Here is a 50,818-nt window from a genome sequence, read left to right on the forward strand (position 1 = left end):
CACGGGACCTGCATGATCTGGTCCTCAAGGCCGGCGGGCGGACCAGGATGGACCTTCACCCCGGAAGAGTCTCCGATGCATCCGTGGCCTACAACAATAACACCCTGGCCGCACGGGGAGACCTCTGTTGCCACGCCCCATGCAGCAAAGGGTCGGGGACCACCGATCCCATCGATTTTGCGCTGGACATCAGCGAATCGAGGAAGCAGGCGATTCAAATGACTCCCATCGGATCGCACGTGCACCGGCACGCCTTTGACAGCAATGCGGCCAACACCAGTGACAACGATTCCAACATGTGCGCGGCTTTGTCGTTCCCCGCGGCCCCCAACAACTGCCTGGCCTGGCAGCAGGACCACGAAGCCGAACAGTATTTCGGCCAACCGAATAACAACAACTTCACGTACTGGAACGGTGGTGGCTGGGCCGCCTCGGCGCCGATCGGAGGCGGTTGCTCAACGAATACGCTTAACGCCAATTACTGGGGTTACTCCCAGCCGGTGTTCAAAGGTCACGCCGATCTCGAACTGTGGTCCTACGGAAGCCCCTGCATCATCGGTCTCCCATACCAGAACATGGCCGTGTACGGCACGATTTTCTCCATGGGAAGCATCGCCACCAACCAGACCTTGGTGGGGCTGGGAAACATGGTGTCCATGGGCCCGCAAGTTTACCCGGAGCACATGAGCTCCATGCTGGTGAATGACAACAATGTGTGCGACGACGGTTACAGTTTTGCGAAAGACAAGGACCACAGCCTGATCGTGGTGGCCGGCGGCGACCTGTTTACCGCCCAAGGGTTGGGCATGGAGAGCTTCGTGTGCAGTGGAGTTGATTTCAACTCCATTTGCGCCTTCCTCCTGAACATCGGTTGCTTCAACACCGGCATGTTCGACGGCAAGGCCAACTACGGCGTGATCTATTCCAACGGGAAGGCCGGGTACGAAGAATCTTCGATCTTCAACGCCAATGCGATCCGGTCGAACGGAAACCTGATGGTTCGGCATATGGTCTCTCCCACCGACGTGTTCGACAGCCTTGAGGGATTCTGCAATTTCTTCGGGTTCAGTTGCACCGTCTACAACGAGCCGTGCATCAAGATCAACGAACAGCTCTGCGGCGGCGCGGACTGCCGGTACGACGAGAAGCTCCAGCAGTTGGGATTCCCGATCCAACAACTCGTTCAACTCGTTCAAGTCATCTCGAATTCGCCCCTATAGAAGTTTGAAACGCAGCCGTCTGATTCTGGGGGTGGTCGCGGCCGCGGTGGTGGTCGCCATCGGCATCTATCTCGCCCAGCGGGCCGTTCGCGAAAGGGGGGAAGCGCCGCCGGTGGCCCAAGCTCCCGCGAAGCCGGCAGGGGAGCCGTCGGCCGTCCCGCCGATGACCCCCATCCCGACGCCGCCTAGACTCCCCGCGGGCGGAGGAGAGGCAGTGAAAAAACTCATGGAGCGCCCCTTCCCGGAGAATCTGGATCAGGCGTCTCGGGACGTGGAGAGAGACATCCGGGAGGCGTACAAGCAGACGACCGGAATGCTGCCGCAGCAGGTGGCCGCCTCCATGGGCGAGAGGGACCCGGAATCACGCCGAAAGATGCTGGAGACATGCAAAGAACTGGAACGGCAAAATCGGGAAGTCCCACAGCGATACGCCGATTCCCTGGCAGAGTGGAAGCGGATGGAGAAGACTGCGCCGGAGGAAGCCCAGAAGGCCAAGGGCGGACTCTACATGAGTCTCTATCTGAATCGGCTGAACCATGAATACTGCAAGGGGATTCTCAGGCAATAGAGCCGTTGGAGGTTTCTGCGCGGCTGCCTACGGGGTGTACTTGGTCCTGCTGCACCCCGATGTGGATTGGGGCGATTCGGGTGAGTTGATATCCGCCGCGCATCTCCTGGCGCCGGCGCACTTCCTGGGCTATCCCCTCTATGTGATCCCCGCCAAGTTCTTTGCGCTCATGCCCCTGGGCTCCGCGGCCCTCCGTGTCAGCTGGTTTTCGGCACTCCTGGGAACCGCCACCTTGGGGGTGCTGATGATGGCGCTGATGCGATCGATCGGAAATCGAGAGTCCGGCTTGGCCGGGCGGATGAAACCGATGGTGCTCTGGGCGGTGGTCGGCCTGCTGGCGGCCGTGGGTCTCTCCCATGCCTTCATGGGCCAATCAATCCAGGCGGAGAACACACTGCCTGCCTTGCTCCTCTTGGCCTTGGGCCTCTGGTGCCTGCATGGGTCTGCCGGCGCCCACAGAGTGGGTTACGCCGTTTTCTCGTTCCTGGCCGCGTACCACCCGGCGCTCCTCCCCATTTCGCTCCTGGGCGGAGGCGTTCTGGCGTCCGGTTTCCCCAATGGCCGGCGACTCAGGGAGTTCGGCTTGTACATGGCCGTTCAAGCGGCCGCCATGAGCGTGAATCTGTTCCTCCTCGTCCGGTCCCAAGCCTCCGTGCCGCTCTCCTATGCCTTCGCGCGAACTCCCGCCGATTGGCTCTCTACTCTCCAGACCGGTTTTCGGAAATACTACGGCTCGGACCTTGTCCCCGTCCTGGCGGTCGATCGCGCCTCGGACTCCATCCAGGTCTTCCTCCCGCAGTTCGCCGCTGTGGTCACACCGCTGGCGCTCTACGGACTCTATCGATTGATTCGTCGCTATTTTCGACTCTCCGCCCTGATGATTCCCATGCTCATTCTTTTTTCCGCGTTGGCGCTTCTCAATCCTTCCCAAGAACGCGAGGGGTACTCGCTGCTGATCGTCGTGGCGCTCCTGTGGCTGACGGGAGCGGGGCTGGTGGGAATCGCCTCCCTCCGGTGGAGACGTCCGGCCCTCGCCGCCGTACTGCTCATCGGGGCGGGCGGCTGGCTCGCAGCCGCCTTCAACGTGTACGATCTTGCGAGAAAGGGAGTCTCCCAGAGTGAGATCGCCCGGCGGCTGGGGGAGGAGATTCTTGCGGAACTGGAAGGACGCGCCCTGTATGTCGCCGCAAATGAAAGGCTCGCCCTCGTGACGGAGTACATCCAGTTTGTCGAATTGCGCCGGCCGGACGTGGTGCTGGCCTATCTCCCGATGTTTTTCACCGAGGGCGGGGCCCGACGGGTGGAGGAGCGGCACCCGGATCTCCTGCCGCCTTTGGTCCGCCTTCCGGCGGGCCAGTTCTCCTGCGCCCTTCCCCTGTGGGACGTATACGTCTCGCAGCTCGTCGCCCGAAATATCGCTCGATTTCCCATTTACACGGAGACCCATGCCGCATGGAGCTTCCCATCGCAGGTGGACGCACGGACGATGTCTGCATTCGTGAGGACGGGGGTTCGTGATTTCCGGGAGTACATCTACCTGGCGGCGGACGGTCTGACGGAGCAAAACCTTCCTTATCGATTCCTCCCCTCCAACCCAGTCGGAGGAAAGGAGTTTTCCAGGCGCGGGTTCCTGTACGCTTTTGGCGGGCCGGTGGCGCCGATTACGAAACGGAAGCTGCTTCGGATTTGGGAGACCGACCGCACCACACCCATCGACGAAGAGGTCTTGACTCAGACGCTCTACCAGTGGGCCGCCTATGACTTTGCCAAGGGGCGTTTGAGGGAGGCGGTGGACGGCTATCGCCTGGCGGGCTCCTCCTATCGAAGGACCACTTGAAAGGCTACCGTACCCTCGTCCTGCTCATAGTGCTCACCACCGTGGTCCTCATCGCGGCGGTGGCCCTCGGCATCCGGTCCCGAAGGGCGCTGCAGTCACTTCTCCCGGCAGCCACCCCTTCAATTCCGGCGGAAGCCCCCCGTCTGCCCAGTGCGCGGGCGCCCTCGGCTTCAACCCCTCAGGCGGATTCGACCCGGCGGACCTGGCCCGTGAGTGAGCCGGAGCCCGAGGGGCGAACGCAGGCGCCCGTCCCCGCGGAAGGCCCGGCCCCGGGGTCGGCCCCTCGCTGGGTCGTTCCGGGCCCCCCGGCCCCCTTCAGTCTCCCCACGGTGGACTGGGAGGCGCTCATGAACTTTATCGAACGCAGGATCGGCGAAACGGACCTGCGCTCCATGCCGCCGCCCGAACCCACGGATGCGGCACTGACGCAGCTCGGGGGACGCCTTGAAGCCGTGGCCAAGAAGGTGGTGGATTCGGACACGGGTCGGGACTTGGTTGAGTATTACAAGAGCCTGGTCACCCTCGGCAGCATGCCGAGGGCATCCAATTTCACGGCCACCTTGAAAAAATCTCATGAAAAGTTCTTGGAGGAGGAGGCGGGTAACTACATCAATGTCTCCCAGTACTACAAGCAGATCGGCAAGAACATCGGGCCGGATTGGGAAAGACTCAAAGAGGCCAAGCTGAAGCTCTGGGTGAACGCCTACGTCCATCTGCTGGCCGCGGACCTCGCGGCTTCACAAGGACAGTAATCCTCTCCCGGGTACCTTGATCCTTCCGTTCTGGATCGTGCTGGGCGTGGTCTTGCGCCTCCTCGTCGTGCCTCCTGAACCCGGCTTCGATGAGGTGTGGAGGCTTCTTTCGGCCGAAGCACCATGGCCGGATCTCTGGAAACGATCGTTGCTCCTGCTCGGAGGCAACCCGGCCTACCCGGCCTTCTTGAAACTGTTTGGAATTGTCGACGAGGTCTCCCCCTGGAGTCGCTGGCCTGGAATCCTCGCCTTCATGATGGGCATGTGGATGGCTTGGAGGATTTTTCGCCGTTGGTTCGGAAGTCGCATCGCCCAATGGACACTGGTGGCCCTCGCGCTAAGTCCCTTCCAAGTGTTCCACGGTGTTTCGTTGAAGGAGTATTCGATCCTTCTGCCGGTCACTCTCTTGGGGACCTGGCTGGGATGGGAAGCCGCGCAGCCCGGCGGCAGGCGAGGGTGGACGTGGTGCGCGCTTGCCGCGACGGAGGTGCTTGGAGTCCTTCTCGCGTTGCCCACGGCGTGGTTCTGGCTGGCCCTCGGAATCGCTCAGGTGATCGTGCATGGCGTGCGCGGATTCCGATGGAGAAGCTGGATGGCGGCCCATGCCCCGGCCGCCCTGCTGGCGGGATGGACCATTGCTACGTGGAGCCAGGGCTACCTGCCAGGTTTCCTCCATTTCGGCGGAACCGTCCGAAACGACGTCCTCAAATGGGCGACAGACCTCGTGGTGTACGTGCAGGTGTGGGTGTGGGATCCGCCGGCCCGCGTTCAACTGGGGCTCAGGGGAACCCCGCTCCCCGGAGGAGTGTTCACGGCCTATCACCTCCTTTGGTTCCTCAAACACATCCTGCCATGGCTGCTCGGACTTCCCATCCTTCTCCTCGGCTTCTTCGGCTGGCGGCGCGGCGCGCCCGTGCAACGGAGCAGCGGAGTTCTTGGATGGTGCTTCATGCTTGCCGTGGGCCCCGTTCTCGCCTACGGGATCTTTTTCGCGATCCTCGGACATCCCCATCTCATGTACGCTCGGGTATTTTACGGCTCATCCCCTTGCTTGTATGTGCTTCTTTCAATCGGCGCTGCCCGGTTGAGTGGAGGCGCGAGGTGGGTGATGGCGCCCATCTTGGGCGCCGCCGGAATATCTCTGATTCTGATGAGCTTGGGGAGACATCCGGACCAGGAAAGGCCGCTCGGACCGACTCTTCGAAAGTGGGCGTCGGAGCTCGGGAATGGCGAGGTCGCCGCCGTTTTCCCCTCGGAGGCCTTTCCGTATGTGCGAAAACTCCTCCCGGAACCGGCTCGAGACAGGATCCGTCCGACGGAGATGAGGGCCGCGCGAGCGGACCTCTCCTGGGGGCCGACGTTGGTCGACCCCCGATACATCGAGGACTTGTCCTCCTGGAGGGATCCGGATGTTCGTTGGCTCCTGGTTGTCCCGTGGGCGCTCCATTGGAAGGATCCGGAATTGTCGAGCCTGCAAGACGGGCCGGTCGAATGGGATCTCACCGTCGAGAGACCCAACCTTCGCATCTACCGCCGTCGACAGCTGGGGATGCCATGAAGCGCGCGGCCCTGCTCGTGGTTCTCTTCATGTTGGGAGCCGGCGCGCGCGCGTTGTGGCTCCGGAGGGAGCCGACATTCGATGAGGTGTGGCGGCTTGAGGCGGCGAAAGCAAATGGGAGCGCCCTGTGGGGCGCCTCGGAGAAGCTGTTGGGTGGGAACGTCTTGTACCCGGCGGCCCTGAAGCTGTTTGGGATCAGGTCCAAGGAAGGAGTGCGCCCCACACTCGTCATGCTGGCCGCCTTGAGCGCATCGATGGTCATGAGCTACCTCGTCTTCCAATCCATGTTCGGACGGAGGGTGGCCACGGGGACGACGGCGCTGGTGGCCCTAAGCCCATTCCAGGTTGTCCATGGCGGTGAGCTGAAGGAGTATTCCCTCTTGCTCCCCTTCGCGCTCATGGCGGTCTGGGCGGGTTGGGGGTCATGCAGACCCAACGTGCGCCATCGGACATGGGTGCTCCTGTCCCTCTCAGAGACCGCGTGTGTGGGGTTGGCACTGCCCTCCGCCTATTTCTGCGCTGGATTGGGGCTGACTCAAGCGGTACTGGGCGGACGGGGTCTGTCGTGGACGAAATGGTTTCTGGCCCATCTCCCCCCCGCGCTTCTGTGCTTGAGCCAAGTCTGGGGCTGGCCCCCCGGCTATGAACGAGGTTTCCTGAACTTTGCCGTGAGCATGGACAATGGCCCGTTGAAGCTCGCTTCCGACGTGCTCTTCAACGTTGAGTTCTGGCTTTGGTCTCCCACCGTCGTCGAATGGCAACGGCTCTCGCATGAGCCGATGTTCGGAGGACTCGTGAATGCCGGTGCCTTCGTCCGGTTCCTCAGGGATGTCCTTCCGTGGTTCTTGGGACCTCCGGTGATCTTTGGAGCGATCGCTGGGGTCGTCCACTCTGGTCGCGGCCATGAACGGGAGGGGGGGAGGGCCGCGCTGTATTGCGGTCTCGTATCATTCATGCCGATCATCGCATACTTCGCCATCTTCGCGATTCGCGGCGCCCCACACCTGTTCCACCCTAGATCCTTCATGGCGGTAACTCCGGCGCTATACGCACTTCTTGTTCTTGGACTTCTCTCGCTCTCCGGATTAATGAGAGGGATCGCTCTTGGTGCCCTTGTGTGCGGACTGTTTCTGTCCTTGGCTCTCTTGCTGACGGGGAAGCATCCATCGCTTCTTCCCGATGCACGCCCCCTTCTCAACCGGGCGTACGAGGGGATGGGAGAGGGGAATGACGTGTGGGTGTACCCAAGCGAAGCCTATCCCTACGTGCTGCATCTTTCTCCCCCACCCGTACGCCCCCGGTTGCATCCCCTCAACCTCGATCCCAGACGGACGCGACCGGGTTGGGTCCCGACGCTCTTTAACGGCGCGTATCAGGAGGATTTTACCTTACTGGAGGGGGTGGCGGGGAACCCAGGGCTTATGGTAGTCACTTGGGCCCTGTACTGGCGAGATCGGGACTTGAAGCGGCTCGAGACGACACTCCACGGATGGGATCTCGTGGAGTCCCAACCCAACCTCAGATTCTACCGGCGCCTCAGCTCGCCCCGGGGGAGCTAGGTCGGGAGGGGAGTGCGGTGGGGCCTGAAGGATCCTCAGCGCGGCGGGATTGAGGTTTCCGCGGTCTTTCAGAAGCATGAGCTTCAAAGTGGTCCAAGCCAGTTCGGGGAGGTGGGATTTCCGTGGATGATGGCGGACGATTCCCAGGAGTCGGCGGGCGTCCAGGTAGAATTCCCGGTAGGCCTCGGCCTGAAGCCGGTACAACCGATCCGTCGAAATCGCGCTCAGATTGAATCGTGAATGAAAGTACTCGAAATCCCTGAACGAAGGCTTCTGTGCGCCGGGCTGGATTCGATACCAGTCCCCGAGCGCCGTTCCCGCAAAGGGGGTGACGATGAAAAACATGGCCTGGGTGAGCGGCGACCGGACGGCGAAGTCAATCGTCGATCGGATCTCATCCTCGGTCTCGGACGGGAAACCCAGCATGAAGAAACCGTTCGTGAAAATACCGAGTCTCACCGATTCCTCGATCGTCCACTTCACGCGGTCCAGCTTGAGGTTTTTCTTGATCATGAGTTGCAATCGGGGCGTGACCGTTTCCACGGCCACGCAGAGGTACTGACAGCCGGCCTCCTTCGACTTTTCGAGGAACTCACGGTCCATCCGATCGCAGCGGAGGCCGTTGGGAAAGTGAATCGCCGTCCCAGGACCGCGGGAAGCGATCCCGTCCAGAATGGTCTTGCCTCGACTCAGATCCCAGTTGAAAATATCGTCGACGATTTCAAAGTCCTTGATGCCGTAGCGTCCGATGATCTCATCCACTTCGGCGAGCACGTTGTCCGGAGATCGGGGGCGGAAGTCCTTCCCGAAGTTCTCGTGGCAATACGTGCATCGGTACGGACACCCGCGCGAGGTGAAGAGGGCCATGTAGGGGCGACGGCCCATGGTGCTCATGCTCTTGAGGCTCCCATAGGCATGCACGTCAACCAGATCCCACGCCGGGAAGGGAAGGGCATCTAGGTTCTCAATGGCATTCCGGCGCTTGGAGAAGAATACTCCTTTATCCCGTCGGAAGGCGATTCCATCCGTATCTTCCGGTCGCCCTCCTCCGAACCACTGCTCGACGAATTCGTGGAAGGTTTTCTCGCCCTCACCGATGCACAGGTAGTCGATCCGAGGGTCGGACAGGACTTCCCTGGGGTAGGACGAGGCGTGCGGACCCCCGACGATCACGGGAGTATCCGGGCAGCAGGCTTTGACTTGCGCCGCCGCCCAGTGCATCGCCGTAGCCTCGGCCGTCAGGGCACTCAACCCAACCAAGTCCGGTCTGAAGTCACGCAAAGTGTCGACCAATTCGCCGTACGGATGCTGATCGTAGCCAACATCGACAATTCGTACTTCGTGATGCGAATGCAGCCTCAAATAGGAAGCGAGATACATGAGCCCGAGAGGGGGCGTCATTCCGAAATTGTTGGGCGTGAGATAGCGCGCCTTGGCAAGTAGAATTTTCCCCACTTCAGGAATCAAAGTACCAGATCGACGCAATGTTGACAAGGCCGTGTTCCAATGCCTGCTTGACGATGATAGGCGTCTATGATGTGATCTAAGGGTGCGCGTTCTCTTCGTTTTTCGGAATTCGGAGTGGCTTGGAATCGAGTATCTTTCGGCGGTCTTGAAACGTGCGGGCCACGAAACGGCCCTGCTTTACCACCCAGGGTGCGGCGAGGTGGAACGTGAAATCCCCTGGCTGGACAAGCTCCAATCCAGGCTGGGGATCGAACGGCTCATGTTGCGGCGAGCCGACCGTTTTGAACCCGACTTGATCGCCTTCTCATCCACAACCACCTTGTTCCCATGGGTGAAAAAGATGTCCAAGTACCTTAGGGATCGGCTCCAGGTACCCGTCTTGGTGGGTGGAATCCATCCTACCGTGGCCCCGGAGCACGTCCTGAAACATGACGGTATTGACATGCTGTGTCTGGGTGAAGGTGAGAATGCCATCGGCGAACTAGTGGACAGCATGTCCAGAGGTGAGTCTCGGACCGACATTCCCAACCTGTGGTTCAAGCGCGGGGAAACCATCATACGCAATGAGATCGGTCCACTGATCCAAGACATGGACAGCCTGCCCTATCCGGACAAGGACATCTATCTGCCCTATGGAATCATCCAGAATCGACTCCATGTGATGACATCCAGGGGGTGCCCCTACTCGTGCTCGTACTGCTTCCACAGCTACTATCACGATCTCCACAAGGGGAAGGGGAAGTACTATCGCCGCCATAGCGTTGGCCGTGTCATCGAAGAGATTCTCCACTTCAGGCGGAAGCTCCGGTTCACTGAGATCTACTTCTATGACGACATCTTCACGATCCATGAACGCTGGGTGCAGGAGTTCGCGCGGGCCTACAAGAAAGAGGTGGGAGTCCCTTTCAAGATGTTGGTCTACCCCGAGTGGGTCCGAAGGGACACGATGCAGCTCCTCAAGGAGGCAGGCTGCTACTACGTTGATCTGGGCGTGGAATCCGGGAGCCGGAGGGTCCGGGAGGAGCTGATGAACCGACCGGTTCAGGATGAGAGCATGCACCGCGCGGCCGCCATCCTCCACGAACTGGGAATCAAGTTTGCGAGCCTCAACATTTTCGGGACTCCGGGAGAGACGGAAGCGGACATGCGCGCAACCTACGAACTGAACATGGAAATGAAACCGACGGGCGCGATCGGGAGCATCCTGTATCCCTTCCCCAGGACGACTTCGTACGATTACGCAAAGGCGAATGGGTTCCTGGATGCGGAGGGCGATGCGAAAGTGATCGAGGGACTCGGGTCGTACAAGGGATTTCCGGTTACGAAAATTCCTCACGCCGGCGCAGCCCTGAGATACATGCGTCTCCTTCCGTTGCTGGTCAAAGTGCCACGGGTGTTGCATCCGCTGTTGTTCCGCATGCCGTATTGGAGAGTGTTCGATTTCATCCTCCTGCCGTTCGTTTCGATTTGGAGGAACTTCTACATTAGGTCCAGGGAATTCGCCGGTGGTTTGTTGGGAAGTTGGCATCTCTACTTGGGTGAGATCTTCCGACGACCTCCACGGAGCCGGCCGAAGGTTGGGTGGGCAAGCTCTGGGAGGCGTGCGCATGTTGAATTCTCCCCATCCCTCACGGCCCCGCCGCCGATCAGGCTTCTCACGGACGTCGCGGCACCCGCGGTCACGGATCAATCGGTCGCCCCACCTGCGGCCTGAGCGTGGAGTGGGGGGATCCGCCCCGCAGGCTGTGTTTCAAGAACGTCCGTGTGATACAACGCGTGGGTGAGGCGGTCTCGCGCATCGTTCCGAAGGCCTCGGGTGGAAGAAGAGTTGCGAAGTTTCCCCCGCCCTGCTGAATTCTGAGAGAGTCTGATGTCCCTCCCACCTGCCGTCCGAGCGTTGCTGATCTGGATGCTGGGCATGAGTCTCCGCCTCCCCCTTCTAGGGCGGGAACTGAACCTCGATGAGATAAAAAGATGGCAATCGGCGACGGGTCCGCTGGGGGAGCTGTGGGATCGGTCGATCATCCTGCTGGGGGGGAATCCACTCTATTCGCTGTTTCTTAGACCGTTTTCGGGACTGGAACCGACCGTGTGGATCCGGCTACCCGGATTATTGGCTGGGGCCATGGTTGCGCCGTTGGCCTACGCGATTCTGAGGAAGAATTTCGGCGAACGGATTGCATTGGGTTCGGCTGCGATACTGGCCTGCTCGCCGTTCCAGGTCGAGCAGGGCGCCCTCCTGAAAGAGTATCCTCTGGCCCTTGTCCCCGAGACCCTGACGTTGTGGTTTGCGGCAAGACTGGTGGCCGTAGGAGGCGGCCCCGGGCTTTGGGCGGCCATCGCCGCGGCCGAAACGGTTTCCGTTTGGTTGTCGCTCCCCTCGATCTTCGTTTGGGGTGGGCTGGCGGCGGCCTTGCCCCTGGCGTGGCATCGAACCAAGAAGTTCCCCTGGGGCCATTGGCTTTGCAGTCAAACCCCTGTGCTTGCGTCTGGGATCGTGACCGCCTTGAGTTGGCCGCATGGAAACGAAGCAGGTTTTCAGCAGGTCGTCGGGCGGCTGCACCTCGATCCTCTTTCGCTCGCGGCGCAAGAATTGACCGGCCTGGCCGCGTGGTATCCGAATCTGGATGTACGCTTACAAGACTTTCTGACCGCAATGAATTGGGCGGATGCCTACGGGCATTTCGAGGGGATCATCAAGATTGTCTATTTTCTTGCCAAGATTGGCCTCGGGGGAGGAGTCGTCATTCTTGTTCTGAGGGCCTGGACTCGATATAGCGATAGCGCGCCGCTGAAGCTTTTCGCATGGACGGTGGGGTTGGCCCCCTTCCTCTATTACATCGCGTTCCTCGCGCGTGGCTACGGCCATCTTTACTTGCCTCAGGCGTTCCTCGCTTCATCCATGGGGCTGACCACGCTTCTCGCCGCCGGGTTCGAGGCGCTATCGTCCCCATGGAAGAGGATTATCGGATTGGGGTTGGGGGCGGCCTCCGTGCTGTCGCTGTTGACGCTCTTGGCTGGCGTGTGGCCCCACCCCTACCGCCCCGTCCGGCCCCTCCTGAGCCGACTGCCGCACGGTACGCCTGCATGGATTTACCCTGCCGACGCGGTGCACTACATCCGTTACAACGCGCCCCCGCCTAGGAGGAAATCCATCCGTTCTCTCGGGCCGACCGCGCTGGAGAGGCCGGACACGTGGAAACCGATTTTTGAAATCGCCTCACGGCAAGTCGCGAGGGAAGCGCTTCGAAAACTGCCGAGGGGGGAGGCCGCGCTTGTGGCCGTGAGGTCCTACCTGCAATGGAGCGATCCGGACCTCGCTGCGGTGGATCCATGCAGATGGGCGCTCGACGCGCAAGATGGGGACGTGTGGATCTTCAAATCCACGCCACCCAAGGAGAAGTGCCCATGACCCGTGAGGGCGGTCCGCACTCCCCCGGCGTACCCGCTTGGGTGTGGGGCGCTGCCGCTGCGAGCGGTCTCGTGGCAGTCTACCTGGCTACCACACAGGACCTTTCATTTGACGAGGCGAACCGCTGGTTTCTTTCGCAAAGACCTCCGGCGGAAATCGTCCGCCTCAACGTCAATATCACTCAGGGGAACGAGCTGTTCCTTCTCTTCCTCCACGGGGCGGGTGCGGTCGTGTCGTCTCCCCGCTTCTGGAGGCTTGTCAGCCTCCTGGCCCACGTCGCGGCGGTGACTCTGTCCTGGCGGATTTTCAGTGAACATTCCGTCCGGACCGCCGGCTTCGTTGCCCTCTGGATCGCCGCCTCGCCCCTACACCTCTCGGAAGCCTATGATCTGAAGGAATACAGCCTTGGCGTCCTCCTGGGATTGGGGATCGTGCATTTCTCGGCGCCGGGGCGCACAACCTCGCTGACGAAGGTTGCGCTGCTGGGTTTGGTGGAGGCGGCCGGGACCGGTGTTACACTTGCGATGTCTCCGTTCTGGGGTGCGGTCGCCCTTGGCCAAATATGGCTCCAGCCGGGAAAATGGGGTCGGAAAGGGTTGGTTCTCCTGCTCCAGCATCTACCCATGGCCCTCCTCACGGCCTTCACGCTTTGGAGATGGGACCCACGATACAAGCCGCTTTTCCGGGTGATGAATGGTGAAATCGTCCGGAACGACCCCTTGAGAATCATTGGTGATTTCTTTGCCCACGTCTACGTCTGGTCGGGCCTTCCGGGTACGCCGGATGTGAGTCCGTGCGGCTCTCCACCACCGGAATGGTTCTGGCCGGTTTTGGGGATGGGTGCCTGGGTGGTCGGTGGATCCCTCTTTGTCCTGATCGGGGCCGGCATGGCGGGGCGGGGTGGGAACGACGGTCGGCGACTTGTCCTCTGGTGGGGGTGGCTCGGTCTGGCTCCCCTCGGTATCTATTATCTTGGATCGCTCCTGCTTGGCTCCCCGCATGTGTACCCGAGTCGAATGTATCTGGCGGCTTCGCCGTTCGTCTTCGGGGCGGTGGGCGTGGGGATAAGCGCGCTGCCAAAGGCTCTCGGGGCGATCCTGTTCGCGCCGGCCGCCGTCAGTGCCGTTCTCATGATGGGCCTGCTGATTTTCGGGCATCATGCCGCTCAGCCCGACCGATTGAAGCGACTTCTCTCGCCATATTCCTCATCCCTCGAACCCCGCGATCCAGTCTACGTCTACCCTGGCGTGGCCTTTCATCAGGTATTGAGCAATGCGCCCGGGGTGTGGAGGGAACATCTGCGGGCGGTCGGGAACAACATTCTTGAAGAGCCGCTGGGTGACGGCTCCCTGGTGGCACCCGCCCATGAGAATGAGTTGTCGGTTTGGGCGGACCAACTCTCGTCTCCGGAACAGGGATGGTTGATCCTGTATCCCCAGTTCCTGATCGTGCGGGATCCCGCCCGGAGTGTCTTGCGCCGCTCGGGAAAAGAGTGGAGATTGGCGGGGTGCAACCGAACGGCCGCTCTCTACCGGACGCCGTGAAGCCCTCGGGCACTATCCCGAAGGTGGTGATGGCCGCGGCTGTCTTGTCCTGCCTGCTCGCGTGCAGATTGGCATTCCGCGAAGAACTCAGCCCGGACGAAATCCACCGCTGGCTGCTCGCCCAACTTCATCCGAGGGACATGTTTCAAATGGCGCGGAGCATCACCGGCGGCAACGAGCTCTTCCTCCTCATGACGAGGGTATTCGTGGCGATCCACTGGTCCCCCCTCGCGGTGCGGGTTGCCAATGTGCTGATCCATGGCCTGACGGTTCTCCTGGCGTACCGTTGGTTCAGTGCATGGTTGGGCCGGCGCGTGGCGGGATTCGTGGCCATCTGGATCGCAGGGTCGCCCCTTCATGTCTATGAAGCATACGACCTCAAGGAATACAGCGGTGCGGTGTTGATCGGTCTGTGGGCGGTCCGGCTGGGCCTGGAGTCCCCGGAGCCGGCTCTGAAGCGGTCCATCCAACTCGGCTTGATCCAGATGGCCGGCACGGCCTTTACGCTGACGTTGGGACCGTTTTGGGGGGCATACGCGGTGACGCAATGTCTCACGGCGCAAAAGCGTTCAAGAAGATGGATGGCCCTGATGGTCCTTCAGCACGCTCCTTGGATCCTCATCGGGCTTCTGACCCTCCATCGGTGGGATGCGGCATATCGGCCCATCTACTTCAGCCTCCATGCGCAGGCGCTGAGCAGCAATCCCCTCAAGATCGTGGCCGACTTCTTTTCCCACGTCTACTTGTGGGTGTGGCTGCCTTGGGCCCAGCAGCCTGTCGAATGCGTCCCTCCGATGGCTCACTGGCTGTCGAACGGTTTCGCGATTGGACAGTGGGTGATTGGAGGGCCGCTCCTTCTGGCCTTTTTTTGGCCCTCGAACACCCATCGGCAGGAGAAGGATTTGCCTGCGGCGAAGTGGTGCTACCACTTGCCTATCTGGCACCTGGCCCTGTATCTTGCCGCTACGGGCATCATGGGAAGTCCGCATTGGTACATTCCCCGTGTGTACCTCGCCAGTTCCCCATTCGTATTCGCCCGCATCGCGGCAACCCTCGGAGAGCGGAAAGTCGGGTGGAGAATCGTCATGCTTGTGCCGGCGGCGCTCGCTGCCTTGGTTTCCATGATTGGGCTTGTCCGAGGGACCCACCCGTCACAGCTTCCCTCGCTACGCAAGTCTCTCCAGTCCGCGCAGGGGGAACTTCAAGGCGTGGGGCCGATCTACATTTATCCCGGCACGGGATTCCACTATGTTCAGACCTACGCGCCTCCTGATGTTCGCAGCCGCCTTCGACCGGTGTGGAAGGACGTGATCGAGGACCCCTCAGGGTGGGGCACGATCCTGGCACCGATCTCCCCGGAGGAAAAAGCCCGATTCAAGGCTGAACTTACCGGCCAAGAGGACGCTTGGCTCATAGGGCTGCCGGACCTTCTCTCCTTCCGGGATCCGCACCTCAGCATCATGCAGTCGAGCGGGAGACAATGGAAAACGCTCTCATGTTCTTCGCACCTGCTGCTGTACCGCAGTCTGCCATAGCCCGCCCGGTGGTGGGTTCAGCGGATCGGCGTTTTCTCCTCGGGCTTGTGCTGCTCTCTTCAACCGTCGGCGGTGTGCTTGCGTTCAAGATGGATCTAAGTGTGGACGAATTGCATCGTTGGGAACTGGCGGGTGGCAATTGGGGGGACCTTTGGGACGGGAGCAGGAGAATCCTTGGCGGCAACGTTCTCTATGTGGCATGGCTGAAGATCCTCCGGGGTTTTTCCATTTCCCCCCAAGCGGCTCGTTTGATTGGATTACTGGCGCATGCGGCGGCCATCCCGCTGTGGTTCACCTGGGTTCTCGCGCGGCTTGGCCGGATGCCGGCGCTTCTATCTTCGGCATGGATGGCGGCATCTCCTCTACATGTCTTTGAATCCTACCCCTTGAAAGAAACATCTCTTGTATTCCCCTTCGTGCTTTGGACGCTCACGGTGGGGCTGGGTAAACGCTTGCGCTGGAGTCGCGTGGCGCTTCTCGCCCTGGCCGAGGCATTGATCGTAGGCTTCTCGTTGACGGCAGCGCCGGTTTTCGCGGCCGCGTTCATGGCCAGGTTCCTCTCGACAAGGCGTCTCGATGTTCGATCGATTCTCCAACCTCTGCCGATGCTCGTGGTGGGAGCGCTCACGGTGTTCACGTGGGATCCGACATTTCGAGAATCTTTCACCCTCTTCGCCTCCCGAATGTCACACGACCCGATCGCGCTGTTGATCGACCTGGTGGCCGATGTCGAGGCTTGGCGGTGGGTGGAGTTGGCCCGATCGAATCCATTTCCGTGCTCCGCGCCTCCAAGTGAAACGGCCTTGTGGGTCATGCGCGGGGTGGAGGTTTCGACCGGAGGGTGCCTCCTTGCCCTGCTCGCGCGAGGTCTGGGCGGCGGTACCGCCGGGTTTGGACGGGGGCCGGTTCTTCCTTTTGCCTGCCTCGCCTTCCTACCCTTGCTCTTCGAAGGCGCCGCTTCCGCCTTGAGAGGGCATTTCGTTCTCTACCAGGCGCGGGGGTTTCTCTATGCCACTCCCTTCCTCTATGCGATCCTTGCACAAGGGGTGACGAGAGGACCGGCGGATGGGTGGAGAAGATGGAGCGTCTTGGCGGCGCCGTTGCTGCTCCTATCGCTGGGAGCGTACGCCATGGCCCTGGCCGGGTTTCACCCGCACACCCTGCGCCCCTTGGGAGCATGGGATCGCAAAGTGAAGGAGTCCATCGGCGACCAAGGTCGAATCTTCGTTCACCCGTCCATCTACGCGCGCTACATTGCGATGAATGGGGGCGCTGCGCTACGCAGGAGAAGCCTGCCCTTGGGGCCGGAACCGCTCGCCAGCCCCCAGGGTTGGCTGACTTTGATGTCTCCGCTTGATGAAATGGAGTGGCGTTCGATCACAAGCCCTTTGACTCGAAATGACCACGTCCTGGTTCTCGCCGCGGGTCTGCCTTGGCGGGATCCCCATTTCCAACTGGGCAGGGATTCATGCCGCGAATGGAGCCTGGAATGGTGCGATTCGAGAATGGCCATCTACGGGATCGTGGCGGAGACGCCGAGTTGCACACGTCAGCCGGCCGACCGGTGAGCAGGACCATGCCGCGCACCCTCTCGATTATCATCCCTGCGTTCAATGAGGAATCCAGTATCGAAGAGGTAATCCGAAGGGTGGAACGGGTGGATATTGCATTCCTGGGCGTTGAAAAGCAGATCGTCGTGGTCGACGACGGCTCCACGGATGGCACCGTCTCGAAGGTGAGGTGTTCCGGAAGGGTCTCAGTCGTTCGGCATCCGCATCGCCGAGGAAAGGGAAGCGCCATCCGGACCGGGCTGGCGCATGCAACGGGTGATCTTGTCCTCATTCAAGACGCGGACCTGGAGTACGATCCTTCCGACTACCCATGCCTTCTGGATCCCATGCTGAAGGGTGCCGCCCGCGTGGTATATGGCTCCCGATTTCTGCTGAGGCGACGTCCGGAGGGAATGCGGCTCGCGTTCCTGGGGGCCAATCGTATCCTGACCCTTCTCGCGAATGTTCTCTATGGCGGCCGCCTTACGGACATGACCACGTGTTACAAGCTGTTTCGTACGGAGGATCTGCGCGCGATGGACATCGAGGCTGAAGGATTCGAGTTCTGTCCCGAGGCCACGGCGAAATTGAAAAGAGCGGGGGTAGACATCATGGAAGTACCAGTCTCGTACCAAGCCAGGCAGTCGAAGGGAGGGAAAAAGCTCAGGTGGTGGGATGGTCTCGCCGTTGTCAAGTCGCTTTTCGAGTGGCGCTTCCGAAGGGTCGCGTCAATTGCACGCGCCTGAATTCCAGTTCGTACGCGTCGGCCACGGCTTCCCAACAATAGAGGCGAAGGGCGCGGTCACGGGCGACCGCACGGCGGCGAACGGACGACTGCCCATCGCGGATGGCCTCCTGAATTACACCGAGGAGGCTCCTGGAGGTTTTCTGATAGTAGAGTCCATCCTCGCCCAGGACTTCTCGGTTAAATGGATTGTCGAGAGCGGCGACCTCGCATCCGGAGGCCATGGCTTGGATGAGGGCCGGATTTGTCCCCCCGACCTCGCATCCGTGAATATAGATCCTAGAGTTGCACCGCAATTCCTGAAGTACTCCCGGATCGTATATGGGGCCGAGGAAGTGGATTCTACCATTGGCATACCGATGTAGCTGCGTCACGTATCGGCTCCGATAGGATGCCCACCCTACCACCGCAAGTTGGAGAGGCGAGGGGGCAGAGGCCCACGCTTCACACGCCAGGAGCACATTGTTTTCCGGCTCGAGCCGCGTGACGATCAGGCCATAGCTTTGCGGAGTAAGGTGGAAATGGTTCGCCAGCAAGGCCGCATTGCGGGACGACTCCGGAACCGCTCCGTACGGGATGTAGGAGGAATCGGCAAAGTATGTGGATCGATAATAGTCGGCCAATACCTTGGAATCGCAGACAAGGACCTGGCTCCACTTGGCGCATGATCGGGCGCTCCACCGGTAGTAAGCCTTGGAAGTCGGCCCCCATTTGGCCCTAAGCCAATCCATCCCCCCCACGTTTGTAACAACGGGTATGCCAAAGGCATTCAAGAGAAGAATAAGCGGTGCATGCGCCACGTTGAAAAGAAGGACCGCGTCCGGCTTCTCGCGAACTACATGTGGGAGGGCGAGAACGGTTGCGGATAAGATGTGGAGGTGCTTGGTCGGTATGCTGGGCATGTGCCGAAGCCGAACTCCGAGGTGCTCCTGGGGACGATCCGGGTACAGGCTCCTGTCACAGAATACAGTTACTTCATGCCCCCGGGCCACCAGCCTGGCAGATACTTCCTGGGCACACATCTCCATCCCGCCGTACCGGCAAGGGATGCCTTTTGTGCCGAGAATGGCAATCTTCATGCCGGTCTCAGCGCTCGGAGGTCAGCGGTCGAGCCGGGAAGGTCCTGCTCAACGCGCGCAGGGATCCAACGGCCCTATATTCTCGAACAATGGTGAGCAGAAACCTGGCGCCTTGGGTCGGGATATGAAGCTTGGAACGACCGATCCGGGCGCGTGCCTGAATGTGCATTTCGCCTATTCTGATTCCTCGTGCGACGGCCCGGAGTGTCATCGCGAGGCCGTAGTCAAAACCGTCCGGCAACGTGCCCACCTCTTCCAAGAACCCCCGCCTGAAGGACCTCATCCCGGAAGTGGGATCAATCAGGCGATGGTCGTACAGCAACGTGATGGCGGCTCTAAACAAGCGGTTCCCCAATTTTCGAATAGGGTCCAGATGACCGGAAAAGTCTCCATAGCGGGCACCGATTACCAGTTCGGCATCTGAACTCAGGGTTTCTTGGACAAGAGCAGAGAGCGCCCCAGGTGGGTAGGAGTGGTCGCCGTCCAGCATGGCCAAGACGGTTCCTCGAGCGGCCGCAAATCCAGTCCGCAGAGCAGCGCCGTATCCCCGTCGGTGCGGGTGCCGAAGGACGCCGACCCCCGTGAGGCTGGAAAGGACATCGGCGGTCCCGTCGTCCGACCCGTCATCGATAAGCAGTACTTCCGTTGAACGGATCTTGGGTAAAGACCGAAGAATGATCTCGCATGCCGCAAGAGTTTCCTCAACGACAAAGTGTATGGCTCTTGCTTCATTGAAGACCGGGATGACGATGGATAGCTGATCCCTACCTTTCACCCTGCACCAATCCTCTCATCTGACTGTGGCTGGGCGAGAGTCTGAGCAGATAGGCGGCTTCTCCATCCCTACGATGAGCTTCGTGACGCACAGGGCGGGAGTTGGTGCGGGGCCATTGTCCAAGTATAGGTTTCGTGGGGCTGTGATTCAAGCTGCCCTGGCGGACCAGCGAAAAATCACCCCCCTCTGGGATCTCGGTTGCGGCGCCGTCCCCAAGACTCTTGGGGGACGAATCTGGTCTTGGCATGCCACTACCGCCCGTGTCCGGGCTGGGGGGGGAACGAAGGGCGGCGAGGACGTGCTCCAAACGGTGGACCAATGCGCGGTTGTGGAGTTGAGAATCTGCCCGTTCGGGTGAAGACGTATGTCAAAGAGGCCAAGGAACCGGAAATTCCGAAGCGGTATCCCTGATCTTGCGCGCTTCGTGGCAGGAACAAGGTGGATGGGACAACCTGCGGGCCGATGGCGTTTCCAAGAGAGGCCGCCGTTTGGTAGAATAGCATTGTTGGGTGATCTGATCCTGTCCGACGTTCACTTGAGGGGTAAAGGTGATCCCCGCCAGTCCCAGTTTGTCCGTTTCATGGAAGCCAAGGCCCCCGAAGTGGAAAACCTTTTCATCGCGGGCGACCTGCTCGACCTGTGGTTCGGAATGAAGCCCATCCTCGTGCGGGAGTACTATCCGGAACGATGGGGTCGCCATTGCAACTTGAATTACGCGGGGGTCACTGTTCCGTAGAGAAGCACCACGCCCGGATCCTGTCGACCGCGAAACGCGCGTGCTCCAACGCCTCCAATGCGTCGGCCTCGGTGTACTCTTGATCACGGTAGAAGGCCAAGGTCCGGCGGGCATCCAACCAGTCCGATCCCTTTTCAACTTTCCTCAGCTCCTCCGCCGTGGCTTGTGGAATTCGCTTCCGCGCGGCGCTTGCAAATGTGCTTCCCACATCGTGCCTCTTCGGGTAGTCGATGCCGAGAAAATGCAGCGCCGCCTTGAGCGTCAACTCCACGGTCTCCTGCCCGCGGCGAATGGTCTGGTTCCAATTGGCCTCTTGGAAAAGGGCTTCCGCTTCTTTCAGGGTCCGTTCCGCGTCCCGCATGATCGCGCGGGCCTTCTGGTGGTTGGTCACACTACAGCTCGAATTCTTCGCCGAACTTCAGGTCGGGTTTGATCTCCCAGTACCAGGAGCCGTCCGGCTGCCACACGCGGCGAGATCCGAGTTCCTTGAGGCGTTTCCTCATTTCTTCGAGCTTGCCTGCAAAAAAGCCATTGCGATCAAACAGGATGACGGCTTCCTCGGTCATGTCGAGATAGAGATGGCGGTTCTTCCGGGCCTGCTCCGTGGACAAGGTGAAATGACGGACCCGTGTCGTGCCCGGCAGGTCTTCGTCCAACCTTCCCTCCGGGCAGGTCTGGGCGAGCTTTTCAAGGAGCGCGCGCTGGGACCACCAGATTTCATTCGACTCCGGCCGTGTCAGCACGATGAGGATGTCAATGTCGCTCTCCGGACTTGCGGTCCCGCGGGCGACGGAGCCAAACAGCACGACCGAAACCAGATCATCCTGGTGTTGCTCCTGGAGCCCATGAGTGAAGGCCTCAAGGAACCTGCGGTAGTGATCGAATCCAAGTCCCATTCGAGGATTATATACCAAGCGCGGTCACAACTTGCGTTTTTCCTGACGATGGTAGCCGCACCCTTTACGGGTGCGTTTTCGGACGCGGGCATAAAAGCCCGCGGCTACCAGCCAATGCCATCTCGGGCACCGGGTGCAAGATTCCAGATTCCAGTATTTTGAACGGGTCCGGACGCTCGTTCGGGAGCGGTTCCGAGGCCGAGATCGGGTTTGCGGGAGTTGCCATCGGCCCGGGAGATCCTTGCGCCTGTGGAGGACTTGAACCGCCTGGTCCGGCAGGAGGCGGGGGTCACGGGTACGAAGGCGGAGGCGTTGCACGGGCGCGTGGGGCCGGAACTGGCGCGGTCGATTGCTTTGGTCCTTGCGGTTCGGCATAGCCAGAAAACATATGACGAGTTGGGGCGGTTTTTTGGATGGGTTCACCCGACGACGATTGCGAACAGAGCCAAACGATTGGAGCGGCGCCTCCGACCCGACGAACGGCTGCGGATGATCCTTGACCGTTGCGAAAAAGCTTGCCTGTCATGAATCGAGGTCTGACCCCAAAGCCACTCGGCGCGGACGAGGGGACCTCTCTCGGCGTTTCCAAGAGAGGCCGCCGTTTGGTAGAATATGATTGTTGGGTGATCTGATCCTGTCCGACGTTCACTTGAGGGGTGAAGGTGATCCCCGGCAGTCCCAGTTTGTCCGTTTCATGGAAGCCAAGGCCCCCGAAGTGGAAAACCTTTTCATCGCGGGCGACCTGCTCGACCTATGGTTCGGCATGAAGCCCATCCTAGTCCGGGAGTATTATCCTGTGCTGCGTCTCCTGCGGAGGCTTTCGCAGTCGGGGATGAAAATTCACTACCTGGAAGGCAACCATGATTTCAACCTGCATCCCTACGTGGAGGATGCTTTGGGATCGGAGGTGAGCCAGGAACTCGAATGGTCGTTCGGGGGTCGCCGGGCGCTGCTGACCCACGGCGACGGACTGGACCCCGGCGATGTGAAGTATCGCATCCTGAAGCGGATCGTGCGGTCGCCCTTCTTCAGGTTCCTGACGGCCTGCCTGCCCGGTTCCGCCATGTGGCGATTGGGGCTGCAATTCTCCACGGTGAGCCGGAGTTACCTCGGCCGGGACCGCCCCCAATTAGAGGCCCAAACGGCTTTTGCGCAGGACCGCGTTCGCGCGGGTTACGACGTCGTGATTCTGGGCCACGCGCATGTGCCCGGAATCGTGCCCGTGGAATCCAACGGGCGAAAAGGACTGTATGTCAATGTGGGCGACTGGCTCACGAATTTCACCTACGTGGACGTCCAGGATGGGCGTTTCACGATCAAAACGATGGACGGGCGTCCCCTGGATGCCCGGGTGTCTGCGAACGAGGAGGTCGTATGATATCCAAAAGGCTGATCCCGCATCCCAAGCTGAAACAAATCTTCGGCTGGTTCGTAAAGAAGACCTTCCACGATTTGGAAATCCGGAATGGCGGCGAGTCGTCCTACCTGACAGACCTGCTCTCGGAATTCGCCCGGTCGGAGCGTGTGTTCAAGGTGCTGGACGCCCAGGGTCGGCCGCTCCGGACCATCGTGGAGCTGCTCGAAGCTCGTCAGAAGACCGAAGACCGGCAGGGGATCGAGCTGGATCAGCACATCGGGGACTATTCCCTGTTCATGACGGGCTTCTTTGTCGAGTTTCTTCGCCGCGGCGGTTTTGTTAATCTGTATCGAGAGGAAGGCATGAGAGCATACTGGCGGCTATCCAATGAAATCCGGTTCTCCGGCATGGAGGGATCCCGTCTGTTCGGCGACCTCGCGGCCGATTTCGACCGTCTGTCCGCCGCTCTCCATTATCTTCGGAACACTTACATCGGAAAGAAATGGGTGGACGATCCGTCCAAGGACGTGGCCGAGGTGATTCCGCTCCATCGCGCATGAGCTACCTCAAGGGCCGGACGATCGTTGTAGGCGTTTCCGGAGGGATCGCCGCCTACAAAGTCTGTGAGTTGGTCCGGCTCTACGCCGATGCGGGCGCGAGCGTTCACGTGGTGATGACGCGCGGGGCGCAGGAGTTCGTGCGGCCGCTGACGTTTGAAACCCTGACGGAGAACCCTGTTATGACCGACGTGTTCGCGCTCCAGCAATCGAAGATCTGGCATATCGATCTCCCGGGGAAGGCGGACGCGGTAGTGGTGGCCCCCGCCACGGCCAACATCGTGGCGAGAATGGCTCAGGGGCTCGCGGACGATCCGGTTACGACGTTCCTGCTCGCCACCAAGGCGCCGGTGTTGGTGGCGCCTGCCATGAACACCAACATGCTCGAACACCCGGCCTACCGGCAGAACGAAGCCCGAATCCGCGAGTTCGGTTATGAGGTGATCGAGCCGGGGGAGGGATTTCTGGCCTGCGGGTTTGTGGGCAAGGGGCGCATGGCGGAGCCGGAGGTCATTCTGAAAGCCACCGAGAAGCGACTGGCGCCCCAAAGCCTGAAGGGCAAGACGGTGCTGGTGACGGCCGGGCCGACGCGCGAGTATTGGGATTCGGCGCGATTCATTTCGAACCCTTCCTCCGGCCGAATGGGGTATGCGATTGCCCAGGAGGCGTGGTTGCGGGGGGGGGTGGTCACCCTGGTGGCCGGCCCGGTCGAGCGCGAGAACCCCGTGGGCGTTCGGACGATCCACGTCGAGACCGCCGAGCAGATGATGAGGGAGACTCTGACCGCCGGCCGGAAAGCGGATCTCGTGGTCATGGCGGCGGCGGTCGGCGATTTCATTCCGGAGAAGCCGGTGGCGGGAAAGATCAAGAAACGCGAGGCGGCGGCAAACGGAACCGTTTCGCTGACGCTCCGGACGAATGTGGATATTCTGGAGACTTTGGGCCGAGAGAAAAACGGGACCTTGCTCGTGGGATTTGCCGCGGAGCCGGCGGGCCTCGTGTCCGCCGCCGGGTCCAAGCTGAAGGAGAAGAACTTGGATCTGCTCGTGGCCAATCCCATCGATGGAGCGGAGAGGGCCTTTGAATCGGAGGATAACCACGTTACGTTGTTCTGGCGCGACGGACGAACCGAGGATTGGCCGAGGCTGCCGAAGGACGAGGTGGCCAGACGGCTTCTCGAACGCGTGAGCGCCATGCTTCTTGACTCTCGTCGCTAGTGGGCGAACAATAGGACTATGGCAGATCGAATTGAAGGTTTCGATACGGGCGGGGGCCTGAGGTCCAGTGCTCGAGTGCAGCAGGGGGACGAGGATCGTCAGCGCAGGGCGGCGGAGGCTGAGGATCGTCGCCGGAGAGAAGACCAGGCCGAAGCGCTAAGGCAAGCGGAGCAGTCTCGTGGCCGCGGCCGGCAGCTCGACACCCTCGCCTAACTTCGACTCTTTCGAATCACCTTCAGGGCCCCCGGCACAATCTCAAACGTGGCCGGGAGTGTTCCGGGCTGTTCGCCATCCAAATCGATCAGCACTCGTTCGTCCGATTCGACGTCCATCCGCGTCGTTCGGTAGAAGTGAATCGCAGGGTTCGGGAGCACCTCGGTGGTTTCGTAGAGTTTCGACAGATTGCGAACGATCGTCAGCGGAGACATGGCATCGAGGACGATGACGTCGAAGAGGCCGTCGTCCAGGATGGCCTTCGGCGCCCCACGCATCCCTCCGCCAAAGTACTGTCCGTTGCCTATGATCACGGCGGTGATCTTCTGATCGAAGGAATGGCCGTCGAATTTCATCCGGATGGATTTTGGACGGTAGGAAAAAAGCGAGACGAGGGTGTTGATGTAGAAGGTAAAGAAACTTCCGAGCCATTTCGGCGACCGATTCGCGCGGTCCACCACTTCGCCGCCGAGGCCGAAATCGGCGATGTTGATAAAAGCGCGCGAGGTGGGCCGACCTTCATGATTCCTCAGGCGCGCCACGCCGAGGTCGGTGGGGAGGGGAGGAGCGGAGGCCAAGAAGGCGAGGGCCGCCTGAGGTTCCCGTGGGACTCCGATGGATCGGATAAAGTCCGAGCCGGTGCCGAGCGGAACGACTCCCATGGCGGTGTCGGACTTGCCCGCGAGGTAAAACCCATGGGCGACCTCGTTGATCGTTCCATCCCCTCCAACGGCCACTACGACGGTGAAACCTTGCTTGACCGCCTCAGCGGTGAGGTCCGGAATGTCGCCGCGCGTACGGGAGGTCCTCAGCTCGAAGGATGAGAAGCGCTGATCGAGTTCTTTCTGGAGGTGCGGCAACTGTTTTCCGAGGCGACCGGCCCCGGCCGAGGGATTGGCAATGAAGCAGAACGACCTGGCCGGAGCTTCGGGGGTCATCCCACCATCCGTCTGAGATTTGACATTTGAGATTTCAGAGGTGGTGGGATCACGGAAAAGTCATCCTGGCCGCCGATCCCAGCCATTCCATCTGATCCACCTTCTTGCCTTCGTAGTAGACATCCAAGGCCCTGGGTTTGAAAAGGATCAATCGAATCTTTCTCCGGCCGGAGAGCCGTTTCCTTTCGCCTTCCCGGAGAAACAGTTTCTGCGGCTCCTCGCCATCCACTTGGTATTCCACCGAGGTGAATTCGCGGCATACCAGTTCGACGGAAACCTTTCCCTGCGCCTCGCCGTTGCCGCCCAGGGCGGTCACGGTAACGGCGGATTTGCGAGGGGCAAGTCCCCAGACGGCCAATCCGAGAATGATGAACAGGATACCCCCCACGAGAAGCAGTCTGCGCCGATCCATGGCCCAGGGGGAGGGGCCGGCGTCGGACGTGTTTCTCCGGAACGTCATGAAAAGGGCGATGACTTCGGCCCAGGACTGCGGGTCTTCGCCAAGAACCGTGAGGATCTCTCTGAGATGCGCGCGGAAGTAGATTTCGGGAAGGGTGACCGGTGCGTCGTCATTCTCGATCGCCTGAAGGGTGGCGGATGAGATCTTGGTCCGGACGGAAAGATCGTTCAGGGTGATCCCCGCGGCCTCGCGCTTCTCCCTCAGTCGCGCGCCCAGCGGGGGGGGGGGCGAGGCATGGGGGGGTCGGCCCGGGAGGTTCCGGGAGGGTCCACGGGAGGTCGCCTTTTCGACCCGGCCGAGGAGGTGGAGCGGGCTCCGGGATTCCGTGGTGACGGTCACTTCAACAGTTCGAGTTTGCTACGCGCTTGGCGGGCGAAATCGCTGTAGGGCGCGAGACGGATCACTTCCTGGTATTCGACCTTGGCCGATTCCTTCCGGCCGGTCTCGGCGAGGAGATCCCCCATGTTGAAGTGGGCCTCCACATAGTCGGGGTTCAACTTGAGCGATTGCCGGAAGGCGTCCTCGGCATCCGCGTTTTTCTTCACGCATCGCAGGGCAAGTCCCATGCTGTTGAGCAGGAACGAATGTTCCGGACGGAATCTCAGGCCGTTTCGAGCCGCGGCCAGCGCCTGGTCGCAATCGTGTTTCAAGTAGTACGTGTAGCTCAGGTTCTGGTAGACATTTTCGGGAGCGGGATAGAGGACGTTCGAGAGCGCCGCCTGGAATTCTTGAATGGCGCTGTCGTGCCGGCCGAGGCCGGCATAGATCACACCCAGTCTGTTGTGGGCCTCGGCGTAGTCTTTCTTCAGTTCGACGGCCCGCTTGAGATGCTCGATGGCCTCACCCGTCCGCCCGATGCCCTGGTAGGCGATGCCCATATCGAACTGGATGACCGCATCCTTGGGATTCAGTTTCTCCGCCTTCATCAATTCCTCAAGGGCGGGGGTATAGTTGCGCTCGGAAAGGTAGGATTCGGCCACACGCTGGTGGACGAGTGCCTTCTGGTTCGAACCGCAGCCGGACGCGGCGACACCGACCCACACAACGGCGGCCAAGCCACGGCTTGACAAGGTTCGGAACGCGTCTATCATGGTTTTCGATATCTCCATGATCCCCAACAATCAGGTCGGAAGCCTTTTTCGACAGAACGGACTTCGGCTGACCAAGCAGCGCCAGGCCATCATCAACATCTTCCTTCGTTCACGCAAGCACCTCAGTGTGGAGGAACTCTACCAGCGGGTGAAAAAACTGTCGCCCTCCATCGGGTATGCCACCGTGTATCGCACGGTCAAGGTCCTTACCCGGGCCAATCTGGCCGAGGAGCGGCAATTTGGGGATGGCCGCTCCCGCTTCGAGAGCGCGATGGAGAAGAAGCATCATGACCACCTCATCTGCGTGAAGTGTGGAAAGATCGTCGAGTTTGAAAACGACCAGATCGAGCAGTTGCAAGAGGCGGCGGCGCGGCACCGCGGCTTCAAAGTGCTCAGCCACAAGCTCGAACTCTACGGCCACTGCCCCTCCTGCCAGTAGCTCCGGCCCCCCTCCAATCCTCCACCCGCACTAGATCCGCGGCAGCGTGATGCCGACCTGCGACTGGTACTTGCCTTTTCGATCTTTATAGGTGGTCTCGGGCGCCTCGGAGCCTTCAAAGAAGATCACTTGGGCCAGGCCCTCGTTGGCATAAATTCGCGCGGGGAGGGGGGTGGTGTTCGAAATTTCAAGAGTCACATATCCTTCCCATCCGGGTTCCAGGGGTGTGACGTTGGTGATGATTCCGCACCGGGCATAGGTGGACTTGCCGACGCAAATGGTCATCGTGTTCTGAGGGATCTTGAAGAACTCGACGCTCCGGGCGAGGGCGAAGGAATTCGGAGGAACGATGCAGCAGGCGCCCTTGAAGTCGATGAACGAGGCCGGGTCGAAGTGCTTGGGATCGACAATGGTGGTGTTGATATTGGTGAAGATCTTGAATTCATCGGCGACGCGGAGATCGTAGCCGTAGGAGGACAGGCCGTAGGAAATGACGTCGGTTCGGACCTGTTTTTCGACGAAGGGATGGATCATGTCCTTCTCGCGCGCCATTTTCCGGATCCATCGATCGTTGCAGATCATGATCTCTTCCTTGAACCGGGGAGGGTATGACAATTCATCTATGTGGCCGTTTCTGTTTCGCGAATTCGTATAGCATGATCGCTGCGGCAACGGAAACGTTCATCGAATCGAGTCGCGGGTCTTGAGCAATGGACACCAGGGCGTCGCAGCGCTTCTTGGTGAGTTCGCGAAGCCCCTCGCCTTCCTCCCCCACCACCAGAGCCAGCGGTTCTCCCGCATCGATGGGTGAGGCATCCACGGGGGCGCCACCGGGATCCGCCCCGAGCACCCTGAACCCGGCCGATTGGAGCGCGGTGATGGTCTGGGCCATGTTGGCCACGAGAACGATGGGGATGTGCCAGGCGGTCCCGGCGGACGTGCGGATGACCGTCTCCGTAATCTGCGCCGCGCGATCTTTGGGAAGGACCACGGCGGCACAGCCCAGGGCAAAAGCCGTTCGAATGATGGCGCCTACGTTACGGGGATCGAGCAGGTGGTCGAGCAACACCCAAAGATCCTGAAGTCCCGCTTTCTCAAGGCATTGATCAAGAGTTTGGTACGGGAACGATTCCGCAAGAGCCACGATTCCCTGGGCATGTCGGTCGGGGTAGCGGCGGTGGAACTCGCGGGGGTCGAGCACCAGGATGCGGACTCCCGCCCGTCCCGCGTCTTCCAGCAGAGTTTCGAGGCGCCGCTCCTGAACTCCCTGCCGGATCTGAATCTCTCTCAGGCGAGTCCGCTTGGAGGAGAGGGCCTCCGCCACCGTGTGGGGACCGAACAGAATCAAGTCCGAGTGGGGAGGTCTCAATTTGCGGGGAGGGAGCCGAGGATCGATTCGAGCGTTCGGACCGGGTCCGGAGAACTCCAGACCGGCCGGCCGATCACGAGGTAGTCTGCGCCCCATTCGACGGCCTGCTGGGGCGTGGCTTTCCGCTTCTGATCGTCGGCTGGGGAATCCGGCAATCGAATGCCGGGAGTGACGAGGAGGAACTCCTTGCCGCAACCTCGTCGAACCACCGGGATTTCGTGCGGAGAGCACACCGCTCCGTCCAAGCCGCACCGATGGGCCAGCTTGGCGAGGCGCTCGACGATTTGGGTGAGGGGATGCGCGACGCCAAGATGTTCCAGGTCGAGCTGACTGAGGGAGGTGAGGAGGGTTACGGCAATCAGGCGCGGTCTCGCCACGCCGATCTTCCCGGCTTCATCCGTGACCGCTTCCGCGGCCGCCCGCATCATCGGTTCACCCCCCTGGGCGTGAACGTTCACGATGTCCACCTGCATCCGGACAACCTCGCGCAAGGCACGGGAGACGGTGACCGGCACATCGTGGAATTTCAGATCAAGAAAAACCCGAAGTCCCTGCCGCTTGAGCTCCGCCACGGCGCGTGAGCCTTCGGTGGTGAAGAGTTCACTCCCGATCTTGAAAAAATCGACCAGCCCTTTCACGGCCTTCACCCACTCCATGGCTTCGTGGAGAGAAGCGGTGTCGAGCGCGAGAATAATCCTGTTAGTGGGCAAGAGCCTCCCGAACCTTCTGCACGGTCTCCTCGGGCGTGATCTCCTGACTCGGCCCGCCGCGACGGAGTTTGAGTTCCAGCCGGCCTTTCTCGATGAGCCGTTTTCCGACCACCAGTTTCACGGGAATGCCGGTGAGATCGCCGTCTTTGAACTTCACGCCGGCCCGCTCGTTGCGATCGTCGAATAGGATCTCCAGCCCGGTGTCCGTCAGTGCCCGTTCGATTTCCGCCGCCTTTTCGACGGGCGCACCCTCCGGAACGGCCGTCGTGATCAGCACGTCATAGGGAGCGATCGCTCGCGGGAAGTACGGTCCGTCCGCGTCGTGGTTTTGTTCGATCGCGGCGGCCAATGTGCGACCGATCCCGATGCCATAGCATCCCATGACGATGACGCGCTCCGAGCCGGTTTCATCCAAGTAGACCGCCTTCATGGATTTGGAATACTTCTCCCCGAGCTTGAAGACGTGGCCGACTTCGATGCCCCGCGTCAGCCGCGCTTGCTTCCCGCATTTGGGGCATGGACCCGCCGAAGCGACCGGGGCTGATTCCGCCTTTGTCCCCGCCGTTAATTCCACATTCGCGGCAAAAGGGCACGCATCGCAGACGATCATTTGATCCTCTCCCGTGTCGGCGAGGACCATGAATTCGTGCGAGAAACTTCCACCGATGTTTCCCGTCGCCGCCTCGACCATCTGAAAACGCAGGCCGCAGCGCTGGAAAATCCGGTGGTAGGCCTCTGACATTCGCTGATAAGTGCCCTCGGCATCTTTTTCAGTGCGGTCGAAGCTGTAGGCATCCTTCATGACGAATTCGCGCCCGCGCATCAGGCCGAATCGGGGCCGCACTTCGTCTCTGAACTTGGTCTGAATCTGATAGAGAGTCACCGGCAACTGGCGGTGCGAGCGTACGTCGCGGCGGACCAGATCGGTGATGACCTCTTCATGCGTGGGGCCGAGGCAGAACCAGCGTTCGTGACGGTCCTGGAAGCGCAAAAGTTCCTTTCCGTAGACGTCCCAGCGTCCCGTTTCCTGCCAGAGTTCGGCGGGGATGACCATCGGCATGACCACCTCCTGCGCGCCTGTGCGGTTCATCTCTTCACGCACGATGTTTTCGATCTTGCGGATGCTTCGCAGTCCGAGGGGCAGCAGATTGTAGACCCCGGCCGCCACCTTCCGGATCATGCCCGCCTTGAGCATGATTCGATGACTGACCACCTCGGCATCCGAGGGGTCCTCCCGAAGTGTCGGTATGTAGGCTTGGCTCCAGCGCATGATTAGGAAATGGGTCTAGTGCACAAGGGGTCGAGTGGTCAAGTGGATTCTACATCCGGGCGCAGACGTCATGGAGTACTCGATCACTTGATCACTCGTTCACTTCTCCGAGCGGCGGCGATCTTTTCGACCTCATCCACAAGGACGTCCACCATCTCCTCTTCCTTGATCTTGCGGACGAACTTGCCGTCTTTGACCAGCATGCCGACGCCCTTGCCTCCGGCGATGCCGACATCCGCCTCGCGCGCTTCACCCGGGCCGTTCACCACGCACCCGAGCACCGCCACGTTGACCGGCTCCTGGATGTGGGCGAGGCGTTCTTCGAGTTCTTCCGAGAGCTTGAACAGGTCGATCTCGATGCGGCCGCACGTGGGGCAGGTAATGAGGTTGATGCCCCGCTCGCGAATCTTGAGCGCCTTCAGGATTTCGTAGGCCGCCTTCACTTCATGAACCGGGTCTTCCGTTAGCGAAACGCGGATGGTGTCTCCGATGCCTTCGAGAAGGAGGACGCCCATCGCGATGGCGGATTTGATGTGTCCCGCTTGTCCACGGCCGGCCTCCGTCAGCCCGAGGTGCAACGGGTAGTCGAGTGCGCTGGAAAGCTGCCTGTAGGCGTCGATCATCGTGAGCACGTCGGTGGATTTCACCGAAATCTTGATGTCCTGAAAACCGACGTCCTCAAGGATCCGAACGTTTCGGATCGCGCTTTCGACGAGGGCGGGGGCCGTCACTTTGAATTGATACTTTTGTAGGATGTCCTCCTCGAGCGAACCCGAGTTCACGCCGACCCGAATCGGCACGTGCGCCTCTTGGGCCGCCCGCACCACTTGCTTGAGCCGGTCGATCCCGCCGATGTTGCCCGGATTAATCCGAATGCACTCCATCCCCTGCTCGATGGCTTTCAAGGCGAGCTTGTAGTGGAAATGGATGTCCGCCACCATTGGAATGCCGATTTCCTTCCGGATGGAGCCGAGAACGTTGGCGGAATCCTCGTCCGGCACCGCCACCCGAACAATTTCGCAGCCGGCCTTTTCCAGCCGGTGAATTTGTTCGACGGTGGCCTTGACATCGGACGTATTTGTGGAGGTCATGGACTGCACGATGACCGGCGCGCCGCCGCCGATGAGGACGTTTCCAACCCGGATCTGCCGCGTTGCCCGGCGTGACCCCGCACTTGCGGCCGGCGGAGAAGCGGCGGGAACCATGGCTGGAGTCGGCTGTGGCCGTCCCATCACAGTCGGGGGAGCACCTGGGTTTTCAGATAGGTGAGGGCTTCATCCCGGGAGCGGAGGCGACCCTCGAGCTGGGCGGTCTCCACCTCTTCCAGAATGTCCTTGAAATTCGGCCCCGGCTCAAGGCCGATGGAGATGAGATCGTCGCCGGTGAGCAGCCGCGGCGGGCGGATTTCTTCTTCACCGAATTCCGCCAACTTCGCTTTGCAGAACTCGTGCATGGACAGGTCGCCATGACAAGCGAGGCAGTCGATCCGATGCAATTCGAGGTGTTCGGTGAAATTGTCCATTCGCAGGAAGCGTTTCAGAGTACTCTCGCGCATGTTCTTTGCATCCTTGAACCGGAGGTGCTGGGCGACGAGATCGCAGATCTTCTCCCGCTCGTCGTTGGGAAACTTGAGTCGCCTCAGGATCTGGTCGGCCATTCGAGCGCCCACCTCCGTATGCCCGTCGAACCGAATTCGTTCCTTCACCTTGAAGGTGGGGGGTTTGCCCACGTCGTGCAGCAGGGCCCCGAAGGCGAGCGTTGCCGACGGCTCCTTCAGTTGTCGAAGGAGGAGGAGCGTGTGGGTGTAGACATCCCCTTCAGGATGAAATTCCGGAGGCTGTTCGACGCCGATCATGGTTTCCACTTCGGGCAGAACATAGTGTAGCACGCCGAAGTCCCGCATCAATTCGACGGCGGTCGCCGCCGGACCGTGCGTCATCATCTTGACGAGTTCGTCGCGGAGGCGCTCGGCGCTGACGTCCACACTGAGAGCCGCAAGCTCGCGCACGGCGGCGGCCGTTTCAGGATGAATGTCGAATCCCAGCCGGGCGGCGAACCGGAGAGCCCGCATGATCCGGAGGCGGTCCTCACGGAGACGCCCGCGCGCATCACCGATGGCGCGGATACATTTTGTATGGAGGTCCTTCTCGCCGCCGACAAAATCGTGAATCTTCTTCCCAATCGGATCGTAAAAAAGCCCGTTGATGGTGAAGTCCCGGCGGGAGGCATCCTCGCGGGGGTCCTGGGAGTAGTTCACGGCGTCCGGATGCCGTCCGTCCGCATAGGCTTCGTCTTTTCGGAACGTGGCGACCTCGTATTCGCCGTCCTCCTGGAGAACGAGGATGACGCCGAACTGTGCGCCGACCGGCACGGTGCGTTCAAACAGCTTCATGATCTCATCCGGCGTGGCCGACGTGGCGATGTCGTACTGCTTGGGTTCGGTGATCGGAAGACCGAGGAGTTGGTCGCGGACGCATCCTCCCACGAGCAGGGCTTGATGCCCCTTTTCGCGCAATCGGCGGAGGATGCGGGAGGCGCCCTCGGGTATGCGATCAAGCATGGTCGGCATGGTATCAAATGGCCGCGGGGCACTCAAACTGGACTTCGTGTCACGCACGGAAACGGTTTGACGGGATGGAATCGGGGACGTAATCTCCCCCTTCATGGCGGACTACGACCGGCTCTCGGGAATGGACTTTTCGTTTCTCAAGCTGGAAACGGCCAACACCCACATGCACGTCGGGGCGTGTTCCGTCTTCGCGGCCGGTCCGCTTCGCAAGAAACGGGGAGGCTTGGATGAGGGGCGCCTGACCCGGGCGGTGGAATCGCGACTTCACATGGTCCCTCGATTTCGGCAGAAGCTGGCCTGGATTCCGGTGGAAGGGCGCCCGGTTTGGGTGGACGACCGCAACTTCAACATTCACTACCACATCCGTTTCACGGCCCTGCCCGCGCCCGGCACCGATGAGCAGTTGAAGACGCTGGCCGGACGGGTCATGTCCCAGGCCCTCGACCGTTCCAAACCGCTCTGGGAAATGTGGTTCGTGGACGGGCTGAAAGGAAACCGCCTTGCGGTTATCAACAAGGCCCATCACTGCATGGTGGATGGTATCTCGGGGATCGACCTCGCCTCTGTGCTGATGGAAACTTCGCCGGAACCGGCGCCCGTGCCCGACCCCGAGCCGTGGACGCCCCGCACAGAGCCTCGACCGATGAAGCTTCTCGCCGATTACGTGAAAAGGCGCGCGCTGACGCCTGTGGAGACGGCTCGAGGCCTCAGATCCTTTGTGCGGCAACCGGTCCAAACCATCGAACGCACCCGGAAGAATCTTCGCGCGTTGGGAGCGGCTCTTGCGCCCGGACTCCACCTCCCGCCCCGGACCCCTTTCAATGCGGCGATCGGTCCGCATCGGAGAATCGAATGGGTCCAAACCGATCTCAACGATTTCAAGGCCATCAAGAACGCTCTGGGTGGAACGGTCAACGATGCGGTGCTCGGGGTGGTCAGCGGGGCGCTCCGGGGATTCCTGGCCCATCGCGGCGAAAAAATCTCCGGAATTCAGTTGCGGGCGATGGTCCCGGTGAGCGTTCGTGATGAAAGCGAGCGAGGCACCATGGGGAACCACGTGGCCTCCATGCTCGCGGAACTCCCCGTGGGCGATCCGGATCCGCGCAAGCGATTGGAGACCGTTCAGCAGGCCATGGGGAAGCAAAAGGAGTCCAAGAATGCGCTGGGGGCGAAAACGATCAGCCGCCTGGCCGAATGGGCATTTCCCAACCTGGCCGCACAGGCTGCCCGACTGCAGATCGAGAGGCTTCCGTTCAACCTCGTCGTCACCAACGTGCCGGGGCCGCAGTTTCCCCTCTACTTTCAGGGGGCGGAGCTGAAAGGGGTTTACCCGCTCATGCCGCTCGCCCAGGGGTTGGGTCTCGGTGTGGCGCTGGTCAGCTATAACGGATCGCTATTCTTCGGACTCACCGCCGATTGGGACGTCATGCCCGATCTCGCGGTCCTTGCCGATTGCATTCAAGACTCAACGCAGGAACTGCTCGCGGTCGCAACGGGGAAAGCCGGGTCCACCGAGCGGCATAAGCACCGCTGAATGAGGGTCCTCATTCTGGGCGGGCGCGGCCAGCTCGGCACCGCGCTGACCGATCTTCTGAAAGAGCGGGAAAATGGAAACTGCCACTCCGCGACTTCCGCCGAAGCCGATCTCCGAAAACCTGAAACCCTAAGGGACACGGTTGGCCGGTTCAGACCGGACGTCGTGATCAACACGGCGGCGTACAATTTTGTGGATCGCGCGGAGCAGGAGGTCAGGGAGGCTTTCATGACGAATGCCGTGGGCGTGCGCGAACTGGCGGTTGTATGCCGCGACGCGGGCGCCGTATTGATCCATTGCAGTACCAATTACGTCTTCGACGGACGCAAAAAAACGCCCTACGGAGAGTCGGACGCTCCGAACCCTTTATGCGTCTACGGGCTCTCCAAACTGGCGGGCGAAGTCATGGTGGCGCGGACGTGGGAAAAGCATTTCATCGTTCGATCAAGCGGGTTGTACGGCACGGCCCGCTCCGACCGCATCAAGAAGAACTTTGTCGAACAAATGTTGGCCCGGACCGGGGAGCAGGCCGAAGTACGGGTTGTGCGGGACCAACGGTGCACCCCCACCTACTGCCGTGATCTGGCGGGGGCGTTGCTCCGCCTGGCTGCATCCCGCCGATACGGGCTCTATCACATTACGAACGGTGGTGCTTGCTCGTGGGCCGAATTTGCCCGGGAAATCTTCCGGCAATCGGGAAAAAAGATTCGCGTGAAGGGAGTTCTGACCGCTGCTTTCCCGACCGCGGCTGAACGGCCCCGCAATACGGTTCTCGCCAATAGAAATTTCAGACGAGCGGGGTTCACGCCCTTGAGGGATTGGCAGGCGGCGCTGGCGGACTATCTGAAAAATCGTCCGAGCGGGTCCACTCAGACGTAGCCAATTCGGGTCACGAACCGCATCGGGCAGAATTCAAAGCAGCCTTCGGGATCGAGCGCCTTCAGGGCAAGCGAGAAATCCAATTTTCGGCGCATCCCGCGCGTGCGCTTCTCCCGGCCGCAGACCACAAATACCGGAATCCCACGGGCGCGTGCCCGTCGTGCGATGGCGAGGGTTCCGACCTTGTTCACGATTCCTTGTCCGGGCACGACGGCATCTGCCCCAACAAGGACCACATCCACTTTGCGGAGAGCGGCATCGACGTCCGTATCCGCAACACGGTGGACCTCGATTGCTTCTGCGTGGAGCATCGCTTGTGTTCGACGCCCCTCGCCCAGGGGATACGAATCCGTGGCGAAGACGTGCGATGGCCGGAGATAGCGGAGGGCGGAGAGAACGGTCGACGAGTAACTGTGAGTCAGGATGGCGCCGGCTCGGGCGAGACCAGGGGGGAACCCAATTGCGGCGCGACTTGGAGCTTCGAGCGAAATCGGTACCCGACGCCTGTCATTCGCAGGCCTAAAGCCTGCGCCTACCGCGGATTCAGTTTCTAGGTAGCCGCGGGCTTTAGCCCGCGCCGCTCGGTGGGCAGCCGCTCCGATTCCGGGCATGAGCGGCCGGGCCGCAGCGAGGGTGACCGCAGCCATTTGCCGACATGCCAGGTGCTTTCCTGGAATCCCGCCGATGAGCGTGCTTGCCTCGTGCGCCAATTCCGCCGCGCCGTGGCTCCGATCATGGGCCAGCCGTCGAACCCCACGGAAGATCTTCCGGTCCAGACCACGGGGAACGCCGGAGTAGGGCGGAAAGACTCGCCTGAATCCATCCACGAATCGAGGTGGAGTCCTGAGTGACTCCAATTCACGAGGCCGCACCCATCGGTACCCGATGTTCTCTGAATTCAGTCGAACGCGACGGGTGCTCGTCCGGAACAAGTAGGGCGTGATGACCCAATTCACTCCAAAGGAATTGTCTCGCGCCGTCATGGGCCGTCCCTTTTGCACGAGAGTCAAATCGTCCGCTGTCAGCCCGGTTTCCTCGTAGATCTCCACGTAGACTTGGACGTCCTCCGGGAATTCGACCGTTCCGCTGACGCCCGCCCAATAGCCCGGGTACGTTCCGATCCGGCGGCTTCGTTGGAGAACAAGGATCCTCCCCCGGTTCTCCAGGAAGGCGGTTACCACGCGCTGGTTCCGGAATTTCATCGGTGATTCGTGTCCAAATGACGGCCCCTACTGTACAATGCCCCGATGGCTTCGGGAAACGGCGTTCTCCCTTCCATGGTCCGCACGAGGCTGATCAGGCCTCTCAATGAGAATCTCGCCGGTCTGGGTGGGTACGTGATGCTTCTCTCCAGCGTTCTCCGCCTGACCGTCAAGCGACCGTTCCGGTTTCGCCTCCTCCTCCAGCACATGGAATTCATCGGCGTGCAATCCTGGTTCATCATTCTCCTCACGGGAACGTTTACCGGAATGGTGTTCGCCCTCCAAACCTACAAGGGATTCGCAAAGTTCGGGAGCGAGGCGCTGGTCGGCGCGATTTCCATGCTGGCCATGACGCGCGAGCTGTCGCCGGTGTTCACGGCGGTCATGATCACCGCGCGGGCCGGCTCGGCGATGGCGGCGGAACTGGGGACGATGCGTGTGACCGAGCAGATCGACGCCCTCCACACGATGGCGGTCAATCCCGTCCACTACCTGCTCGTCCCGCGCATTCTGGCCACCACCCTCATGGCCCCCTTTCTGACCGTCCTGTTCGATTTTGTCGGAGCGATCGGATGTTATTTTGTCGCCGTCATGCTGTTGGGGATCGATCCGGGCGACTTCACGGGACGCATTCTCGAAGTGGTGAAAGTCGGCGACGTGTTTCAAGGTCTTTTCAAAGGGCTCATCTTTGGATTCCTCCTGAGCTCGATCGGATGCTACAAGGGGTTTCATTCGGAGGGGGGAGCGAAGGGCGTGGGCAATGCGACCGTGCAAGGGGTCGTGCTCGCCTGCATTACGATCCTTGTCGGCGACTACTTTCTGACTGCGCTCATGTTCAGGGCGTGATACTATGCGGTCGGCAATTGGGAGTGCATGCTATTGAGGCGACCGCAAGTACTACGAGGATGAAGAATAGAACAACAAGGAGCTCGTTAGTAAAATCACACGAATGGCCTTCGTCGAAATCCGCGACCTGACCAAGAGTTTTCACGCTCACACCGTGCTGAAGGGCGTCAACCTGGACATTGAGAAAGGGAAGACGACGGTGATCCTCGGCCAGAGCGGATGCGGCAAGAGCGTATTGGTCAAGCACATCATCGGACTGCTCAAACCGGAGCGTGGAAAGGTTCGCGTGGATGGCCACGATGTGACCACCTGTTCGGAAAAAGAAATGACCGAGGTGCTCAAGCGGTTTGGAATGCTGTTCCAATTCGCAGCCCTCTTCGACTCCCTTACGGTGGCGGAAAACGTCGGCTTTGCACTCAAGGAGCACACGACCATGGGAGTCGAAGAGATCGAAAAGATCGTGGCAAAGAAGCTGGCCCAAGTGGGGCTCAAGGGCGTTGAAGATCTGTTTCCGGCGGAACTTTCGGGCGGCATGCGCAAGCGGGTGGGGTTGGCCCGGGCGCTCTCCATGGACCCGGACATCGTGATTTTCGACGAGCCGACATCGGGTCTCGATCCCATCACGTCGGCCAACATCGATGAGCTGATCCGCTCCGTGCAGAAGGAGCTTGGGCTGACGGCGATTGTGATCACCCACGACGTGGCTTCGAGCTACGGCATCGGCGACCACATAGCGCTCCTGCATGAAGGCCGGGTCGTTGAACAAGGCACACCCAAAGATATTCAGCATTCGCCGAACCCCATCGTGCAGCAGTTCATTCATCGGCGCGTCGAGGGTCCCATCCAGATCCACTGATCCATCATGAGCACACCCGTTCGAGTCGGAATCTTCGTCGCTCTCCTCCTTGGGGTGCTTCTGTGGGGGACACTCAAACTGACCGGCGAGCGCGGGATCATGGGCGGGGGCTATCGGGTAAGCTTGGTTCTCGAGTCCGCCGAGGGACTGAGAGCGGGTGGTTTCGTCCGGATGGCGGGTGTTCCGATCGGGCAGGTGGAGTCCATCGAACTGGAGGGGACGAGCGCGCGAATCCACGTCCGAATCAAGGGCGACGTGCGACTCAGGGAAGATTGCCAGGTGACGGCGAAGACGACGGGAATCCTGGGCGATCGATTTCTCGACATCAGGGGGTGTACCGATGCAGCTCCCGAAATTCAGGACGGAGGGGAGATCAAACGCATCGGGGTGTCTACGAGCCTCGATGAGATCACGTCCAAGCTGTCCGGGATTGCGGAGAACATCAAGTCGGTCACCGACGCCCTGAGCAGCGTTCTCGGTGGCAAGAAGGGGGAGGAGCAGTTCGGCGCCATGGTGGAGGACCTCCGTGGCACGATCCACAGCGTGCGACAGATTGTGGAGGAGAACCGCGGCGATTTCAGCCGGAGCATGGCCAATTTCAGGAAGATTTCGGAAAGCCTCGGGGAGTCGGCCCCGGTGATTGCCGACAAGCTTGAGCATGCGGCAGAGGATATTCAGGAGTTTGTGAAGAACAACCGTGGCCGCCTGGAAAAGGACCTGGAACAGTTCGACAAGATGGTGGCGGAATTGTCCGAGTCGGCCAAGAGCCTGAGAAACATCACGGAAAAGATTGACAAGGGAGAGGGGACGCTCGGAAAGCTGGTGAATGACCCGGCACTGGCGGATTCGCTGACGAAGACCATCGGGGATGTGCAGGGCGCCGTGGAAAAGATCGGCCAACTCAAGATCGGCGTGGAATATCGCGGCGAGGTGATGATGGCGGACAGGCAGGGGGGGGGATCGGACACGGGCATGAAGAACTACCTTTCCGTTCGCGCCCAGCCGAGGCCGGACAAATACTTTCGATTCGGCGTGGTGGTGGACCCGCTCGCCGCCGAGATCGATCGGAGCCGGGAGTACGATGCGACCGGCGCCGTCCGATTGGATGACAAGGGGAACCGCGTGGAGGCCGTAACGGCGTCCTCCAAAGACATCAGATTCTCGGTGGAAATCGCCAAGCGATACAGTTTCCTCACTCTTCGTGGAGGGCTTCTTGAGAGCACGGCCGGAGTGGGCATGGACATGCAGTTCTTCCGGGACGCCCTCATGTTTTCAGCCGAAGGATTCGACTTTGCCCGCGATGCCCGTCCACATCTCAAAGTACGAGCGGAATACACCTTTCTCCGGTACATCACGGCCAACGTGGGGTACGACGACCCCCTCTACCGGCCGGACACGCAGGAGAGAAACATATTGTTTGAGGAGTTCGGCGCGCGCCGGAGGCCGAGTGTGTTCTTTGGTGGGGGCATGCGATTTACAGATGAGGATCTGAAAACTCTCCTGCCCTTCATTCCAGGCTTGTAGGATATGGTTATCTCCTGCGGGAAGTGCGCCAAGTCGTTCCTCTTGCCGGATGACAAGATCAAGCCCACAGGCACGCGCGTTCGGTGCAAACAGTGCGGGCATGAATTTGTCGTGATGCCTCCCACGGCTCCCCCACCGGCAGCAGAGGAGCCTATTCTTCTTTCGGATCCCGATCCCCTCACCGTCACGCCTGCATCCGGGCTCCAGCGTTCTGCACCGCCGGCCTCCCAAGGGGGCGATGTCGCCTCGTCCTACGAAATCACATTCCAAGGGTTGGAATCGGGTGGTCCAGCCCCGTCGGGCGAAGAACCTCCTTCTTCGGGAGGAATGAGCGACGCGGACCTCGTGTCCGCTCTGCAATCCGACCCGCTTCTGGCGGCGCCCGAAGAAGCCGCTCCGCCGGCGGGTGGAGATGTTTCGATCGACTTCGGAGTGCTGGATCAGGTTCCGGAGGCGCCGCCCCCTGTTTCTCTTTCCGCCGGTGCTGAACCTCCGTCCCCGGAGATGGATGCGCTTTCCATGGCGGAACCGGAGGCTTCCGCGTCCGCGCAGGACGTATCCTCCCTGCAACTCGACAATCTCAGCCTCGAGGAGCCGCCCCCGGAAGAGCACGCGCCCTCGCTGATGGCCGAACCCATGCGCGGTGGCGGAAGCGGTGGCGCGGAATCTTCCTCGGCCGGAGCAGACCCGTTGGCCGGTCTCGATCTGGATTTCACGCTGGATGAGAAAGCGATGGGAGGCGGACTTTCGGAGTCGCATCTCTCCTCACCGTCCCCACCACCTCCTCCTGCCCCGCCTACCCCCGAACCCTCGATTTTTGAACCGACCTCGGTGGAATCTGCGCCGACCCCTCCACCTGCTGCGGTTACGCAAGAGAGCTTGAAAGCCGAGTTCGAGTCTTTGGGACGCGACAGCCTGATCAAGGGGAACCTGGACGAGATTCAGGCCCCTGAGGCACCGGCCTACCCGTCGCCACCCTCACCGAGGGAACAGGAGCCGGTTCGGGCGGCCGCGACACCGACGTCAGTGGCCGCCAAGGTCGCGGCGCGGGCGGCGGAGAAGGAAAAGAAAGTCGCCCATCTCCGCCGGTTGGAGCTCCGGAGTTCGGGTTGGCTGACGGCCCCTCTTTGGCTAATCCTCCTGGCCGGATTTGGCGCGGCAGTGTGGTGGTTTTCGCCGGTCCCCATGCCCGGCATGGGCGAGCCGCCTTCGCGGGTGACCGTGGAATCGCTGATTGCTTCCCGGATCGGATTGCGTCCTGTGACGGAGGATGTCAGTCCGTCGATCCGCCGGGTTCGAGGCCGATCGTATCAGAATGCGTACGGTGAGAGCTTTTATATCGTCACGGGAGTTGTGCAGAAAATTCAGGCCGAAACCCAGACCCTGCGCGCCACGTTCCTCGATGCGCAGGGCTGGAAGATGGGTGAGGAGCCTGCCTACTGGGTGAAGGAGATCCCGCCTCGTGAATTCGCGTTGCTGAGCCTCGTGGAGCTTCGTCAGGCGTTGACGAATCTGGCGGTGGGATTCCAGGAAGCGGGCGCTGATATTTCTTTTGCGATTGTTTATCCGACGCCGCTGAAAATTCCGGACCGCACTATCCTCGAATGGACCGACGCCGGACCTCGATCCCCCACCGGCGGTTCGTGAGCTCGCTCCCCGAATTGGATTGACAAGGGGGGGGCAGGCTCCTATAAGTACCACCGGTGAGAATCGGTCTCGTCAACAGCATTCTGGGGCTTTTCTCCAACGATCTCGCGATCGATTTGGGAACGGCCACGACCCTTGTCTACTTGAAGGGGCAGGGGATCATCGCCCACGAGCCGTCCGTCGTCGCGGTCCACACCGATCCTCACGGCGTCAAGCGAGTCCTTGCCGTCGGCCTGGAAGCCAAGGAGATGCTGGGTAAGACGCCGGGAAACATCCAGGCGATTCGTCCGCTCAAGGATGGGGTCATCGCCGATTTCGAAGTCACCGGTGAAATGCTGCGCTACTTTATCGCGAAGGCGCACAACCGCCGATCGCTCCTGAGGCCGCGCATTGTCATCTGCGTGCCCTACGGCATCACGGAAGTGGAGAAGCGGGCCGTGCGCGACTCCGCTGAAACGGCGGGGGCGCGCGAGGTGTACCTGATCGAAGAGCCCATGGCGGCGGCGATCGGGGCCGGGCTTCCCATCACGGAACCCTCGGGCAACATGGTCGTAAGCATTGGCGGCGGCACGACCCAGGTGGCCGTGATTTCCCTGGCCGGGATCGTCACCAGCAAGTCCCTGCGCGTGGCGGGGGACAAGATGGACGAAGCGATCCTCCAATTCATCAAGAAAAAGTATAATCTGCTCATCGGTGAGCGGGCCGCCGAGAATATCAAGATCCAGATTGGGAACGCCTTTCCGATGAACGAAGTGCTCACCATGGAAGTCAAGGGGCTCGACCAAGTGTCCGGGTTGCCCAAGTCCATCACCATCAATTCGGATGAAACGCGCGAAGCCCTTTCCGAACCGATCAACAACATTGTGGATACGCTGAAGGAGACCCTCGAACGGACACCGCCCGAACTGGCTGCCGATATTGTCGACCGCGGCGTCGTGCTCACCGGGGGGGGGTCGAAGCTCCACAATTTGGACCGTCTCCTTCGGGAAGAAACGGGTGTTCCGGTGGTGCTGGCCGACGAGCCCGATACGTGCGTCGTGCTCGGCTCGGGCAAGGTCCTCGACGAGATCGAGCTTCTCAAGCGGATCACCGTCGAGTAGCGCGTTCGTTTGTTCCGCTTCCGAATCCAGATCGTCCTCGTCCTGATCGTTTTCCTCGCCGCGGGAAACGCCGTCTATCAAGCCAATCGAACCGGCCATCCCTCCACCATGGCAGGAGAGAAATGGATGGTGGAGCTTTCGCTCTGGCCCACCCGTTGGTTTGCATGGCCGTTTCGTCAGGCCGCGAAAGTGTGGGATCGGTACGTGGCCTTGGTGGGCGTTTCGAAGGAGAACGAGTCGCTCAGGCGGCGCCTGGCGGAGCTGGAAATGGAAACGACGCGGCTGAAAGAGGTGGAGCTTTCCCACGGCCGGATGAAATCGCTCATGGAGTTTCGCGAAACGCTGCCCCAGGCCATGGTGGGTGCCCAGGTGGTCGCGCGAACGGAGGACGGGACATCCGCGGCCCTGTTCATCTCGACGGGGGCCAAGAAGGGTGTTTCAGCGGACGCGGCGGTGGTCGGCCTGGGAGGGTTGGTGGGCAGGGTGGTCACAGCGTCGCGCGACTACGCGAAAGTCTTGCCTATGACGGACGCATCGAGCGCCGCCGGAGCCGTGGTCCAACGATCGAGGGTCCAGGCGGTTGTGCGAGGGGCGGGTCGGAACCGATGCCGCCTGGAGCACGTCCCCGTCAACAGCGATGTCGGCGTGGGCGATGCGGTTGTGACCTCGGGTCTGGACGGCCTTTTCCCCCCCGGCCTCATGATCGGACTGGTCAGCCGGGTGGAGCGGCCCACGGGCGCTTTCTTCGCGGAAATTGAATTGGCCCCGGCGGTCCGGATCAGCCAGTTGGAGGAAGTTCTGGTGATTTCGCCCGGCCGGGCGGATGAAACAAACCCCTCCACCGATTTCCCGGCAGGATCGCCATGAGGATCCTTCAATCGCCCGGGGCGGCGCCCGAGGTCCGCAGGGTCCGAATCCACCTGTTCTGCGTTCTAGCCGCCATGCTTCTCTTGGGTCTGGGCCCCTACCTGCCTTCTCCCATCCAGCCGGTCCACCTGTGTCTGGCCACGGTGGTCTTTCTAGCCCTCAGCCGGCCTTCGTGGTCGGACCTGGTCGCGGTCTTCTTGTATGGGATCTGGATGGACTCTCTTTATTCGTGGTTCAAGGGCTACGCTCTGAGCTGGGTGGTCGTATACCTTCTCATCCAGGGACTTCTTCGGATCGTCCGCGTCAATTCCGTGGCGACCCGAACCGCCGTGGGAGCGGGGACCTTCACCGCCGTCTGGGCCGTGCGATGGCTCCTCAGCGAAACCTTCGATTCGGAAGGGGCGTATTTCCGGTGGGGTTGGCTTTTGCTGCAGCCCCTGCTGGGAGCCGGGTGGACCCTCCTCTGTTTCGTCCTGTACGAAAGGCTGGAGCGGGTGGGCAAGGAGAAATCACTGGTCTTCCGCGCCCGGTAGCCGAAATTTGAACGGGTTGACTGACAGTGAGATAATTCCCCGGTGAGCACCCGGTTTATCACCTCCGGTAAAGAAGAGCGGGACATCCGGCGCCGCCTGAAGATCTTTGTAATCGCCTGTTCGGCGCTCTTCGCGTTCATGCTGGTCCGACTGTGGACGCTCCAAGTGTTCAGCGGCGCGAAGTATCGGATTCAATCGGAGCGGAACCGGATCCGCTTGGTGGAGGTGAAGGCGTTGCGCGGGGAGATTGTGGACCGCGCGGGACGGACCTTGGCCGAGAATCGCGCGGCGTTCGATCTTCTTGTGGTCAAGGAAGATGCTTCCAAAACGCTCGCTCGATCGCTGGGTTCGATTTCGCGCATCCTCGGCGTTCCCCGTGAAGATTTGGAATCGCGGATTGGATCGGCCCCCGCGGCGCCATTCGGCGAAATCCCGGTGGCCCGGGACCTCTCGTGGGAGCAAGTGGTGACCATCGAGGCGAAGGGCGCCGAGTTGCCCGGATTTCTCATCCGACACGTCTTCGTGCGGCAGTATCCGTACAGTTCATTGGGGGCACACGTCCTCGGCCACTTGGGGGAGATTACGGAGCAGGAGGTGCGGCAGGAGCGTTACAAAGTGAAATACCGGCCGGGCGATTTGGTCGGCAAGCTGGGCGTGGAACGCAGCCAGGAGGAGTATCTCAAGGGCGTGGACGGAGGGGAGCTGGTCGAGGTGGACGCGTACGGTAGCCGGCAGACGGTTCTCGATCGGATCCCTTCAAATCCCGGCGCCAAGGTGTATCTCACTCTGGATCTGGATCTCCAGAAAGTGGCCGAGGCCGTGATGGAAGGAAAGGACGGTGCGGTGGTCGCCATGGACCCTCGGAATGGTGAGATCCTGGCCTTGGTGAGTCACCCCGCGTTCGATCCCAACGCGTTCAGCCGAGGCGTGGGCAGCGAGGCGTGGAGTTTGCTGGTCAACGCGCCGGCGAAACCCCTCCAGAACCGGGCCATCGCGGGAGGTTACTCACCGGGGTCGACCTTCAAACTGGTTACGGCCCTCGCGGCGCTGGAGCAGGGGAGACTCGACCCCGACCATACGGTGAGATGCCGTGGGGAGTACCATTTTGGCGACCGGGCCTATCGGTGCTGGCGCGAGCACGGCCACGGGAGCGTCGCGCTCCACCGGGCGATCGTGGAGTCCTGCGATATTTTCTTCTATCTGGCCGGACTCACCGCCGGTATCGACGCGATTTCCGACACCGCGATGAAGCTGGGTCTCGGTCGGAAGACCGGGATCAACCTGTTGGGCGAGCAGCCCGGGCTCATTCCCACCCGCGCATGGAAGCAGAAAGTCTACAAGCAGAAATGGATGGATGGGGAGACGCTGTCCGTTTCCATCGGGCAGAGTTTTGTGACCGTCACGCCGCTTCAACTGGCCACGGCCTACTCCACCTTCGCGAATGGAGGCAGCGTGTTCCGGCCGAGGGTGGTGTCCCGCGTGATCGGCCCGGAGGGGCAGTTCTACCAAGACTATCCGGTCCAAAAAGAGGGGGCCATTTCCTTCACGCCGGCGGCCTACAAAGAAGTTCTCGAGGGGTTGGAGGGTGTGGTCAGCGAGCCCACCGGGACCGGCTGGCGGGTCAAGATGAAGGACATCACGATTGCCGGGAAGACCGGTACGGCCCAGGTGGTCAAGATGAAGGAGCGGACCGAGGATAAGGACTTTGAAAAGATCCCCTACGAGTACCGTGACCACGCCTGGTTTGTGTGCTTCTTGCCTGCGGAGCAACCCCAGTTGGCCATCGCGGTGCTCGTTGAGCACGGCGGTCACGGCGCCTCCGCCGCCGCCCCCGTCGCACGCGCGATGATCGAGAGATATCTCGCCATTCGGAATCTCCCGAGCTTGTGACCCCACCCTTCCCCCGCCGGTGCGATTTGAAATCTCAAATTTCAAATTTGAGATTCGGAGGAGGTGGGGGGTGATTGAGGCCCGCCGCGTGCCGCGAGTGGACCCCGTCTTGTTCGGGGTATTCCTGTTTCTCCTGCTCTTCGGCGCGCTGAATGTGTACAGCGCATCCCGTTCCTATGCCGTTTCAGGCACACCGCTCTACGTCAAGCAGTTGGCGTGGTGCACTCTGAGCGCGGGGGCCTTTCTCATCGCCGCGCGTGTCCAAGTCCAAATCCTCCACAGTCTTGCCTATGCGCTCTACGCGCTCTTCATTCTCCTGCTGGTGGTCACCCATTTCTTCGGCTTCAAGGCCCTGGGCGCCCAGCGATGGATCGCCGTCGGAGGGTTCACGTTCCAGCCCTCGGAGGTGATGAAACTTCTCATCCCGCTGGCCATTGCGCGCTACCTGCATGGCGTGAAGGCCCCTCGAGGTTTCGGCCTCCGGGATTTGGTGGTGCCGCTGCTCCTGATCCTCTTGCCTGTTCTGCTCATCTTCAAGCAGCCCGATTTGGGCACGGCCAGCCAGATCGCTATCGCGTCGCTCACCCTTCTCCTGATGACCGACATCAAGCGCGGTCTCCTCATGCGGGCGCTCCTCATCGCCGCCATATCCGGTCCTTTGGGGTGGTTTATTCTAAAGGACTACCAGAAGCAAAGAATCATCACCTTCCTGAACCCCGAGAAATACGAGATGAGCTCCGGGTACCAGGTGATCCAATCCAAAATCGCGGTCGGGTCCGGACAGCTCTTTGGGAAGGGCTTCGCGCAGGGGACCCAGGCCCGTCTTCGTTTTCTACCGCAGCGGCACAGCGACTTCATCTACTCCGTCATTGCCGAGGAGTGGGGATTCCTGGGCAGCGGGCTCGTCCTTCTCCTCCTGTTCATTTTGTTCTTCAAAGGGATTCGGGTCGCCTATCTCACGAACAACATCTTCCAAACGTATCTCGTTGTGGGAATCATCGCCCAATTTGCGTGGCAGGCGGCCTTGAATGCCTTGATGGTCCTCGGTCTGCTGCCGGTGGTCGGCATGCCGATGCCGCTCTTGAGCTATGGAGGAACGAACCTCGTGGTGATGGGGGCCATCTTCGGGATCCTCTCGAATATCCGCTCCGAAACCGGCGCGCAGGCCTAGCCCTCACGCCTCCGGCTTGTTCCCGAATGTCACCGCACCCGGGTGGCCCTTGACAAGAACACTAATTTGGGATAATTGTCCCAAATATGACAAGCCCGGATCGGTCCTCACTCCTGGCCGCGGTGGCCAAGATGCTCCGACCCCTTGCGCGGATCCTGGTCCGCAATGGAGTCCCCTATGGCACCTTCGCCGATCTGGCCCGGCGGGCCTACGTCGGAGTCATGGCGGAGGAGTCCGGTGTCCACGGGCGGAAGCAGTCCATCTCCCGCATTTCGATCCTGACGGGACTCTCACGCAAGCAGGTAAGCCGGCTCCTGGCCGAGCCCGATCCTCACGAGAGCGGTGCGGCCGATCGGTACAATCGGGCGGCGAGAGTCATCAGCGGGTGGGTCCGCGACCGCCGATTCAGCGGAAACGGCGGCCGCCCAGCCGCGCTCCGATTGGAGGGACGAGGGCGAACGTTCGGCGCATTGGTCCGGCGCTACAGCGGAGACGTTCCCTCCCGGGCCGTGTTGGATGAACTCCTGCGCGTGGGAGCCGTGGAGAGGGTGGGGCGCGATGCGATCCGCCTGAAGCGCCCTGCGTATGTGCCTTCGACGGACGAGGCCGGCATGCTCGACATCCTGGGAACGGATGTGGGGGATTTGATTTCGACCATCGATCATAATGTGAGGACAAAGGGGCAGGCCCCCTTCTTCCAGCGAAAAGTTTCCTATGACAACTTGCCCGCGGAGGTGATCCAGGATCTGCGGCAGCGCACCGCATCGAAAGCACAATCTTGGCTGGAGCAATCGGATCGATGGCTGGCCGGGAAGGATCGCGACCTCAACCCGTCGGTGCGGGGCAGCGGGCGGATGCGGGCCGGAATCGGAATTTACTATTTTGAGGAAGATGTAAGCGAAGGAGGTAAGGAGTCATGACGTACAGCAGGTTTCTGTTTCTCATCGCAGCGGTTTCCATGGCCGGGGGATTGGCCTCGTGCGCGGATACGAAGGACGGCGCCACGGATGGCGGCATCGGGGGGACCGGCATCAAGGAAGCCTCGGAATCGGGTTCCGGCGAGGTTCTCTCCAGCGCCGCGGCCGTGACCTCCGCAACCGAGGGGTTGAGGCTTTTCTCCGAACTCACTCACCCGCCCGCCGCGGGCACGATCGGGCAGACGGGAATTCGGGGAGGAACAGGAGGAACCCTACGTCTGGCTCCAGCGAGCCTTTCCGCCCTGCGAAGATCTCATTTTCAATTCGATACGACTCCGATTACCACGGCCAAGGGCTACTGGAAGTGCGACCACAACGCGGACGGAAGCTGGACGTTCACGGCGCACGACGCGCAATCGAACCCCGCCGAAACCACCGACTTCACGGACACGTATGCCCAGCAAGGCAAGGGGGGCGATTGCGAACTCAACTCGGACTATCTGGGAACGGACTACATTACGAAGGCTTCCTGCAAGCTGAACTTCGCCGAACTCATGGCGCTTGCGCAGAACAAGCCGACGTCCTCGTGCATCCCGCTCGGCCAGACCGCCGCGGGGGTGTCCTGCCAGTTGGGGCCGGCGGGGTGCGATGCAATGGAAGATCTCTCAAACAATGAATACGACGACCTCTTGGGAGTGACCGGCGCCACGTTCAAGTCCACCAAGTCGGGGGGCGCATCGGAGGAAGGCAAAGTGGCGATCAATCGCTCCGCCAAAACATGGACCATGGAGAAGACCGTGAAAGGATCGGTCCCGGGCATCACCTCCGTCGTCGAGAAGATCGAATATACCTACAGTGGCCGCGGCGAACCCGATGCCGAGATCTCGCTTTTCCAAGATTGGCTCAAGACCCCGGAAAAAGCCAAACTGGTCGACTACGCCACACAAACCTGCGGCGCCTTGACGCCCGCCGCTCTCTGCACACATCTGAAAGACCTCATCACGTTTGTGAAATCGGAGAGTTTCGAACTCAACCCGTCGACCAAGGAAGACTTGGTGACGAAGTATACGAAGATCACGACCCAGGCCGATGGAACCGTGATCACGGAAATCGGAGTGCCAGATCAGCCCTTCTTTTGCCAGTACAACAAGGAGACCAACACCTGCGCCAAGGAACCGACCAAGGGCACCTCCTCCAAGACAACCCAGTATCCGGCGGGATCGACCGTGGCAAAGCTGGAAGAAAAGGCAAGCGTCCTGACGGATGCAGTCACGAACAAATCCGCCATCTCACTCGAAAAAACGACAACCCGGTCCGACGGCACGGTTGCCGCCGAGTCGATCAACCTCACCAAGGACGAATCGACGGGCGCCATCACCGGGACGGGAAAGACGAAGGATGGCCCGAGCGAATCGTGCATCCGATTCGACGGGAACGAAGCCAAGGAAACCGGCAAGCTGGACAAGGTCGAAACGCATGCGGATGGATCGCTCGTCGAGGAGCACGTGGATGCTCCGACGAAAGGGAAGTTTGCCTACGGCAAGTCGATCTATGCTTCGGGCCAAGCCGATTGTGCGGCGTACACGGTTACGGGCGGCAAGCTCCTCGAGAGCACGGAAGCCACCGTGCAGGAGAACGCGGATGGGACCGGTTCCTTGTCCATCACCAATCCGGACGGCTCAAGCATCCACCTTGCATCAACGAAGGCATGTACAGGCTCGGTTTGCACAGTGACGGCCACAGGCGAGGGAAAAGACAAGCGTGGGTCGTTCACAATAGCGAAAACGGACCTCCCGAGCGGTTCATCCACGCTCCAGATCGACTGGACTTCGGCGGATGGCAAGGAGAAAGCCAAACTCGATTTGACGCTCGCGGTGGACGGGACGTCGACGGGCACCCTCCAGCACAACGATGCCGTCTATGACGCGACGATCCAACCGGATGGGAGCGCCAGGATCTGCCTCAAGAGCGGGTCGGCCCCCGGCGTGACTGCGGGCCAGTGCCTGACACTCTCCGCGGCTGATTTGGCTGGCTGATTCCCGAGCTTCTCTCGGGTCCCGAGGTTAAGAGCCTCTAACAGAATGCGTAGGGGAGGGTCTTCAGACCCTCCCGACAAGAGGGAGCATCTGAAGATGCTCCCCTACGGAGGAGATGAGGGACGTTGGTAGGAAGATAGGTTTTCCATGAGCCGCCTCATAGGCTCCCAAGATCCTCTCGGCAACATCGAATTCTTCGAGTACGACAAGAACGGCAACTTAGTTCGCCGGGTGAACCGCAACCGGAGCAGGGGGCCATAGGGTCAGACATTTGTATCTTGACAATGTGGGGACGAACATGCAGGGTGGCTGCCGTGGCTCGCCAACTCCGTCCGCTTGCGCCGGGACTCCTGTATCACGTGATTGCCCGAGGGAACCAGAGGCGCAAGGTGT

The 50,818-nt window shown here is 60.9% G+C and carries 47 protein-coding genes (1 of these 47 running past the window's edge); 32 read left to right on the forward strand and 15 right to left on the reverse strand.

Annotated elements, in window-relative coordinates:
• The 5 genes in view from HYT87_07940 to HYT87_07960 are tightly spaced (at most 16 nt apart) and all read left to right on the forward strand, a layout consistent with a single transcriptional unit that may run on beyond the window.
• Positions 1–1,220 carry the end of a hypothetical protein gene (locus HYT87_07940; protein ID MBI2059685.1) on the forward strand. The gene continues 2,242 nt to the left of window position 1, outside the view, so only the last 1,220 of its 3,462 coding nucleotides appear in the window; the start codon falls outside the window, past its left edge; the stop codon is at positions 1,218–1,220.
• Positions 1,221–1,224: 4 nt separating this feature from the next.
• Positions 1,225–1,788, forward strand: coding sequence for a hypothetical protein (locus tag HYT87_07945; GenBank protein ID MBI2059686.1), 564 nt, complete (start codon positions 1,225–1,227; stop codon positions 1,786–1,788).
• On the forward strand, positions 1,757–3,625 hold the full coding sequence (locus HYT87_07950; protein MBI2059687.1) for a DUF2723 domain-containing protein: 1,869 nt from the start codon (positions 1,757–1,759) through the stop codon (positions 3,623–3,625). The genes HYT87_07945 and HYT87_07950 overlap by 32 nt, the downstream gene beginning before the upstream one ends.
• Positions 3,622–4,377 carry a hypothetical protein gene (locus HYT87_07955; protein MBI2059688.1) on the forward strand — a complete coding sequence of 252 codons (756 nt, stop codon included), beginning with the start codon at positions 3,622–3,624 and terminating at the stop codon, positions 4,375–4,377. The genes HYT87_07950 and HYT87_07955 overlap by 4 nt, the downstream gene beginning before the upstream one ends.
• A gap of 16 nt (positions 4,378–4,393) precedes the next feature.
• Positions 4,394–5,935, forward strand: a complete 1,542-nt coding sequence (locus HYT87_07960) for a glycosyltransferase family 39 protein (GenBank protein ID MBI2059689.1) — start codon at positions 4,394–4,396, stop codon at positions 5,933–5,935.
• Between the two features lie 1,388 nt (positions 5,936–7,323).
• Here HYT87_07960 and HYT87_07965 read toward each other — a convergent pair.
• Entirely contained in the window at positions 7,324–8,949 is a 1,626-nt protein-coding gene (locus HYT87_07965) for a B12-binding domain-containing radical SAM protein (GenBank protein ID MBI2059690.1), read from the reverse strand.
• 94 nt (positions 8,950–9,043) lie between these two features.
• On the opposite strand from HYT87_07965, the gene HYT87_07970 reads away from it, so the two are divergent.
• From HYT87_07970 to HYT87_07995, 6 genes are all read left to right on the forward strand, one after another.
• Positions 9,044–10,675, forward strand: coding sequence for a B12-binding domain-containing radical SAM protein (locus tag HYT87_07970; GenBank protein MBI2059691.1), 1,632 nt, complete (start codon positions 9,044–9,046; stop codon positions 10,673–10,675).
• Between the two features lie 156 nt (positions 10,676–10,831).
• Positions 10,832–12,373, forward strand: coding sequence for a glycosyltransferase family 39 protein (locus tag HYT87_07975; GenBank protein MBI2059692.1), 1,542 nt, complete (start codon positions 10,832–10,834; stop codon positions 12,371–12,373).
• Positions 12,370–13,917: a hypothetical protein gene (locus HYT87_07980; GenBank protein ID MBI2059693.1), complete on the forward strand. Its 1,548-nt coding sequence runs from the start codon at positions 12,370–12,372 to the stop codon at positions 13,915–13,917. Before HYT87_07975 ends, HYT87_07980 begins: the two co-directional genes overlap by 4 nt.
• Positions 13,881–15,452 (forward strand): hypothetical protein, encoded by a 1,572-nt coding sequence (locus HYT87_07985; GenBank protein MBI2059694.1) that lies wholly within the window; start codon positions 13,881–13,883, stop codon positions 15,450–15,452. The genes HYT87_07980 and HYT87_07985 overlap by 37 nt, the downstream gene beginning before the upstream one ends.
• A gap of 8 nt (positions 15,453–15,460) precedes the next feature.
• Complete coding sequence (locus HYT87_07990; protein ID MBI2059695.1) at positions 15,461–17,020, forward strand: hypothetical protein; 1,560 nt, start codon at positions 15,461–15,463, stop codon at positions 17,018–17,020.
• An 8-nt stretch (positions 17,021–17,028) separates the two neighbouring features.
• On the forward strand, positions 17,029–17,748 hold the full coding sequence (locus HYT87_07995; protein ID MBI2059696.1) for a glycosyltransferase family 2 protein: 720 nt from the start codon (positions 17,029–17,031) through the stop codon (positions 17,746–17,748).
• On the opposite strand, the gene HYT87_08000 is transcribed toward HYT87_07995, so the two are convergent.
• Positions 17,693–18,826, reverse strand: coding sequence for a glycosyltransferase (locus tag HYT87_08000; protein MBI2059697.1), 1,134 nt, complete (start codon positions 18,824–18,826; stop codon positions 17,693–17,695). The genes HYT87_07995 and HYT87_08000 overlap by 56 nt on opposite strands.
• A gap of 7 nt (positions 18,827–18,833) precedes the next feature.
• Positions 18,834–19,601, reverse strand: coding sequence for a glycosyltransferase family 2 protein (locus HYT87_08005; GenBank protein MBI2059698.1), 768 nt, complete (start codon positions 19,599–19,601; stop codon positions 18,834–18,836).
• Between the two features lie 142 nt (positions 19,602–19,743).
• On the opposite strand from HYT87_08005, the gene HYT87_08010 reads away from it, so the two are divergent.
• Both HYT87_08010 and HYT87_08015 read left to right on the forward strand, forming a co-directional pair.
• Positions 19,744–19,959 carry a hypothetical protein gene (locus tag HYT87_08010; protein MBI2059699.1) on the forward strand — a complete coding sequence of 72 codons (216 nt, stop codon included), beginning with the start codon at positions 19,744–19,746 and terminating at the stop codon, positions 19,957–19,959.
• 147 nt (positions 19,960–20,106) lie between these two features.
• Positions 20,107–20,337 (forward strand): hypothetical protein, encoded by a 231-nt coding sequence (locus tag HYT87_08015; protein ID MBI2059700.1) that lies wholly within the window; start codon positions 20,107–20,109, stop codon positions 20,335–20,337.
• Here the strand turns inward: HYT87_08015 and HYT87_08020 are convergent.
• On the reverse strand, positions 20,324–20,728 hold the full coding sequence (locus HYT87_08020) for a HEPN domain-containing protein (protein MBI2059701.1): 405 nt from the start codon (positions 20,726–20,728) through the stop codon (positions 20,324–20,326). The genes HYT87_08015 and HYT87_08020 overlap by 14 nt on opposite strands.
• A gap of 1 nt (position 20,729) precedes the next feature.
• Positions 20,730–21,233, reverse strand: coding sequence for a nucleotidyltransferase domain-containing protein (locus tag HYT87_08025; GenBank protein MBI2059702.1), 504 nt, complete (start codon positions 21,231–21,233; stop codon positions 20,730–20,732).
• Between the two features lie 619 nt (positions 21,234–21,852).
• Between HYT87_08025 and HYT87_08030 the strand changes: the two genes are divergently transcribed.
• The 4 genes from HYT87_08030 to HYT87_08045 are packed head-to-tail and all read left to right on the forward strand — an operon-like array spanning position 21,853 to position 24,577.
• On the forward strand, positions 21,853–22,611 hold the full coding sequence (locus HYT87_08030; GenBank protein MBI2059703.1) for a UDP-2,3-diacylglucosamine diphosphatase: 759 nt from the start codon (positions 21,853–21,855) through the stop codon (positions 22,609–22,611).
• Positions 22,608–23,150 carry a hypothetical protein gene (locus HYT87_08035; GenBank protein MBI2059704.1) on the forward strand — a complete coding sequence of 181 codons (543 nt, stop codon included), beginning with the start codon at positions 22,608–22,610 and terminating at the stop codon, positions 23,148–23,150. Before HYT87_08030 ends, HYT87_08035 begins: the two co-directional genes overlap by 4 nt.
• On the forward strand, positions 23,147–24,364 hold the full coding sequence (gene coaBC / locus HYT87_08040; protein ID MBI2059705.1) for a bifunctional phosphopantothenoylcysteine decarboxylase/phosphopantothenate--cysteine ligase CoaBC: 1,218 nt from the start codon (positions 23,147–23,149) through the stop codon (positions 24,362–24,364). The genes HYT87_08035 and coaBC overlap by 4 nt, the downstream gene beginning before the upstream one ends.
• 18 nt (positions 24,365–24,382) lie before the next feature.
• The gene (locus HYT87_08045) at positions 24,383–24,577 is read left to right on the forward strand and encodes a hypothetical protein (GenBank protein MBI2059706.1); all 195 of its coding nucleotides are present in this window, start codon (positions 24,383–24,385) and stop codon (positions 24,575–24,577) included.
• Here HYT87_08045 and HYT87_08050 read toward each other — a convergent pair.
• Genes HYT87_08050 through HYT87_08060 form a run of 3 tightly spaced genes read right to left on the reverse strand, consistent with a single transcriptional unit; the run spans position 24,574 to position 27,066 of the window.
• On the reverse strand, positions 24,574–25,515 hold the full coding sequence (locus HYT87_08050; protein MBI2059707.1) for a diacylglycerol kinase family lipid kinase: 942 nt from the start codon (positions 25,513–25,515) through the stop codon (positions 24,574–24,576). The genes HYT87_08045 and HYT87_08050 overlap by 4 nt on opposite strands.
• Before the next feature lie 49 nt (positions 25,516–25,564).
• Positions 25,565–26,314, reverse strand: a complete 750-nt coding sequence (locus tag HYT87_08055; GenBank protein MBI2059708.1) for a helix-turn-helix domain-containing protein — start codon at positions 26,312–26,314, stop codon at positions 25,565–25,567.
• Complete coding sequence (locus tag HYT87_08060) at positions 26,311–27,066, reverse strand: tetratricopeptide repeat protein (GenBank protein MBI2059709.1); 756 nt, start codon at positions 27,064–27,066, stop codon at positions 26,311–26,313. Before HYT87_08060 ends, HYT87_08055 begins: the two co-directional genes overlap by 4 nt.
• Before the next feature lie 16 nt (positions 27,067–27,082).
• Here HYT87_08060 and HYT87_08065 point away from each other — a divergent pair, with 16 nt between their 5' ends.
• Complete coding sequence (locus tag HYT87_08065; GenBank protein ID MBI2059710.1) at positions 27,083–27,505, forward strand: transcriptional repressor; 423 nt, start codon at positions 27,083–27,085, stop codon at positions 27,503–27,505.
• Positions 27,506–27,535: 30 nt separating this feature from the next.
• Here HYT87_08065 and HYT87_08070 read toward each other — a convergent pair whose 3' ends face one another.
• From HYT87_08070 to HYT87_08095, 6 genes are all read right to left on the reverse strand, one after another.
• Positions 27,536–28,090 carry a dCTP deaminase gene (locus tag HYT87_08070; GenBank protein MBI2059711.1) on the reverse strand — a complete coding sequence of 185 codons (555 nt, stop codon included), beginning with the start codon at positions 28,088–28,090 and terminating at the stop codon, positions 27,536–27,538.
• Between the two features lie 31 nt (positions 28,091–28,121).
• Positions 28,122–28,874: a 23S rRNA (guanosine(2251)-2'-O)-methyltransferase RlmB gene (gene rlmB / locus HYT87_08075; protein MBI2059712.1), complete on the reverse strand. Its 753-nt coding sequence runs from the start codon at positions 28,872–28,874 to the stop codon at positions 28,122–28,124.
• Complete coding sequence (pyrF, locus tag HYT87_08080; protein ID MBI2059713.1) at positions 28,871–29,584, reverse strand: orotidine-5'-phosphate decarboxylase; 714 nt, start codon at positions 29,582–29,584, stop codon at positions 28,871–28,873. The genes rlmB and pyrF overlap by 4 nt, the downstream gene beginning before the upstream one ends.
• Complete coding sequence (proS, locus tag HYT87_08085; protein MBI2059714.1) at positions 29,574–30,854, reverse strand: proline--tRNA ligase; 1,281 nt, start codon at positions 30,852–30,854, stop codon at positions 29,574–29,576. The genes pyrF and proS overlap by 11 nt, the downstream gene beginning before the upstream one ends.
• An 83-nt stretch (positions 30,855–30,937) precedes the next feature.
• Complete coding sequence (gene ispG / locus HYT87_08090; GenBank protein ID MBI2059715.1) at positions 30,938–32,059, reverse strand: flavodoxin-dependent (E)-4-hydroxy-3-methylbut-2-enyl-diphosphate synthase; 1,122 nt, start codon at positions 32,057–32,059, stop codon at positions 30,938–30,940.
• A 26-nt stretch (positions 32,060–32,085) separates the two neighbouring features.
• A complete protein-coding gene (locus HYT87_08095; GenBank protein MBI2059716.1) occupies positions 32,086–33,414 on the reverse strand; it encodes a CCA tRNA nucleotidyltransferase in 1,329 nt (442 codons plus the stop codon).
• A gap of 103 nt (positions 33,415–33,517) precedes the next feature.
• Here HYT87_08095 and HYT87_08100 point away from each other — a divergent pair, with 103 nt between their 5' ends.
• Both HYT87_08100 and rfbD read left to right on the forward strand, forming a co-directional pair.
• Complete coding sequence (locus HYT87_08100; protein ID MBI2059717.1) at positions 33,518–34,957, forward strand: wax ester/triacylglycerol synthase family O-acyltransferase; 1,440 nt, start codon at positions 33,518–33,520, stop codon at positions 34,955–34,957.
• Complete coding sequence (gene rfbD, locus HYT87_08105; GenBank protein MBI2059718.1) at positions 34,958–35,836, forward strand: dTDP-4-dehydrorhamnose reductase; 879 nt, start codon at positions 34,958–34,960, stop codon at positions 35,834–35,836.
• Here rfbD and HYT87_08110 read toward each other — a convergent pair.
• The gene (locus tag HYT87_08110) at positions 35,827–37,038 is read right to left on the reverse strand and encodes an NUDIX domain-containing protein (GenBank protein MBI2059719.1); all 1,212 of its coding nucleotides are present in this window, start codon (positions 37,036–37,038) and stop codon (positions 35,827–35,829) included. The genes rfbD and HYT87_08110 overlap by 10 nt on opposite strands.
• Before the next feature lie 45 nt (positions 37,039–37,083).
• On the opposite strand from HYT87_08110, the gene HYT87_08115 reads away from it, so the two are divergent.
• From HYT87_08115 to HYT87_08170, 12 genes are all read left to right on the forward strand, one after another.
• A complete protein-coding gene (locus tag HYT87_08115; GenBank protein MBI2059720.1) occupies positions 37,084–37,884 on the forward strand; it encodes an ABC transporter permease in 801 nt (266 codons plus the stop codon).
• Positions 37,885–37,987: 103 nt separating this feature from the next.
• Positions 37,988–38,740 (forward strand): ABC transporter ATP-binding protein, encoded by a 753-nt coding sequence (locus HYT87_08120; GenBank protein ID MBI2059721.1) that lies wholly within the window; start codon positions 37,988–37,990, stop codon positions 38,738–38,740.
• Between the two features lie 6 nt (positions 38,741–38,746).
• A complete protein-coding gene (locus HYT87_08125) occupies positions 38,747–40,264 on the forward strand; it encodes an MCE family protein (GenBank protein MBI2059722.1) in 1,518 nt (505 codons plus the stop codon).
• Between the two features lie 3 nt (positions 40,265–40,267).
• Positions 40,268–41,911: a zinc-ribbon domain-containing protein gene (locus HYT87_08130; protein MBI2059723.1), complete on the forward strand. Its 1,644-nt coding sequence runs from the start codon at positions 40,268–40,270 to the stop codon at positions 41,909–41,911.
• A gap of 80 nt (positions 41,912–41,991) precedes the next feature.
• Positions 41,992–43,011, forward strand: a complete 1,020-nt coding sequence (locus tag HYT87_08135) for a rod shape-determining protein (GenBank protein ID MBI2059724.1) — start codon at positions 41,992–41,994, stop codon at positions 43,009–43,011.
• 9 nt (positions 43,012–43,020) lie between these two features.
• Complete coding sequence (gene mreC / locus HYT87_08140; protein MBI2059725.1) at positions 43,021–43,878, forward strand: rod shape-determining protein MreC; 858 nt, start codon at positions 43,021–43,023, stop codon at positions 43,876–43,878.
• Positions 43,875–44,411, forward strand: a complete 537-nt coding sequence (locus HYT87_08145; protein MBI2059726.1) for a hypothetical protein — start codon at positions 43,875–43,877, stop codon at positions 44,409–44,411. Before mreC ends, HYT87_08145 begins: the two co-directional genes overlap by 4 nt.
• Before the next feature lie 42 nt (positions 44,412–44,453).
• Entirely contained in the window at positions 44,454–46,301 is a 1,848-nt protein-coding gene (gene mrdA / locus HYT87_08150) for a penicillin-binding protein 2 (protein ID MBI2059727.1), read from the forward strand.
• A gap of 70 nt (positions 46,302–46,371) precedes the next feature.
• On the forward strand, positions 46,372–47,472 hold the full coding sequence (gene rodA, locus HYT87_08155; protein MBI2059728.1) for a rod shape-determining protein RodA: 1,101 nt from the start codon (positions 46,372–46,374) through the stop codon (positions 47,470–47,472).
• 86 nt (positions 47,473–47,558) lie between these two features.
• On the forward strand, positions 47,559–48,392 hold the full coding sequence (locus tag HYT87_08160; GenBank protein MBI2059729.1) for a hypothetical protein: 834 nt from the start codon (positions 47,559–47,561) through the stop codon (positions 48,390–48,392).
• Positions 48,389–50,425 carry a hypothetical protein gene (locus HYT87_08165; GenBank protein ID MBI2059730.1) on the forward strand — a complete coding sequence of 679 codons (2,037 nt, stop codon included), beginning with the start codon at positions 48,389–48,391 and terminating at the stop codon, positions 50,423–50,425. The genes HYT87_08160 and HYT87_08165 overlap by 4 nt, the downstream gene beginning before the upstream one ends.
• A 147-nt stretch (positions 50,426–50,572) precedes the next feature.
• Positions 50,573–50,686, forward strand: coding sequence for a hypothetical protein (locus HYT87_08170; protein ID MBI2059731.1), 114 nt, complete (start codon positions 50,573–50,575; stop codon positions 50,684–50,686).
• Positions 50,687–50,818 lie beyond the last annotated feature (132 nt).

This window comes from Nitrospirota bacterium (genome assembly GCA_016180645.1).
In the GTDB taxonomy this organism is placed as follows: domain Bacteria; phylum JACPQY01; class JACPQY01; order JACPQY01; family JACPQY01; genus JACPAV01.

Coding starts and splice junctions, on each gene's coding strand:
- HYT87_08115 (MBI2059720.1), top strand. CDS start 37,084: ATGGCTTCGGGAAACGGCGTTCTCCCTTCCATGGTCCGCACGAGGCTG.
- HYT87_07950 (MBI2059687.1), top strand. CDS start 1,757: ATGAATACTGCAAGGGGATTCTCAGGCAATAGAGCCGTTGGAGGTTTC.
- HYT87_07980 (MBI2059693.1), top strand. CDS start 12,370: ATGACCCGTGAGGGCGGTCCGCACTCCCCCGGCGTACCCGCTTGGGTG.
- HYT87_08025 (MBI2059702.1), bottom strand. CDS start 21,233: ATGGGACTTGGATTCGATCACTACCGCAGGTTCCTTGAGGCCTTCACT.
- HYT87_08170 (MBI2059731.1), top strand. CDS start 50,573: ATGAGCCGCCTCATAGGCTCCCAAGATCCTCTCGGCAACATCGAATTC.
- rfbD (MBI2059718.1), top strand. CDS start 34,958: ATGAGGGTCCTCATTCTGGGCGGGCGCGGCCAGCTCGGCACCGCGCTG.
- HYT87_08000 (MBI2059697.1), bottom strand. CDS start 18,826: ATGAAGATTGCCATTCTCGGCACAAAAGGCATCCCTTGCCGGTACGGC.
- HYT87_08165 (MBI2059730.1), top strand. CDS start 48,389: ATGACGTACAGCAGGTTTCTGTTTCTCATCGCAGCGGTTTCCATGGCC.
- HYT87_08035 (MBI2059704.1), top strand. CDS start 22,608: ATGATATCCAAAAGGCTGATCCCGCATCCCAAGCTGAAACAAATCTTC.
- HYT87_08110 (MBI2059719.1), bottom strand. CDS start 37,038: ATGAAATTCCGGAACCAGCGCGTGGTAACCGCCTTCCTGGAGAACCGG.
- coaBC (MBI2059705.1), top strand. CDS start 23,147: ATGAGCTACCTCAAGGGCCGGACGATCGTTGTAGGCGTTTCCGGAGGG.
- HYT87_08130 (MBI2059723.1), top strand. CDS start 40,268: ATGGTTATCTCCTGCGGGAAGTGCGCCAAGTCGTTCCTCTTGCCGGAT.
- HYT87_07995 (MBI2059696.1), top strand. CDS start 17,029: ATGCCGCGCACCCTCTCGATTATCATCCCTGCGTTCAATGAGGAATCC.
- HYT87_08125 (MBI2059722.1), top strand. CDS start 38,747: ATGAGCACACCCGTTCGAGTCGGAATCTTCGTCGCTCTCCTCCTTGGG.
- HYT87_07975 (MBI2059692.1), top strand. CDS start 10,832: ATGTCCCTCCCACCTGCCGTCCGAGCGTTGCTGATCTGGATGCTGGGC.
- proS (MBI2059714.1), bottom strand. CDS start 30,854: ATGCGCTGGAGCCAAGCCTACATACCGACACTTCGGGAGGACCCCTCG.
- HYT87_08060 (MBI2059709.1), bottom strand. CDS start 27,066: ATGATAGACGCGTTCCGAACCTTGTCAAGCCGTGGCTTGGCCGCCGTT.
- HYT87_08120 (MBI2059721.1), top strand. CDS start 37,988: ATGGCCTTCGTCGAAATCCGCGACCTGACCAAGAGTTTTCACGCTCAC.
- HYT87_08095 (MBI2059716.1), bottom strand. CDS start 33,414: ATGCTTGATCGCATACCCGAGGGCGCCTCCCGCATCCTCCGCCGATTG.
- HYT87_08045 (MBI2059706.1), top strand. CDS start 24,383: ATGGCAGATCGAATTGAAGGTTTCGATACGGGCGGGGGCCTGAGGTCC.
- ispG (MBI2059715.1), bottom strand. CDS start 32,059: ATGGTTCCCGCCGCTTCTCCGCCGGCCGCAAGTGCGGGGTCACGCCGG.
- HYT87_08065 (MBI2059710.1), top strand. CDS start 27,083: ATGATCCCCAACAATCAGGTCGGAAGCCTTTTTCGACAGAACGGACTT.
- HYT87_08050 (MBI2059707.1), bottom strand. CDS start 25,515: ATGACCCCCGAAGCTCCGGCCAGGTCGTTCTGCTTCATTGCCAATCCC.
- HYT87_08100 (MBI2059717.1), top strand. CDS start 33,518: ATGGCGGACTACGACCGGCTCTCGGGAATGGACTTTTCGTTTCTCAAG.
- HYT87_08160 (MBI2059729.1), top strand. CDS start 47,559: ATGACAAGCCCGGATCGGTCCTCACTCCTGGCCGCGGTGGCCAAGATG.
- HYT87_08145 (MBI2059726.1), top strand. CDS start 43,875: ATGAGGATCCTTCAATCGCCCGGGGCGGCGCCCGAGGTCCGCAGGGTC.